The 57,671-nt window shown below is 57.2% G+C and carries 48 protein-coding genes, 1 pseudogene and 2 riboswitches (1 of these 51 running past the window's edge); of the genes and pseudogenes, 32 read left to right on the top strand and 17 right to left on the bottom strand.

What is annotated here, in order from left to right; translation table 11 throughout:
* The 11 genes from KXG62_RS19660 to KXG62_RS19610 form a co-directional block, all read left to right on the top strand.
* Nucleotides 1-428, top strand: the 3' portion of a protein-coding gene (locus KXG62_RS19660) for a phage baseplate assembly protein V (RefSeq protein WP_246627536.1). The gene continues 298 nt to the left of window position 1, outside the view; 428 of the gene's 726 nt are visible here — the last part of the coding sequence; the start codon falls outside the window, past its left edge; the stop codon is at nt 426-428.
* A 22-nt stretch (nt 429-450) separates the two neighbouring features.
* The gene (locus KXG62_RS19655) at nt 451-852 is read left to right on the top strand and encodes a GPW/gp25 family protein (protein WP_218093712.1); all 402 of its coding nucleotides are present in this window, start codon (nt 451-453) and stop codon (nt 850-852) included.
* 17 nt (nt 853-869) lie between these two features.
* On the top strand, nt 870-3,989 hold the full coding sequence (locus KXG62_RS19650) for a putative baseplate assembly protein (protein ID WP_218093711.1): 3,120 nt from the start codon (nt 870-872) through the stop codon (nt 3,987-3,989).
* Nucleotides 3,990-4,003: 14 nt separating this feature from the next.
* The gene (locus tag KXG62_RS19645; RefSeq protein WP_218093710.1) at nt 4,004-6,178 is read left to right on the top strand and encodes a putative baseplate assembly protein; all 2,175 of its coding nucleotides are present in this window, start codon (nt 4,004-4,006) and stop codon (nt 6,176-6,178) included.
* Between the two features lie 14 nt (nt 6,179-6,192).
* A complete protein-coding gene (locus KXG62_RS19640) occupies nt 6,193-8,244 on the top strand; it encodes a phage tail protein (RefSeq protein ID WP_218093709.1) in 2,052 nt (683 codons plus the stop codon).
* A gap of 23 nt (nt 8,245-8,267) precedes the next feature.
* Nucleotides 8,268-9,941, top strand: coding sequence for a hypothetical protein (locus tag KXG62_RS19635; protein ID WP_218093708.1), 1,674 nt, complete (start codon nt 8,268-8,270; stop codon nt 9,939-9,941).
* 21 nt (nt 9,942-9,962) lie between these two features.
* Nucleotides 9,963-10,349 (top strand): DUF4280 domain-containing protein, encoded by a 387-nt coding sequence (locus KXG62_RS19630; RefSeq protein WP_218093707.1) that lies wholly within the window; start codon nt 9,963-9,965, stop codon nt 10,347-10,349.
* Nucleotides 10,350-10,397: 48 nt separating this feature from the next.
* Nucleotides 10,398-11,966 carry an MORN repeat-containing protein gene (locus KXG62_RS19625; RefSeq protein ID WP_218093706.1) on the top strand — a complete coding sequence of 523 codons (1,569 nt, stop codon included), beginning with the start codon at nt 10,398-10,400 and terminating at the stop codon, nt 11,964-11,966.
* Nucleotides 11,967-12,004: 38 nt separating this feature from the next.
* Entirely contained in the window at nt 12,005-12,811 is an 807-nt protein-coding gene (locus KXG62_RS19620; RefSeq protein WP_218093705.1) for a hypothetical protein, read from the top strand.
* A gap of 208 nt (nt 12,812-13,019) precedes the next feature.
* Entirely contained in the window at nt 13,020-15,758 is a 2,739-nt protein-coding gene (locus KXG62_RS19615) for an adenylate/guanylate cyclase domain-containing protein (RefSeq protein WP_246627541.1), read from the top strand.
* Between the two features lie 100 nt (nt 15,759-15,858).
* Nucleotides 15,859-16,371 carry a GNAT family N-acetyltransferase gene (locus KXG62_RS19610; RefSeq protein ID WP_218093703.1) on the top strand — a complete coding sequence of 171 codons (513 nt, stop codon included), beginning with the start codon at nt 15,859-15,861 and terminating at the stop codon, nt 16,369-16,371.
* A 143-nt stretch (nt 16,372-16,514) separates the two neighbouring features.
* Here KXG62_RS19610 and KXG62_RS19605 read toward each other — a convergent pair whose 3' ends face one another.
* Together KXG62_RS19605 and KXG62_RS34680 are read right to left on the bottom strand one after the other, a co-directional pair.
* Nucleotides 16,515-17,798 carry a methyl-accepting chemotaxis protein gene (locus KXG62_RS19605; protein ID WP_218093702.1) on the bottom strand — a complete coding sequence of 428 codons (1,284 nt, stop codon included), beginning with the start codon at nt 17,796-17,798 and terminating at the stop codon, nt 16,515-16,517.
* A gap of 104 nt (nt 17,799-17,902) precedes the next feature.
* Nucleotides 17,903-18,276, bottom strand: a pseudogene (locus KXG62_RS34680) (CBO0543 family protein).
* Between the two features lie 268 nt (nt 18,277-18,544).
* On the opposite strand from KXG62_RS34680, the gene KXG62_RS19595 reads away from it, so the two are divergent.
* Nucleotides 18,545-18,979 carry a universal stress protein gene (locus KXG62_RS19595; RefSeq protein ID WP_218093700.1) on the top strand — a complete coding sequence of 145 codons (435 nt, stop codon included), beginning with the start codon at nt 18,545-18,547 and terminating at the stop codon, nt 18,977-18,979.
* A 62-nt stretch (nt 18,980-19,041) separates the two neighbouring features.
* On the opposite strand, the gene KXG62_RS19590 is transcribed toward KXG62_RS19595, so the two are convergent.
* The 5 genes from KXG62_RS19590 to KXG62_RS19570 all read right to left on the bottom strand — a co-directional run bounded on the left by KXG62_RS19590 (nt 19,042) and on the right by KXG62_RS19570 (nt 23,700).
* Entirely contained in the window at nt 19,042-19,872 is an 831-nt protein-coding gene (locus KXG62_RS19590) for a CheR family methyltransferase (protein WP_218093699.1), read from the bottom strand.
* 12 nt (nt 19,873-19,884) lie between these two features.
* Nucleotides 19,885-22,581, bottom strand: a complete 2,697-nt coding sequence (locus tag KXG62_RS19585) for a CHASE3 domain-containing protein (protein WP_218093698.1) — start codon at nt 22,579-22,581, stop codon at nt 19,885-19,887.
* A gap of 195 nt (nt 22,582-22,776) precedes the next feature.
* Complete coding sequence (locus KXG62_RS19580) at nt 22,777-22,941, bottom strand: DUF1328 domain-containing protein (protein ID WP_218093697.1); 165 nt, start codon at nt 22,939-22,941, stop codon at nt 22,777-22,779.
* Between the two features lie 82 nt (nt 22,942-23,023).
* Nucleotides 23,024-23,428, bottom strand: a complete 405-nt coding sequence (locus tag KXG62_RS19575; RefSeq protein WP_218093696.1) for a YflT domain-containing protein — start codon at nt 23,426-23,428, stop codon at nt 23,024-23,026.
* 113 nt (nt 23,429-23,541) lie between these two features.
* Nucleotides 23,542-23,700, bottom strand: coding sequence for a hypothetical protein (locus KXG62_RS19570; RefSeq protein ID WP_218093695.1), 159 nt, complete (start codon nt 23,698-23,700; stop codon nt 23,542-23,544).
* Nucleotides 23,701-23,915: 215 nt separating this feature from the next.
* Here KXG62_RS19570 and KXG62_RS19565 point away from each other — a divergent pair, with 215 nt between their 5' ends.
* The 3 genes from KXG62_RS19565 (at nt 23,916) to KXG62_RS19555 (ending at nt 25,877) form a co-directional block, all read left to right on the top strand.
* On the top strand, nt 23,916-24,869 hold the full coding sequence (locus KXG62_RS19565) for a magnesium transporter CorA family protein (RefSeq protein WP_218093694.1): 954 nt from the start codon (nt 23,916-23,918) through the stop codon (nt 24,867-24,869).
* A 98-nt stretch (nt 24,870-24,967) separates the two neighbouring features.
* Nucleotides 24,968-25,285, top strand: coding sequence for a hypothetical protein (locus tag KXG62_RS19560; protein WP_218093693.1), 318 nt, complete (start codon nt 24,968-24,970; stop codon nt 25,283-25,285).
* Nucleotides 25,257-25,877 carry a LapA family protein gene (locus KXG62_RS19555; RefSeq protein WP_218093692.1) on the top strand — a complete coding sequence of 207 codons (621 nt, stop codon included), beginning with the start codon at nt 25,257-25,259 and terminating at the stop codon, nt 25,875-25,877. The genes KXG62_RS19560 and KXG62_RS19555 overlap by 29 nt, the downstream gene beginning before the upstream one ends.
* A gap of 363 nt (nt 25,878-26,240) precedes the next feature.
* Here the strand turns inward: KXG62_RS19555 and KXG62_RS19550 are convergent, their stop codons facing one another.
* Both KXG62_RS19550 and KXG62_RS19545 read right to left on the bottom strand, forming a co-directional pair.
* Nucleotides 26,241-26,876 carry a hypothetical protein gene (locus KXG62_RS19550; RefSeq protein WP_218093691.1) on the bottom strand — a complete coding sequence of 212 codons (636 nt, stop codon included), beginning with the start codon at nt 26,874-26,876 and terminating at the stop codon, nt 26,241-26,243.
* Nucleotides 26,877-27,063: 187 nt separating this feature from the next.
* The gene (locus tag KXG62_RS19545) at nt 27,064-27,345 is read right to left on the bottom strand and encodes a hypothetical protein (protein WP_218093690.1); all 282 of its coding nucleotides are present in this window, start codon (nt 27,343-27,345) and stop codon (nt 27,064-27,066) included.
* A 350-nt stretch (nt 27,346-27,695) separates the two neighbouring features.
* Here KXG62_RS19545 and KXG62_RS19540 point away from each other — a divergent pair, with 350 nt between their 5' ends.
* Nucleotides 27,696-27,899: an aspartyl-phosphate phosphatase Spo0E family protein gene (locus KXG62_RS19540; RefSeq protein WP_218093689.1), complete on the top strand. Its 204-nt coding sequence runs from the start codon at nt 27,696-27,698 to the stop codon at nt 27,897-27,899.
* A 13-nt stretch (nt 27,900-27,912) separates the two neighbouring features.
* Here KXG62_RS19540 and gcvPB read toward each other — a convergent pair whose 3' ends face one another.
* Genes gcvPB through gcvT form a run of 3 tightly spaced genes read right to left on the bottom strand, consistent with a single transcriptional unit; the run spans nt 27,913 to nt 31,854 of the window.
* A complete protein-coding gene (gene gcvPB, locus KXG62_RS19535; RefSeq protein WP_218093688.1) occupies nt 27,913-29,370 on the bottom strand; it encodes an aminomethyl-transferring glycine dehydrogenase subunit GcvPB in 1,458 nt (485 codons plus the stop codon).
* Complete coding sequence (gcvPA, locus tag KXG62_RS19530; RefSeq protein ID WP_218093752.1) at nt 29,367-30,719, bottom strand: aminomethyl-transferring glycine dehydrogenase subunit GcvPA; 1,353 nt, start codon at nt 30,717-30,719, stop codon at nt 29,367-29,369. Before gcvPA ends, gcvPB begins: the two co-directional genes overlap by 4 nt.
* Before the next feature lie 34 nt (nt 30,720-30,753).
* The gene (gene gcvT / locus KXG62_RS19525; RefSeq protein WP_218093687.1) at nt 30,754-31,854 is read right to left on the bottom strand and encodes a glycine cleavage system aminomethyltransferase GcvT; all 1,101 of its coding nucleotides are present in this window, start codon (nt 31,852-31,854) and stop codon (nt 30,754-30,756) included.
* 250 nt (nt 31,855-32,104) lie between these two features.
* Nucleotides 32,105-32,207: riboswitch (glycine riboswitch) on the bottom strand.
* A 147-nt stretch (nt 32,208-32,354) separates the two neighbouring features.
* Nucleotides 32,355-32,476: riboswitch (glycine riboswitch) on the top strand.
* Between the two features lie 252 nt (nt 32,477-32,728).
* Between gcvT and gcvH the strand changes: the two genes are divergently transcribed.
* The 8 genes from gcvH to KXG62_RS19485 all read left to right on the top strand — a co-directional run bounded on the left by gcvH (nt 32,729) and on the right by KXG62_RS19485 (nt 40,367).
* A complete protein-coding gene (gene gcvH, locus KXG62_RS19520; RefSeq protein ID WP_218093686.1) occupies nt 32,729-33,127 on the top strand; it encodes a glycine cleavage system protein GcvH in 399 nt (132 codons plus the stop codon).
* Nucleotides 33,128-33,629: 502 nt separating this feature from the next.
* Entirely contained in the window at nt 33,630-34,952 is a 1,323-nt protein-coding gene (locus KXG62_RS19515) for an LLM class flavin-dependent oxidoreductase (protein ID WP_218093685.1), read from the top strand.
* Between the two features lie 41 nt (nt 34,953-34,993).
* On the top strand, nt 34,994-35,506 hold the full coding sequence (locus KXG62_RS19510; RefSeq protein WP_218093684.1) for a GNAT family N-acetyltransferase: 513 nt from the start codon (nt 34,994-34,996) through the stop codon (nt 35,504-35,506).
* A 32-nt stretch (nt 35,507-35,538) separates the two neighbouring features.
* The gene (locus tag KXG62_RS19505) at nt 35,539-36,381 is read left to right on the top strand and encodes an amino acid ABC transporter substrate-binding protein (protein WP_218093683.1); all 843 of its coding nucleotides are present in this window, start codon (nt 35,539-35,541) and stop codon (nt 36,379-36,381) included.
* Nucleotides 36,382-36,405: 24 nt separating this feature from the next.
* On the top strand, nt 36,406-37,077 hold the full coding sequence (locus KXG62_RS19500) for an amino acid ABC transporter permease (protein WP_218093682.1): 672 nt from the start codon (nt 36,406-36,408) through the stop codon (nt 37,075-37,077).
* A 12-nt stretch (nt 37,078-37,089) separates the two neighbouring features.
* Nucleotides 37,090-37,824 (top strand): amino acid ABC transporter ATP-binding protein, encoded by a 735-nt coding sequence (locus KXG62_RS19495; protein ID WP_218093681.1) that lies wholly within the window; start codon nt 37,090-37,092, stop codon nt 37,822-37,824.
* A 30-nt stretch (nt 37,825-37,854) separates the two neighbouring features.
* Nucleotides 37,855-39,012 (top strand): amidohydrolase, encoded by a 1,158-nt coding sequence (locus tag KXG62_RS19490; protein ID WP_218093680.1) that lies wholly within the window; start codon nt 37,855-37,857, stop codon nt 39,010-39,012.
* On the top strand, nt 39,009-40,367 hold the full coding sequence (locus tag KXG62_RS19485) for an MmgE/PrpD family protein (RefSeq protein ID WP_218093679.1): 1,359 nt from the start codon (nt 39,009-39,011) through the stop codon (nt 40,365-40,367). The genes KXG62_RS19490 and KXG62_RS19485 overlap by 4 nt, the downstream gene beginning before the upstream one ends.
* 152 nt (nt 40,368-40,519) lie before the next feature.
* Here the strand turns inward: KXG62_RS19485 and KXG62_RS19480 are convergent, their stop codons facing one another.
* Entirely contained in the window at nt 40,520-40,819 is a 300-nt protein-coding gene (locus KXG62_RS19480; protein ID WP_218093678.1) for a hypothetical protein, read from the bottom strand.
* Nucleotides 40,820-40,871: 52 nt separating this feature from the next.
* Entirely contained in the window at nt 40,872-42,176 is a 1,305-nt protein-coding gene (locus KXG62_RS19475; protein WP_218093677.1) for a glycosyltransferase family 2 protein, read from the bottom strand.
* Nucleotides 42,177-42,472: 296 nt separating this feature from the next.
* Here KXG62_RS19475 and KXG62_RS19470 point away from each other — a divergent pair, with 296 nt between their 5' ends.
* Nucleotides 42,473-43,819 (top strand): DJ-1/PfpI family protein, encoded by a 1,347-nt coding sequence (locus KXG62_RS19470; protein WP_218093676.1) that lies wholly within the window; start codon nt 42,473-42,475, stop codon nt 43,817-43,819.
* 69 nt (nt 43,820-43,888) lie between these two features.
* Here the strand turns inward: KXG62_RS19470 and KXG62_RS19465 are convergent, their stop codons facing one another.
* Nucleotides 43,889-45,292 carry an FAD-dependent oxidoreductase gene (locus KXG62_RS19465; RefSeq protein WP_218093675.1) on the bottom strand — a complete coding sequence of 468 codons (1,404 nt, stop codon included), beginning with the start codon at nt 45,290-45,292 and terminating at the stop codon, nt 43,889-43,891.
* 305 nt (nt 45,293-45,597) lie between these two features.
* A complete protein-coding gene (locus tag KXG62_RS19460; protein WP_218093674.1) occupies nt 45,598-48,738 on the bottom strand; it encodes an S-layer homology domain-containing protein in 3,141 nt (1,046 codons plus the stop codon).
* A 461-nt stretch (nt 48,739-49,199) separates the two neighbouring features.
* On the opposite strand from KXG62_RS19460, the gene KXG62_RS19455 reads away from it, so the two are divergent.
* The 6 genes from KXG62_RS19455 to KXG62_RS19430 all read left to right on the top strand — a co-directional run bounded on the left by KXG62_RS19455 (nt 49,200) and on the right by KXG62_RS19430 (nt 55,700).
* Entirely contained in the window at nt 49,200-50,849 is a 1,650-nt protein-coding gene (locus KXG62_RS19455; protein ID WP_218093673.1) for an AraC family transcriptional regulator, read from the top strand.
* Between the two features lie 98 nt (nt 50,850-50,947).
* Nucleotides 50,948-51,943, top strand: a complete 996-nt coding sequence (locus KXG62_RS19450) for an ABC transporter substrate-binding protein (RefSeq protein ID WP_218093672.1) — start codon at nt 50,948-50,950, stop codon at nt 51,941-51,943.
* A gap of 19 nt (nt 51,944-51,962) precedes the next feature.
* A complete protein-coding gene (locus KXG62_RS19445; RefSeq protein ID WP_218093671.1) occupies nt 51,963-52,970 on the top strand; it encodes a FecCD family ABC transporter permease in 1,008 nt (335 codons plus the stop codon).
* A complete protein-coding gene (locus KXG62_RS19440) occupies nt 52,963-53,985 on the top strand; it encodes a FecCD family ABC transporter permease (RefSeq protein ID WP_218093670.1) in 1,023 nt (340 codons plus the stop codon). Before KXG62_RS19445 ends, KXG62_RS19440 begins: the two co-directional genes overlap by 8 nt.
* Before the next feature lie 30 nt (nt 53,986-54,015).
* Nucleotides 54,016-54,813: an alpha/beta hydrolase gene (locus KXG62_RS19435; RefSeq protein ID WP_218093669.1), complete on the top strand. Its 798-nt coding sequence runs from the start codon at nt 54,016-54,018 to the stop codon at nt 54,811-54,813.
* A gap of 29 nt (nt 54,814-54,842) precedes the next feature.
* A complete protein-coding gene (locus KXG62_RS19430) occupies nt 54,843-55,700 on the top strand; it encodes an alpha/beta hydrolase (protein ID WP_281426902.1) in 858 nt (285 codons plus the stop codon).
* Nucleotides 55,701-55,857: 157 nt separating this feature from the next.
* On the opposite strand, the gene KXG62_RS19425 is transcribed toward KXG62_RS19430, so the two are convergent.
* Nucleotides 55,858-56,118 (bottom strand): GNAT family N-acetyltransferase, encoded by a 261-nt coding sequence (locus KXG62_RS19425; protein ID WP_343223499.1) that lies wholly within the window; start codon nt 56,116-56,118, stop codon nt 55,858-55,860.
* A 410-nt stretch (nt 56,119-56,528) separates the two neighbouring features.
* On the opposite strand from KXG62_RS19425, the gene KXG62_RS19420 reads away from it, so the two are divergent.
* Nucleotides 56,529-57,671: NTTRR-F1 domain (locus KXG62_RS19420; RefSeq protein ID WP_218093668.1), on the top strand; the 1,143-nt coding region annotated here is incomplete at its 3' end.

Raw genomic sequence — 57,671 nt, 5'->3', positions numbered from 1 at the left:
AGGAGCCGCCTCCGGACGGAAAGGACGATCAGAACAATATTCGCAAAATCGCCTCGCGTCTGGGGCACGAGATCGTCTTCGACGATACGGAGGGAGACGGGAAGCTGACCGTCGGTACCAAGAGCGGCCATAAGCTGGAGCTCCTCGAAAAGACGGATAGGATCAGGCTGCAGGAGAAAAACGGCAAGAGCGTCATTACGATCCAGGGCGGTACAGGCGACGAAATTGAAATCAAGAGCGGCGTCACCACGATCAAGATCGGCAGCAACGGCGATGCCATCGTGGAAAGCGCCAAAAGCATTAAGATCAAATCCGCTGCGATTGCGATCGAAGCGACAGCGAGTTTGGATTTGAAGGCTTCCGGCGCCTTGAATATGAAGTCGGACGGACTCATCACCATAAAAGGGTCTATCGTTAAATTGAACTGATTGAAGCGGCGGAGGACTTGCAATGTCAAAAGCATTTTTGGGCCAAGGCTGGAAGTTTCCGATTGAAGTGGATTTCGCGACGGGCCGTATTAAGCAAACCGCGCATGAGGACGATATTGCGGAAGCGATCCGCATCATCATCTGGACGGCCAAGGGCGAACGTCTGATGCGGCCTGAATTCGGCTGCGGCATCGACCGCTTCCTGTTCGAAGGAAGCGATGACACGACCTTGCGGCTCATTGAAGCGGAAATCGAAGAGGCCATTCGTCTGTGGGAGCCTCGCGTGCATGAGATTGAGGTGCGGGCGGAGCGGGATGCGGCGAAGGTGGAGAAGCTTCTGATTCAAGTACAGTACAAGGTCAGAACGACGAACAATTTGTTTAATCAGGTATACCCCTATTACTTATACGAAGGATCAAAATGAACGGGCGGAGAGAGACGATGGACAATCGCAGTACGGGTGCAGACGCACGGTCCCCCTCGCCAATGATCGACGAAAGAAATATGGCGGAGCTCCTTCAGCAAATCAAGCAGATGGCGCCTTTCTATACGCCGGAGTGGCGGTTTCGTCCGGAGGACCCGGATCCGGGAACGGCGTTGTCTCTCTTGTTCGCACATTTGCTTGAGGGCAATATCCGGCGGCTCAATCAGGTGCCGCACAAGAGTTTCCTTACATTCCTGAACCGGTTTCAGATCGGACTTGCTCCGGCGCGGCCCGCACTGGCGCAAGTGACATTTCATCTGACGGAAGGCGCGCCGGAGCCGGTGCTTGTCGAGAAGGGGACGGCGCTTGCCGTGGCAGTCCCCGGCGATCCCGAGCCGGTGCTGTTCGAAACCGTGCAGCCGCTGCTTCTGACCCCGGCCAAGCTGACGGATATGCTGACCGTCAGTCCGGAACAGGACCGGATCGTCAGACTCGCGAGCGCTGGCGCGCTGTCGTCGCTGAGTCCGGACGGAAGCGGTGTGGCATTATTCGGAGGGGAAGGACAGAACGAACAGGAGCATGTCATGTATATACGGCATGATACGTTATTTCTGCTCCGCCATCCGGCCTATCTGGAGCTTCGCATCCACCATTCGCGTCATGCACATGCCGCAGACGAGGCGGTACAGCTATTAACGGATCCCTCCAGAGTGCGGTGGGAATATTACAGCGGCGGCGCATGGATTCCGTTCGATCGCGTATACGGGCAAGGCCCGCTCATTCGGCTTGTCAAGCTAAGCCGAATGAGCATCGATCCCGTCGAGCTTCAGGGTCTAAACGGAAGCTGGATCCGCAGCCGCGCCGTCTCGATGGGACGCCAGGGGGAAGCGCCGCTGGGCAAGGTTCAGCTTGATCGCATCGAGATGAAGAGCGAATTCGCCGCCGCCGGCGACGAGGAGGGAATCCCGCCCGACCGGCTCTATTTCAACGACATGCAGGTAGATCCGGAGCGCTGCCTGCCGTTTGGCGATATGTTCGCGCAATTCGGCTTGTTCTATGTATCCAGTCAAGAAGCGTTGTCTAAGCGGGGCGCGCTCATTTCGATCCGGTTCGATGCGGAATTTACGCCTTACCGTCTGCTTCCCGACCGGCCGCCGCAAATTCAATGGAAGCCGATTATGAAACGGCATGAAATCGAGAAAACCGAGATTCCCGACCCGGTCACCATTGCAGCCGTTATGTGGGAATATTGGAACGGCAGCAGTTGGGTGACTCTTCCGGTAGAGGCGCAGGCGAAGAAGCTGTTCGGCGAGCCGTGGGAAGGTGTTGAGGCGAGGGAGCTTACCTTTCTTTGTCCGGATGATCTCCGGGAGGTATTCGTCAATGCAGAGGAAAATTACTGGATTCGCGGACGTATCGTGCAGATCAGCAACGCGTATTCGCCGAATGCGATCTACTACGCTCCCGTTATTTCGAATGTGCGGCTGCGTTTCGGTTACGATCGTCCGGCGATTACGCCGCAGACCCTGCTGCTGTTGAACAATCTGGACTGGAGCGAACGGGCAAGCGAGGCGCAAACCGGAAGCGTCCCGTTCCGGCCCTTTGCCGCGCTGGAGGGGAGGAGTCCGGCGCTGTGGTTCGGCTTCGATTCGCCGCCGGAGCAAGGGCCGATCAGCCTGTATATGCACCTGAGTCCCCGGCGCGTAGCGGAGCGCGATAAGCCGGTCATGGAGTGGGAATATATGAAGAAGGCTGGCAGCGAGGTGGTGTGGTCTTCCTTGTCGGCCGCCGATGATACGAACGGGTTCACCCAGAGCGGAAGCGTCCGGTTCATCGGACCGCATGATATGGTGCGGGCTGTCCGCTTCGGCGCTGCAAGGTATTGGATTCGGGCGGTGAACCGGGATGGGCGGTACGATCGCGCGGAGGAGGCGCGTCACGCGCCGAGGGCGCTTAGCGTCCTGCCGAATACGACGCTCGTCGTTCAGCAGCAGACTGTTAGCAATGAATATCCGCGAAGGGTGGAAGTACTCGACCGGGCCGAAGAGCAATTGACGGACTATTACGTGCTCTCCCGGACCCCGCTGCTTTCCGAGGAAGTGTGGGTGGATGAAACCGGCATGCTGTCGGGCGACGAAATCAGCGCGCTCGAGCAGACAGGGGCGCCCGTCGAAATCATACGGGATTCGGGACAGCAGGTGATGCAGGTCTGGGTACGCTATGAGCCGGTTTCGCAGCTGCTGCGATCCGGTCCGGAAGACCGTCATTATGTGATGGACCGGGCTACCGGCCGATTGGCGTTCGGCGACGGGCGAAACGGAAGGAAGCCGGCAGGAGCGGGCGAGGAACATGTTCGCGTCACCTATGCGACGGGCGGCGGCGTACGCGGCAATGTGCCGGCGGGCGCCATGATGTCGCTGCAAAGCTCGATTGCCTATATCGACCGTGTAACAAGTCCGTATCCCGCTGCCGGCGGCTGTGATGCGGGCTCGGTGGAGGAAGCTATCGTTCGGGGACCCAAACGTTTCACGCACCGGGGCCGCGCTGTCACCTGCGAGGATTTTGAATGGCTGACGCGCGAAGCGCATCCCAATGTGGCTAAAGTCAAATGCTTGCCGAATGTGAACGTGAAGCTGGAAAAGGAGCCGGGCTCCTTATGTGTCGTCGTCCTGCCCAAATCCGGTACCGACGGAGCACACTTTCTGGAGCTGAAACGAACGGTGGAGGCTAGTCTGCTAAGGCGGGCGGCGTCCGCGCTTGCTTTCCCCGGCCGTCTGCAGGTCATTGGGCCGGCTTTTCTGGAAATCGGCGTGCAGGCCGTCGTCTGGGTGAAGCATATGGACGATGTCGTTCCTGTAGAGAGGGAAATCAGCCGCAAGCTGAATATGTTTTTGGACCCGCTGGTCGGCAATGCGGACGGGAGGGGCTGGAATATCGGCCAAATCGTGCATTCCTCGATGTTTTATGCGCTGCTGAAGTCGGTCGGGCCTGTCGTGCATATTCCGCAGCTGGCGTTGGATGTGGTTAAACTGGAAGACGGCATGCGGACCGAGTGGAATCCGGAGAAGATCGGCGATGTGCCGCATGGCGTCGTTGCCGCCGGCCGGCATCGGATCCGGGTGGAGGTCAAGAAGTAGAAAGGAGCATGGACATGTTGCCCTTGCCGAACCTGGACGATCGGACATTTGAACAGCTCGTTCGTGAAGCGCGTGACCGGATTCCCGGGATTTTTCCGGAATGGACCGATCAAAATGCGCATGATCCGGGCATGACCCTCCTCGAGCTGCTAGCTTGGCATATCGAAATGCAGCAGTTTCAGCTTGCCGTCCTGACAGACAGTCACGAGCGGAAGTTTCTCAAGCTATTGGGGGAATCGCCCAATGATCGCGCGCCGTCCATCGCAACCGTAAGCTGCTCCGGGGCGGAACGAAGCGTCTTGCTGCCGCGCGGGACTTTGCTGCGCGCCGGTGAGCTCCCGTTCGAAACCGAAGAGCCGATAACGGTTATGCCCGACCCGGTCGTACGGCTTGCCCTGTACACGGACGAGGGGATATACGAGATTCCGCAAAATTTCGAAACGAGCAGTGCGCCATTTTACCCGTTCGGAGATGGCGGCGGCGTGAATGCAAGCATGATCATTGCCGTCGACGAAGCGATGCCGGCGTCGACGCCGATCTCCTTGCGAATCGAGCTGGCCGGTCCGGAGCCGCCGCATCGCATACCCGCCGGGTGTTCCGATTTTGCCCCCTATGTCAACGTGGCATGGAGTTTCCTAGAGGACGAAAGCGAAGCGGATTGGCAGCCGCTGCCGGTTATCCGGGACGAAACGTACGGCTTGTGTCAAAGCGGCGCCGTCACGTTCCAGCTTCCTGCTGCCTCCGGCTCCGTGAAGCGAATCAAGGCGCACCTGGCGGAGGGCGGGTATTGTGACCCACCGCTTATACGGCAGCTGCGGTGGAATACGGCTGCGGTCAGGCAGGGAGAAACGCTCTGTGTGTCGGAATGCTTTGACGGAACGTCCGGTGAAGCGGAGCAGGGATACGCTCATGCTGCGGAACAGCCTTCATTTCCACTGGAGCATGCTTTGTTCCAGACTGGAATCGTCTCTGTGCAGTGCAGCCATCCGAGCGGCGGATGGACGGACCTGGAGGAAGACAAGTACAGGATCGCTGTGTCGGAGGGGAGAGCGTATTTGGCGTTTGCGGATGGTTTGCTTCCCGCTGGAAAGCAAACCATCCGCGCCGTCGCCGTATCGAAGCGGTTCGAAGGCCAAGCGCAGTGTGATCGGGGCACCGGGCGATCGGGGCAAACGCTTCGTTTGGCGATTCACCCTATTCTCCCGGATACGCTTCGACTGCAGGTCGGCTGGATACCCGAAGGGGCGGAAAGCGTCGTGTGGTTTGATTGGCAGCGTGTACCCGATTTCGACGGTTCCGATGCGCAAAGTCATCATTATGTGATAGACGAAAAGGAAGGTGTAATCCGGTTCTCGGACGGTGTTTACGGAGCGGTTCCCCCGGCTGCCCCCTTTCCGAATATTCGTGTGATTGGCTACCGCACCGGGACTGGCGAGTCCGGGAACGTGAAGGAGCATACAATTACGCAACTGGAAACCGTGCAAAGCGGGATGGCTGCACTCCAGGTGACGAATCCGTATCCGGCTTCGGGCGGTGCTGAGCCGGAGAGCGTCAGGGAAGCGATGCAGCGCGCCAGCTTGCATATCTTCGACCCGAAGTGCGGCGTGACCGCGGAGGATTTGGAACGGCGCGCGATGGAAGTACCCGGCTTGCGGATCGCTAGGGTCAAAACGATCCCCGGCTACAAACCGGCAAAGTCTTACGATTCAAGGGAACGGGAGATTGGACATATCTCCGTCGTTATTGTTCCGTACAGCCGCCAGCCCTGTCCGAAGCCTACCCGGGGAATGCTGCAAACGGTGCGCCGCCGTCTGGAGCCGTACCGTCTGTTGACGACGACGCTTCATGTCATACCTCCCGAGTATATCAAGGTTACGGTGCATGCCGTTATTGTCGCAGATCCGCGATACGGAGGACGGGAAGGGAGTGTGCGGCAGGCGCTCGAACGCTGGCTTCAGCCTTATGGAGACGGCGGTGCAGCGCCCGGTTGGGCATTCGGCGAGCCGATATACAAGAGCGACGTATACGATCGGATTCACCGGGTACCGGGCGTTCAGTATATCCAGGACGTGTGGCTGACGGCCGACGGCAACGGGGCATACCGGGAAGAGGGCGGAGATATCCGGCTGCCGCCGAATGGCTTGGTTATTTCCGGCAGCCATGAGATCGAATTCATTATGTCCGGTTGAAGGGAGGACGACCGATGATCGAGCCTACGTTTTTCTCATTTCGTCGGCCTCCCGATTGGAGGCGCGGCACATCCTATCAGGCGGAGATGACGCCGGACGGGCTGTCTCTCGTACGGGAGCCGGTGTATCGGCAAGTGCGGTCTCACAGCGTCCCGCCGCTCCCGTCCCAAACGTCCTTGGCCGATATGATTCCAGGACGGGGAGGGCGATGGTACGCGATAGATGCCGGTGGAGGCCTATGGCGTATCGAGCTGTCCAGCCATGCTGAACTGTTGGTGCAGGCCCCGCCGGAAGCGGACCGTCTGCCGCTCGTTGCAGCGGTTCGTTCTTCCCTGATCATGCTGCATCCGGGAAACGCTACCAGCTTGCAGTCGATATCTGCGGATCGCGCGCAAATCCGGTGGACGGCGGCGGACTGGAGAGGCGAACCCTTTCGCGGTATGGCGCTGGCCGCCGCGTCGGATGACGGAGCCATGGTGCTGGCGTCTGTCGGCGATTCCATCGGCTTGCAGCTGCTTCGCTTTCTTCCGGATGGGTCGCCATCCGAGATGTTCGACGTGACGCCGCCGGAGTGGAACGAGCTGCCGGATGGGAGCGCGGGCCGGTTCGAGCTGACGATGGATGCCGATCAAGGCGGAGGGTGGCTGCTCGATAAGGAGAAGCAGCGGTTGGCCCGCTTGCATGTGCGCGAAAAATCCGCCAGCTGGCTTCCCGTTCCTGCGGAAGCCGGACCGGTCGTATCGATTGCCGGGGGGGACTCCGGTTCGGTGTGGGCTCTCGTGAAGCCGCACCGGCAAGGTTCGCCGTACTCGCTTGTCCGCCTGGATTCGGAGGGAATCGTCGCGGAGCGGGGAATTACCGGCACGGCCAGTGGGAGCCGGTTGTTTGCGGGCGAAGGGCAGCTCTATCTCTGGGACGCCGAGGGGCTGTGCCTGCATGCGATACGTCCGGTGCTGGAGCCCGCCATCTGGAAGCCGCTGGCCCGGCGGCTTGGCGTGTGGATCAGCGATGCGCTCGATAGCGGCTCGGATGCTACGGTGTGGCATAAGATCGTGCTCGACGCGCAGCAGGACAGGGACACGCAGATCGTCGTTCGCTACTATGCCTCCGACACGCTAGAGGCGGAGATCGCTCATGCGCGCGTTCATCTGGATACGTATATCGCCGATCCGAAGGTGGAGCCGTCCGCGAAGCTGGCCGAGCTGTCGCGCTTATTTTCTCCTCCGCTCTACGATTCGCAGGACGCATTGCTGATGAAGGCGAAGGGACGATATTTGTGGATTCTGCTCGAGCTGGTCGGATCGGAGCGCCATGCGCCGACGGTTCGAAGCCTGGAGGTGCATTTTCCCAGAAGCTCTTATCTGGAATATTTACCCTCGATTTATCGGCAGCACGAGCCGACAGCCGACTTTCTCGAACGCTATCTCAGCCTGTTTCAGACGCTGCTCGACCAAACGGATCGGCATATCGCTGGCGTTACGCGGACCTTTGACGCAGACAGCGCGTCAGGGATGCCGCTGCGGTGGCTGCTGGGCTGGCTCGGCATTACCGCGGAGGACGATTGGACGGATGAGCAGCTTCGGGAGCTGCTCCACGAGGCGCCATCGCTGTACCGCCTGCGTGGAACGAAGCGCGTCATGGAGGACATCGTCAAAATCTATACCGGTGAGCCTCCGATTATACTCGAGTATGAGCAAGTGAAGCCGTTCAGCAGCCATCCGGAGCTTCACGCCATTGCCGAACAGCTGTATGCCGCGGACCCGCATGTGTTTCATGTACTGGTCAAGGCAGAGCATGCCGAAACCGAAGTGAAACGGATCCGGCTTCAGCAGCTGATCGATGCCTTTAAACCGGCGTTTGCCACCGGCAAGCTGATCATTTTACAGCCTTGGGTTTATACGGATTTGCACTCTTATTTGGGGATGAATACGGTGTTGTCGGAGCCTACGCTGCTGACGCTGAACGACCGTTCTTCGATGCCGCATCACACGATTACGATTGACGTGGAGCAGGACAACCGAATGGATCAGCATACAAGACTCGGAATCGATTCCAGCCTGGAATAATGAGCATAAGAGGGGGATAACGGATGAACAGATCGAGGTACGTCCCTTTTGAACGGAACCGCTATTTTTATGGAAAGCTGCTGACGGTTCGCGATTTCATGTCCGAGCAAATGTACTTCATGGATAAACGGAGGCTGCTGAACCGGCTGTTATTTGGCTCCGGTGTCATTACCGGGCTTCAGGTTGTCGCCGTAGACGATAAGTCCGTATCGGTGGAGACCGGGGTGGCGCTGGATGCATTGGGCCGGGAAATCGTTCTTCCTTCGCCGGTGACGTTGAAGCTGTCCAACATGGAAGGGTTTACGAATAACGAATATGCCAAAAACGTATATTTGTGCATCGCCTACGAGGAAAAGGGCAAGGAACCGATGCACACGGCCGCGACAACCGGACGGGACGAAGGGGTAAGCGAGTATAACCGGATTCTGGAGAGCTACCGGTTATTTATCCGGGAGCAGCCTCCTTCTCCGGCGCATGAAGAGTACGATGACTTGATTGAGCATACATCCGTCTGGTACGGCGACCCGCAGCTTCGCATTCTCCAGACGGTACCGCGCTATATCGAGCCGGGGCACACGTTCGATTTGCGAATCACAATCGAGAAGACGTTGCAGACCCCTCAGGTCGCATTCGAATATGTGCCGGAGTGGAGCGGCGTTGAAGCGGTCGAACCGCTCCCAGAAGGGAAAATTGCTTTTATGGAGCCGACCGACGGCGCTCAGACGGTGTACACGATGGTCATCCGCATGCGAGCGCTGCCGCTTGCCGCCGGCGAGACGAAGCGGCAAGGAGTTCTCGGCGCCAAGGTGAACACCGTGCGGCTGGTTGTCGGCGATATACTGCACCCTGATTTGTCCAGCCTTCGGCAAACCATTGAGGTCAGCGAGCAGCCTGCCGAGCAGCGTATGATGCAGGCGTTCCATACGCGCTCGCTGGACCGCGCAACCGATTCTTCGGCGGAACCTTGCGTGTATTTGGCCAAAATCGATCTTTTGCAGATGGGCGCTACCTATGTAATCGACCGGGTAGCCTGCTTGCCGTTTCAGGATTATGTAATCAATCCGTCGATCCTTCATAAGGTGCTTTCCGCCAGGGGCAAAGCAGCCGGGGAAACGGCCGGGAGCGCCGGCATTGCGCAGGCGAGCCCTGCCTCCGTACCGAAGCCTGCCGCATTCCCGGACATTAAGGATGAATTCAGGCCGGTGCAGGAACCGCTGCCGCAGGAGTACCGTCCCATAGTCACGGGGGTCGCCGAGATTAGTATTTTGCCGCAGGAAAAGAAAAAGTGGTACGAACGCCGCGAAAAAAATTTTTATTCCGATGAAATGGAGCATGGACTCGGGCCGGGAGCGATATTCCTCAGCGCTTGCTTGTCTGACGAGCGGGAAGAGGAAGAAGTGCTGCTGCCGGATATGTGGAATCGCAAAGATGTGATCTATTCCGGGCCGCATGACGTGTTCGCCGGCAGCGAATATGCGATGGGGCTAGCGAATGTCTCGGTAGGGTGGGTGCTTTATCCGAAGAAAGGCACGTTCCGCATCGGCGTGCGTGTGCACCGGAAGACGGAGCGGACACGGCTTCGCGTCCGCTGGTGGGCAGTCCAAGCTTCGGAAAGCGAGGCAGCGCCGGCAAGCGGTTCGCTTCCGATGATCAAGACGATGCAGGAAGCGGCTGTATCCAGACATGAGCCGGTATGAATACAGTAGGAAGGTGATCGAATGGGTCAAATGGTTTGCGGGGGGGCTGTACTGCAATGCAGTCTCGGCACGTCACCGAGCACGCTGACGGTTCTGCCGATTCATCGCATCATGTCCGCAATGCCCGTCGCCAACATTATGGATCAGAAGCCGATGGTCAACATCATGCCGTTCGGTATGTGCAATTCGGCGGCGAACCCGGTCGTTGCCGCAGCGACGGCTGCAGCGATGGGCGTGCTTACCCCGATGCCGTGCGTGCCTGCGACGGCTGCTCCTTGGGCGCCCGGGTCTCCGGCCGTGCTGGTCGCGGGGATGCCCGCCCTGAATAACGGCTCCAAATGCATGTGCAGCTGGGGCGGCGTCATTCAGATCGCCAGTCCCGGGCAATTCACCGTACAGCTCACGTAAGCGCGCTGCATTCATTTATGCATCCGGTCGTCGAAGGAGTAGAGGCAGATGATTGAAAAAATCGTCAAACCCTTCATCACCCCGATAGTCAAAAAAATCGTCATTCCGCTCAAAAGAGTCAAAAGCCTGCCGAAGCTGCTGGCCAAATGGGTGAAGAAGAAATTCAAAGAGACGCTCGCCCAAAAAGAAACGACAAAAGCGAGCTATGTCCGATTCGGCAATTATTACGTATCCAAGAAACTGCTTGTCATCGTCATCCTTATCATTTTGGCGTTATATTATTTTATTTTCATCAAGCCGCCGAAGTTGGTGAATCAATGGCTTCACCGGGTACCGGCGATCACGGCAAGTGCGGACGGCGCTGTTCCCGATTATTCCGGGGAGGTCAAGCTGTACAGCCCGGACGGTGTTCTGCTGTACACCGGACAGCTGGCGGAAGGCAAGTTTGAGGGGGAAGGGAAGCGTTACCGGCCGGACGGGACGGTGATCGAACAGGGATCGTACAAGCAGGGCTTGCTCGTCCAGGGCAGCCGATTTAATGAACAGGAGCATCTGGTGTATACAGGCGGCTTTGCCGCAGGCCAGTATGAAGGAACGGGAACGCTGTACGACGGCCAGGGCCATGTGAAGTATAAGGGCGAGTTCAAGGCCGGCGTGCCGAGCGGGACAGGGCAGTCGTTCGCCGAGGCGGGCAAGCTGATTTACGAAGGCGGCTTTGCCAGCGGTGTTTATTCCGGGGATGGAGCCGAGTACAATCCGGACGGGCAGCTAGTATACCGCGGTCAATTTCTTGCCGGCAAATATAACGGTACCGGGAAGAAGCTGTATGCCGGCGGAAATGTGCAGTACGAGGGCTCGTTCAGCAACGGCATGCCTTCAGGCGATGGAATCGAATATGACGAGAAGGGAACGGTGAAATACGAAGGCCGCTTTCTTTCCAATGTATATAACGGAAATGGAACGCTGTACCGCAGCAACGGCACGATCATGTATGCGGGCGGGTTCCTGGGAGGCAAGTATCACGGAGAAGGGAAACTTTATAACGAACTGGGCGTGCTGGAATATAAAGGCGAGTTTGCAAACGGGGCGCTTTCCGGCTACGGGATATGGTATCAGGACGGGGCAACCGTACTGTATCAAGGCTTCTTTCAGCAAGGTGAGCCGTCGTTTGCGCCGTACCTGGATATGTCTCCTGCACGTCTTCAAGAGCTGCTGGGCAAACCGACCGCAGTTGATGTCATCGATGCTTCCGTGCCCGTGCCCGCGCTGCCTGTGTCGACGGGAGAAGGGAATGTCGGCGAGGCAGACCCGGCTGTAAGGCTCCGTTACCAGGAGCTGCGCACGAGCTTTATTGCGCGTCTTGACGAAGGGTCCGGCGAGGCGGCTGTGAAGGAAATTCAGCTTGGCCGCTCTCCCGTTCTTGAGCGGTTAGGGTCTCTGCTCGAACAGAGAAGCGCTTCTAAGGAGCCTCAGGTTCAAGAGCTTCAGGTTAATGAAGCAGCCGGAGGGCAACAAAAGACCTACATTTGGAATCATGTTGTATACCAGATCCTAGTGCAGGAAGATGGAAAGCCTTCCGCAGGAACAATCCGGCAGGAGGAGAAGCCTCCCATGTAGCGGTCAAGTTTGCAGGAGTGAAAGGCAGGGAGTAAGCGATGAAACGGTCGTCGACGATATGGCTGGGTCTATTGCTGTGGGTCGGTATGACAGGGGCCGCTATGCAGGCATGGGCAGAACAGCAGCCGGAGCCGCCCGCATCGGAGCGGATAACGCCGGGTTCGGCCGAGTCTGATCAAGGCGAAATCGATGCCTGGATCGCCTATGTGTATACGGGTCGAAAGCTGGAGCTATGGACCGAGTACGAACGGATCGCAGCCCATGCGCTGCGCCAGACCGAAATATTGCATCGTTTCGGACTGGCTTCGGCCGAATCCATGAAGCAGCTTGCCGAGAAGTCGGACCAAGCGCACGGGGAGCTGGAGCGGCTCACCCGGCAACAGGCGGATTCCTATAAGCGGGCTGCTGGAAGCGAAGCGGTCCGGGACAATCTTGCCTGTTACCTGGACGCGGACGGCGGCAGCGCCGAAACGACCCGGGGGAACGGCGCGGATGATGAAGCCGCTCCCGAAGCGGCCATCATGCTGCAGCAAGCCTCGGAGCGCGAGGATCAGGCAGGACGGGAAGCGGCTGCCGCCAGCTTGCAGTACAAGTCGGGCTTTCTGGAGCTGAGCCAGTATGTGTCCGGCGAAGAAGCTTATTTGCAAGCCAGGCTCCGTACTGTGGAGGCCAAGGAATCGTATGTCCAATCGATGCTCAGCCTTCATCGGGAGCGGACAGGCGCACCAATGGGGATGTGCAGGCTGCTGGCGGAGCTTCATGGCCATGAACTGCCGGCACTGTCCCTGGAATGGACTAGCCTGATGTCCGAAGCGTTCGTTTCGGCCGGCACCGCGGATGAATAAGCTAGCCACTCCCGGTTGCGAATCGGGGGATAAGAAGAGGGGCGACCATCGCCATACGAAGCCGGGATGGGGTTATTGCAGCGGTTACAACAGTGCAGCTAAGTTGCCCTTTGTCAATGATGCCCGCTCGGAATTACGCGCGTCGGCAGATCAATGGCGGTATAGGATAAGTATTCCACCGAAATGGAATGGAGGTGAGCGGTCATTGGTGAAATGGAAACTGGTAGTGCTGCTAGCCGCGATGGTACTATCCGCAGCTTTGCTTATAAAATTCCGGGATGCTTGGTCTCTTCTGCCCCTCAAGACCGAAAATGCATACACCGATATTTTCCACGTAACGACAGATTCCGATGGCAGTATGTATACGATCTCCAACTCGAAAAGCACGTTGGAGAAAGTGAACAAATACGGACTGCTCGTTTACTCCGTGCCTGCTGGGGAGTACGCCCGGCCCAACACGCTCCGCCTATTCAACAGCATTGCGGCTGATGCCGAGGGGAACGCTTATGTGCTCGTGACGGTGCTCGATTCCGGCGGGCTTGCGGTGATCGGGGAGCAGATCATGAAAATATCGCCTGACGGATCTGAAACCGTCGTGATGTACGACGCGGTGTATGCGCCGGCGGAGCATTTGCTGCGGGTGGGCAAAATCCAGGATTTGTCGGCGAAGGAGGGGTATGTGTATTTTTTTCGGGTTGAGCGCGAATCAGCCTTGCTGCTGCGGCTGCCGGCACAATCTGACGCTGATGCGAAGGGCACGCCGGAAACCGTCGCGACGATCCATGTGCCGCCGGATGCATACTTGAATGAACTGGCTTGGAGCGGAGCGGGAGCCATATTTTATACGACGAAGCGCGGCGCGCTATACTCGGCTGCGAATGCCGCTGCGCCCTTGTACCCGCAGACGGAAGAACCGCTGCTGAACTTTCCGGCCGGCATTGCGGCGGACGGACAATCGCGGGTTTATTTTATCGATTATTACGAATCGGCTATCAAACGGGTGGATGTGCGGCAGCCCGGCCATCCGGTCGAAACATGGATTACAAAGGATATGTTGGCCAAGCGGTTTCCCAGCCAGGCATGGTCCGATTTTACACAGGTATCGGTATCGGATGAGGGGATGATTGCAGCCGTCTCCGGCCGGCTGATTCAATTGAACCCGGACGGAAGCATCGCAGCGGTAAAGGAAGGTTACCGGTATTCGCGGACCGTCGTATGCGCGAGAGTTGCTTATTGGGCGGGCATTATTATGTTGGGAATGCTTGCAGTTGCAACGGTCCGCTTCATATATGTCCATGTACTGCGGCGGAAAGTATCTCTTCTGTTCAAGCAGCTGGCCTTGATTATTCCGGTCGTCATGCTGTGCATGGTCGGCCTGTCTTATTCCGTCTACACCTCGTTTGCGGATAAAATACGGGATCAGATGCTGCATCAGTTGAAGCTGATGGTCGATAACAGCAAACTTCTGGTCGACGGAGGCCGTCTGGAACGACTGCATTCGCCGCGCGATTACATGAATGACGATTACAAGGCGATTAAATCCCGGCTGAACGGCATGTTCTCCAGCGCTTACGAACAGGGGGATGGTTTGTACAATACGATCTACCGCTACATGGACGGCCGCTTGTACATTATGATGGACGACGACGACAGTGTGATGATGTTCCGCCCCTTTCCGCTGAATGAAAGTAATTTACTCGTACTGGAAAAAGGACAAACGGTAACCGGGGAGTGGCGGGACGCGAAAGGACATTGGCTGTTCGCTTTGGGCCCGCTTTACAATGACCGGGGAGAGATCATCGGGATCTACGAGACCGGTAAAGATATGATCCGAGTGAATGAAAGCAATTTGTCCATCATGGGGGACATTCTTGGTATCATCGCCATTTGTGCCGCAATTCTGGTGATGGTGATTACCGGGATGACGGCATATTTGCTCCATTCCATCCGCAAGCTGCGCCGGAGCGTGAACCTTATAGCCGGAGGAGAATGGGATGTGAGGGTGCAAATCCATACGCGGGACGAAGTGGAGGAGCTGGGGGAACGATTCAATATGATGGCCAGCTCGATTCGCCAGTATATTCAGGAAGTAACCAGGCTGAACGTTTCCTATGCCCGCTTCGTTCCGCAGCAAATGCTGAAGCTGCTAGGAAAGAGCCATATGACGCAAATTCGGCTCGGAGAGCAGGCGAACCGGGTCATGGCGGTTCTTGTTTGCGAGGTGCGCCATTTTCCCGAGTTGTCCGGGAGATTGACGACGGAGGGGAATTTTCACTTCATTAACGGCTTCCTGAAAACATTCGGCCCGGTCATACGGGATTGCGGCGGCTTTACAAGCCGTTATTTGGGGCCGGGCATGCTGACGTTGTTCCCGAACGATGCCATGGATGCGATAAAGGCGGCCGTCCTGCTGCGTTCAACGCTCGAATCCTACAATGCGGAGCACGACCCGATCGATATCGGCATTGCCGTTCATTGCGGCGAAATCATGATCGGGATGATTGGCGAGGAGCAGCGGATGGAAGGCAGTGTGGTATCGAATGATGTACAGCTGACGATGGAATTGGAGCGCTTGTCGGACAAGTTGGGTGTTCATATATTGCTGACGGAGGCGGCGTTCCGTTCCGCTCAGGAGATGACGCGTTGGAGACACCGCAAGCTGGGCGCATTCCAGCTCAAGGATGGAGGGCAGACGGTGGAGCTTTACGATCTGTACGAAGCCGATCCGGAGACGATTCGCAGGCTCAAGGAGGAGACGCGGCAGCAGTTCGAGGAGGCGGTCGAGCTGTTTCGTAACGGCCGCTTCCATGATGCAAGGCAAGCTTTTGTCACTGTCGTGAAGAAGAACCGGTATGACTTGGCAGCCAAGCAATATTTTTTTGCATGCGATCGTTATTTTCAAGAAGGGGTATCCGCTGACTGGAATTATGCGCTGCATATTTCATGAATTGCATGTACACCGGACGGCTGTGCCGATTGGCTGCCTACTTGTGCCCGCCAGTATGGGGATAGCGTAATCATATCAATAGATGGAGGTTCTTATGCCTATGTCCGAGCAGTCGAGAAGAGATCAATCCACGCCCCAGCTGTCTCCCGTCAATAGTGCGGCAGAGGCGAGCAAGGTTTCCGCATTTCTGCTAGGAGTCGATTGCTTCGATGACCAGCGGTTCACCCCCGGAGAGAGGGAGCAGCTGCTGGCGCTGCCTCAGCGCAGCTTGCAGGACAAGCATATTTTATGCTGGTATACCGAACTGCAGGGAGAGGTCGTATCCGCGGTCATTTTCAACGAGAACGAACATCGGAGCGGCGGTTACCGTCTCGAATACTTCGGAGTGCATCGGACCTACCGCCGTCGCAGGCTGGGACAGCGATTAATCGAAGCGATGCTTCAATATTGCGTTGCCCATAACGGACGATATATCGAAACCTTCACTTGCGATTTGCCTGCGTATGGAGGCGCTCGTAAACTGTTTGAGCGCTATGGCTTTGTTCTGCTATGTCATCTTCCCGATTATTACTATCCCGGGGAAGGGAAACTGCTGTATATGAAACGTATTTAAAGAGTGGAACGATATGGAACGCAGCTGTATGAAAAAAGAGCGCCCCTCACGACGGCAATCCGGGATTGAAACCCGGCTCCGTCCTGAAGGGCGCTTGCAGCATGATCCGGAGAAAATGGGCTTGCGGCAGCCCCGCAAAGCCATCATTTTACTTTGAAAAATTCAATTTGCTGCTTCAGTTTTGCCGATTGCTCTCTCAGCAGCTCCGAGGAAGCAGCGATCTCTTCCATAACGGCCGTCTGTTCTTCCGTCGAAGCGAATACGCCCTTAGCTCCTGAAGAGATTCGCGAAGCGATGTCGGCCATCTCCCGGGCCTCATGCAACGACGATTGCGCCTGTCCGGCTTGCGTCGACACCATGGACGCGATGAGGTCGACGGTTTCGGCGACCTTGTCAGCCTCGCCGATAATCGACTGCAGCGCCGCAGCGACCGTCTCGCCATGAGCCGATTCTTGACGCGCCACTTCGAACTGCTGCGTAATTTTCACGACGGCGTTGTTCACTTCCGCCTGAATTTGCGCGATCAGATGGTTAATGTCGCTGACGGCTTGCGAGCTTTGCGCCGCGAGCTTCTTCACTTCATCGGCGACCACCGCAAAGCCTTTCCCATGCTCTCCGGCTCTTGCCGCTTCGATGGAGGCGTTGAGCGCAAGGAGGTGGGTTTGATTCGAGAGCTCGCCGACGACATTGGAGATGTCGCCGATTTCTCTCGCATTGGACTCCAGGCTTTGAACGACGCCGATCGATTCCTGATTTAGCACGGCCAGTTTTTGCATGCCGTTGACCAAAGATTGGATGACGTTTTTGTTGGTTTCGATGGTGGATACCATTTGCATGGTTAGCTGCCGTGCCGTATCCGATTTGGCGTTAATGTCGGCCGTCGCCGTCGTCATCTGCTCAACCGTGATGAACATCGCCTCCGACGACTTCGACTGCCGTTCCGCACCGCGCGCGATATCTTCGATTGTTGATGTAATCAACTCCACATGCGCCGCCGCTTGCCCGATCGCGGTTCGCAGTTCGTCCACCTGGCTGTGGGTTGTCTGATAGTTGGTTGAAATGCCGTCAATCATTTCCCGTAAATTGTCGATCATTCTGGCGAAGGAGAGGCCCAGCGCCCGCAATTCATCATCCGAACGGCTTGGGATCAGTTGAATCTGCAAGTTTCCTTCGGCTGCATGATTCGCTGCGACCGTCAACTGCAAGAGCGGCCGAATGAACCACCTGGCCGCGAGCCAGCCCAGGAAGCCGGTCCAGAAAATGCCCAGCAGCAGCGTGATGCAGATAAATAGCCACTCGGAAATATATTCCTTCGCCATGCCCCGCAATATGAAAATGAAAAAGGCGCTTGTCCCGTAAGTGACCGTCGAAACGGCCGTAATGCCCAGTACCATTTTCTTCACGATGCTAAATTTCGTATTTGTCATCGAATGACCCCGCTCTGGTTTGAACCTTTTTTACCATACAATAACACAAAACGACAAAAAAGGCTGTGACTTTCATCACAGCGAATGGCGATATCGGGAGCATTTCACTTGCCGGTATACATATTCCGGATTTTTTTGAAAAACCAGCGATAGTACCCATAGGAGAGCAATAGCGTCAACATAATGGAGATGAAGCTCCAATAGGGAGACCAATGCAAGTACTTAATTAATTGCGTATGCTTTTCCAAATAGAGTTCAGCCACTGTAATAACGGCTGGAAAGCTCAGCGTATATACGGTTTTTACAAGCCATGTTCTTGTTTTGGGGAAATAAACGTTGAAGATGGCGCTAACAGACGGAAATATGAAAATTCGAACGTAAAGCTCGCGCGGTAAGCCATGCTAAGAAACCCTACCGGATATTCGATTAACCCTCCTTGAACCACAATGGCGCCGAATAACCAGCTGGGGACTTGCATGAATAAGAAGCTTACTTGCGCTTCAATCCAGTTTCTTCGGTTAATCAGGATCAGTAGAAGAATTGCCGTAACGATCCAGGCAGAGTAAAGAATGATTGTATCCATCAATTTCCGTCCTATTGTGTAATACATGAATTATGGTCAACTGGGGAGGAGATTATACTTCGAAGGCGGCTCATGATGGCGAGGCAGCGATTCTATTACAATGGTTCATATTCCGTTTCGCAGGTTAATAGATTGTAATTCCTGATAGGGGAGGGTGGATACGATGTTTTGCCGAAAAGCATTGTTGGCTTATGACGGAACCGATGGAGCGAATCTCGCGCTGGACAAGACGATCGAGCTTTGCAAGCTGAATGCGGGGATGCAGGTGGTCGTGCTGCATGTGAATCAGCCGGAGCCTGTGGCAGGCGAGGCTTACCTCGTGCCTTCCGTGGATTTGCTGGCGGAGCTCGATACGCTAGCAAAGCGAACGTTGGAGCAGGCGGAGATCCGGGTTGCCCCTTACGCCGCGTTTACCGGCGAAATTGTAACCGACGGCAGTCCGGCCGGGGCGATTGTGAGCTGCGCGGAGCATCATGAATGCGATTTGATCATTATAGGCAACCGGGGATTAAGCGGCCTTCAGAAGCTGTTCCTCGGCAGCGTGAGCAAGCAGGTCGTACAAGACGCGCCGGTTCCGGTGCTCGTCGTGAAGCAGTAGCCGTTATCCATGTCCGTGCCGGCGATTCGGTGCGGACATGTTTCGTGAGCGCCGCACGCAGCTTATGGCTTGCCTTTGCGATACAGCTTCTCGGCGGGATCGACGGCTTCGTACCGGTCGGCATGTTCATAGAAGGAGAGCGACTCCTTGCTGCCGAGCGCCAGCACGCCGGACGCGTCCAAGCTTTCGTCGAACAGCTGGTGGACCCGGTTCTGCAGGACAGGATCAAAGTAAATCAGCACATTGCGGCACAGGATGACGTGGAACTCGTTGAACGAATAATCCGTCACCAGATTATGCTGAAAATACATGACCTGCTCCTGCAACTGCGGGCTGAAATAAGCGAACTCGCAGTCGGTTGTATAATAGGAGGAGAATTCCTTCGCTCCGCCGGCAAGCAAGTAGTTGCGCGTATACTGCTGCATCATCGCGATTGGAACAGCGCCCTTGCGGGCTTTGTCCAGTACGTCGTTGTTCATGTCGGTCGCATAGATTCGCGCCTTCGCCAACAGCCCTTCTTCCGCAAGCAGAATAGCGAGCGAAACGACTTCCTCTCCGGTGGAGCATCCTGCGTGCCATATGCGGATTTCCGGCAAATCGCGCAGAAGGGGAATGGCGTTTTTGCGGAACGAGCGGAAAAACGACGGATCTCTGAACATCTCGGTTACGTTGATCGAAAAGTCTTTCACCAGCTTTTCCGCTTCTTGCCGATGATGCAAGATTTTATCCAAGAGCAAGGTCACCGTCGAGATACGGTCCATCCGCAGCCGGTTGGCGACGCGTCTGCGGATGGAAGCCCGGTTGTAATTTCGAAAATCATACCCGTACACGCGATACAATCCTTCAAGAAGAAGCTCGATTTCAATGGCTTCGAGATCGTCCCCGCTTGTCATTTCTTTCACCGCCTATTCCTTTGCCAGCCATACTCGCATCAGCGACGTCAGTTGATTCATATTGATCGGCTTGCTGATATAATCCGACGCGCCGGCTTCCAGGCACTGCTCCCGGTCGTGCTTCATCGCTTTGGCCGTCAGCGCGATAATCGGCAGGGCGGCGAGCTGCGGGTTCGCGCGGATGCGGCGTATCGTTTCGTAGCCGTCCATGACCGGCATCATAATATCGATCAAAGCCAGATCGATCGGCACGTCGCCATTCAGCGCGTCGAGGCATTCCTGGCCGTTGCTGGCCACGGTGACATGGAATCCGGCGTCCTCGAGCCATGTTGTGAGCGCGAAGACGTTGCGGACGTCGTCGTCGACGACAAGAATGTGTTTACCGGCGAACAGGGTGCTTGGCGGCACAGCCGGCGTGAGCCGGGAGACGGGAACGACGGCGGCCGGAGCGTCTGTTTCGAAGCTTACGGCCGTCTCATGGATATGACGTTGCTTGTTCGGCTCCAGCGACGGCACGTACAGCGTAAAGTTCGTTCCGACGCCTTCCTCGCTCTCGACGACGATATGCCCGCCCAGCAGCTTGGCGAACTCGCGGCAAATCGAAAGCCCGAGGCCGGTCCCCCCGAACTTGCGGCTCGTCGTCCCGTCGGCTTGATGGAACGCTTCGAAGATGACCTCGCGCTTGTCGGCCGGGATGCCGATGCCGGTATCCGACACCGACAAGGCGAGCACGGTATCGTGACGCTGCGGCGAGAACAGCTGCTTTACGAGCTTCGGCTCCGCCGTCTGCACGCGCATCGTGACCGAGCCGCGTTCCGTAAATTTGAATGCGTTGGATAATAAATTGCGCAAAATTTGATGAACCCGCTGTTCGTCCGTCAAGAAGATGGTCGGCACATCCGGCGCAAGCTCAATCATAAATTGAAGCGACTTCTGTTCGGCGACCTTCATGAATTGTTTACTCATGTGAGCCGGCAGCTCGGTCACATTCATTTCGTCCACGACGATGTCGATTTTGCCTGCTTCCACTTTGGACAAATCGAGAATATCGTTAATCAGCGAGAGCAGATCGTTGCCCGACGAGTGGACGATGCGGGCGTATTCCTGCTCCTCGGCCGTGAGCGTCCTTTTCTTATTCTCGGAAAGCATCTCCGACAAAATGATGATGCTGTTCAAGGGCGTGCGCAGTTCATGCGACATATTGGCCAGGAAGTCCGATTTATACTGCGAGCTTTGCTGCAGCTGCTCCGTATATTCCTCCAGCTCGACCCGAATCCGGTCCAGCTCCTGCGCTTTTTCCTCGGCGAACCGATTCTGCTTCTCAAGCTGCTCGTTCGTAACCCGGAGCTCTTCCTGCTGCGTTTGCAGCTCCTCGGCCTGCGTCTGCAGTTCTTCGGTCATCGCTTGCGATTCCCGCAGCAGACGTTCCACTTCCGTGCGGCTTTCCACGCTGTTAATCATAATGCCCAGCGACTCGATAATATCTTCCAGCAGCTGCAAATGCTCCGGCGCGAACGTCTCGAGCGTCGCCAGCTCAAGCACGGCGATAACCTGGCCCTCGTAAGCGATCGGGGCGATCAGTACGTCTTTGGGCGACGCCTTGCCGAGACCGGACGAGATGTGGATGTAATCGACCGGCACGTCGGTGAGATGGAACATCCGGTTTTCCAGCACGCACTGCCCGACCAGTCCTTCGCCGACGCGGAATCCGTCGAAGCCGGCGTTCTCGCCGCTTGAAGCGTACGAAGCCAGCTTGACGATGCGCTGCTGGCCGGCCTTGCCGGTGACGATATAGATGACGCCGTATGTTGCGTTCAGCAGCGGGGCGATGTGGCTGATCAGCTTGCCGCCGAGCGTGCGCGTATCCGGCATGCCCTGAATCATCGTCACGACTTCGCCGACTTTCGTTTGCAGCCAATATTCCCGCTCGTGGCTCTCCAGCAGCGCGTTGGTCGCTTCGCCGAGCATCCCGATTTCATCCTGTGTGCTTACAGGAATTCTGCGGTGCGACTGTTTCGAAGAAGCGATCTCGGTGATCGCCTCTGTGACTTCGCGCAGCGTACGCACGATGGAACTGGAGATGCTGGCGGCGACGCCCGATGCGATCAGAAGCACCAAAGCCATAAGCGCATAAAATCCGAAAACCAGCGTCCGGTTCATTTGATCCAGCTTGTCTGCGCGATCGAGAGTCAACTCTTTAACGGTGCTGCGAAACGCCTTGAATTGTGCGCGTACTTCGTCCATATCTTTTTTGCCGGGATCGGATTTGAAGAAGGCGTCAAGCTCTTGTGTTTTGTTTTCTTTCTTCATCACGATCGTAGGATCGCCGGCTACCGTAATCCAATGCTGGATGGTGCTTCGGATCAGCTCCAGCTTTTTTTGCTGCTCCGGATTGTCGGGGAGCATGGCATACAGCCGTGTGTAATCTTCTTTCCAGCTCGAGCTCGCATTCGTGTACGGCTCCAAATAAGCCGGATCGCCGGTAAGTACAAATCCGCGCTGGCTCGTTTCCATATCAAGCATATGTTTTTCGATCTGGTTCGTCAGATCGAAGACCGCGATGTCATGCTCGATAATATAGTTGCGCTGTTCCTGCATGGAGGATACTTGGCTATTTACGATCAGGATCGAAATAATAAAAAAGACGGTGATGACCGCATAGCCTAAGATGATTTTGAAACGAATCCCGTATTTCGCTTTCTGCAGCATGCCGTACTCCCTGCCTTACAATGGAATATAAATACCCAACCATTATACATGTATTTTCCAAACGTAGGAAGCAAACCGGTCATTGCTTCGGTATTCGCACTTCGCTCGCGAAAGGCGACGTACACCCGCAGAGGTCCGTTCCCACGCAAAGAAACCGCAACCCATCGTCACGAATGGGCTGCGGCTTCTGCGCCGTCATGATGAAGTCCTGCGGCCGAGAATCAGCGATACGACGAACAGGATCAGGAAAATGACGAACAGCACTTTGGCGATTCCTGCGGCTGCGGAGGCAATTCCGAGAAACCCGAACACCCCGGCCACGATCGCAATGATGAAAAAAATGACGGCCCAGCTTAACATACGCCTCACCTCCCGGTGGAATGACGAAGATTATGAGCAAGTGTGATACAAGGACGGCGATTCACGCCGTTCCCTCAGCCGATTACCGCGAGCCGGCAGGATGGCGGTTCGGCGGGATGCGTTCTTCATGCATTTCCGGGTCCATATGGAATCGCTTCGTCTCGTCGTACCAGACGATCACGAGAATTTTCCCTTTGTCCAGCTCGCTTTCGAAGAAGTCGGCCTCAGCTTCGGTCAAGCCGAGCGACTCCATTTTCGAACGGAGCTTGTCCCCTCTGGAGCGGAACAGGTTGGCGAACGTGTTCGCGATTCCTTCCTCGTATAAGCCGATCTTGTTCGTATCCATCAGGTCGGCTACCCCTTCGGTCGTTTTATCGTCATGGGCAAGTACATAAATTTCCTCAAGCGCGTAGCCTGCTCTCCGAAAAGCGCGAATTCCTTGAATGGCCTGTTCGACAGTCGATACGAGTCTCACTCTGTTGTTCACAGTAATCCCTCCCGAAATTCAAATATGACTTGCTGCGCTGCCTGGCCTTGTCGGACCGGCATGCCTTTGATTAACCGTCTGTCCCTGGTTTGAAACAAGCGCTTCATTCCCGGTCAAAATAAGGGGAATACGTAGCGCACGATAAAATACAGCAGTCCGAAGAAGATGATGATGTACGCCGCGTATTTAATGAAAGTCGATGCCACCAAGCCTTTGTCGTACTTTTGCTCGATGTTTTTTTGTTCGATATCTACGCTTCTTACCGGTTTCATGGCTCATCGCTCCTTTATTTGGCAATCAAGGTACGAACGTGCCAAGTATTACCCGCGATCTAACGCGCTGAACCACGCCGATGGTCCGGTGCGGAGATGTTTCGGTGATCTGGAATGCGGGGAATCGTAAGAAAGAGTGGGGGAACGTAAGCGGAAAGCCCGGAGAACGGCAGTGTATCCCCGGGCCGGATCCAAGTGGGAAAGGAGCGGGAAGAATGGCCATACGACATATCGTCATGCCGGGCGGCTGGACTTGGCACCGGTGGCAAGACCTGACGCCGATGGAACGGGAGGAGCTGCGCGTCGACCATCCCTATTTTATCCGCATCATGCAGCAGGACCGGTTTGAATTCGCCCGGGTTCCATGCATTCGCGCGAAGGCGGAGACGGAGGGGGCGCTATACGGATCGCTGCCTTATTGTAATGAGCCGGACGAGCGGAAGGACGAGGATGCGTGGCTGTTCGTTTACATGGAGGAACGACATTTGTTCACGTCCGAGCTGTGCCTTTCCCGGCTGGACGGGATCGGTGAGCAGGAGCTGATCCGCAGCCTGGAGCTGTGCCAGACGCCGGAGGAAGGCGGATTCGCCTTGCTCGGCAAGCTGGCGCTCGTCTGCATGAACGGGCTGGACGCGTTTGCCGCGGAACAGGCTCGTCTCGAGCGGGACATGCGCGAGTCGAACAACGCGCAGCTTCTCGATGCCTTGATGCATCGGCAGTATGATCTGCTGCATTGGCGGCGCCGGATCGAACCGCTGGAGGAGCTGCTCATCGCGGCGAAGGAGGCTTTTGCGCCCGAGCGGCTGGAGCGGAATGCGCACTACCGCCTGACCGAACTTCGGGTGCAGCGGCTGCAGCTTCGTTTGAAGCGATACGATGTAGAGGTAGGCACGATGCTCGCTATGGATGAGAATATTGCTTCGTACCGCGGCAACGAGATCATGAAGACGCTGACGGTCTTTACCGTCGTCTGCACGCCCGCTACGGTGATCGCCGGACTGTGGGGCATGAATTTCGAGGGGATGCCGGGGCTGGATAGCCCTTGGGGTTATGCTGGCATGATGCTTGTCATCTGTATGTTGACGATGCTTGTCTATGTGTGGCTGCGGTGGAAGGGATGGACCGGCGACCTGATACGGGGGAAGAAGAAGCGCTCGAATATCGCATAAGAGGACCATCGCAAGACCGGGATGTTTCACGGGCGCCCTGGGCAGGGTAATAATGATTATCAATCTACCAAATATAATGATAGAAGGCGGTGTTTGCTATGACCGTAGTTCACAGCATTCCTTGTGACGGAAGTGAAGTTTCTGTACGTCTGACACCCGATCGCACCTATCAAGTGAATATTCAAGCATTAGTAAACCCGCTAGGCACCGGTAATGTATTGGAAACGTTTGCGGAAGCGGAGACCGCGGTGCAGGCCGCAGAGCTGTTCTGCGAGCTGCATCAGTCCGCCAAGGAGCGCGGTTATCACCTGGAGGAAGGCTTCTTCGTGAAAGCGGACCGGCGGAGCTTTCACGTAGGCCGGCTGCTCCGCGAAGGAACGAAGCCGGATGAGCTGGTCGCGCTCATGGAGCACTGACGATTCCGGACGCGCGGGCAAGCTGCCGTCTCGGTTCGTGCGCCGCTGGCGCGAGCGGGGTTCAGCCGCCACCATGCGGCGCCGGGACGCGTGCACCGGATTCGGGCGCAGCGCGGGAAACAACGCGTATACCCGGGCCGAAGGCGGGGAATGGACCAAGGTTCATTCCCCGCCTTTGCGCACGGCCGGAACGGTTTCCGCCCGCTGTACTTATGCGAAGGAGGGGATTGTTATGAAAACGTTATGGCTGTTTATTTGCATGCTGCTGATCGCGCTGGTCGCCGCGATGTTCGCCGCCGTCAACGCATTTCCCGTTCCGATCCACCTGGGCTTGATCGATACGGAAATGCCGCTCATTGGGGTCATTCTCAGCTCCGTATTGCTCGGCGGCGTGATCGTCGGCTTGCTTGGGATCATCAAGCAGCAAAGGATGAAGAAACAGATCAGGCAGCTCGAACGGCAAATAAGCCATATGAAGACGATGGTATCCGAGCCGTTATGGGCGGCATCGGAAACGGCGCAGCAAGAAGTCGCGTCTGCGGAGGAAGCAAAGACGCCGGAGCGGTCCATCCCCCGCAAGCTGCAGCATTAGGCAGCGTGGCAGGGCAGGACGGAAGGCATAGCCGAAGAACAAAGGAATCGCTTGAAGCCGTAAGGCGCAGGATCCATGGGAAGGTCGCTCGGAGGAGCGGCCTTTTTCACGATTCAGTGCTTTAAGTTCGCTCACGCGTTAAAGCAAACTGCGACATGCTGAACCAAGAAAAACGGTCGCGCGTTACGACGCTGCGATACGGTTGGTCGAACCTTGGAAAGGAAGGCGCTGTTCGATGCGGGCTTATCAGTGGGGAACAAGCAAAGGCTCCGTCCGGCTGCGTGGTCGCGGCGGGTCGGAGCTTGGTAAGGCTTGTCCTGGATTCGGGCTGATGATTGGAATCATGTCTAGTCATCGTCACCTTTACTGTGTCGCCGTATTGAAATAATGAATAGAGTTGACCTTGTCGCTGCCTGCCGTCGTGTAAATTTTTAACGCTTTCGTTCCGTTTTTGTACACAATCCCGTCCTCGCTTTCGAAATAAGGCGCACCCAGCTTGTCCTGAAGCCCGGACAGCTCCAGCGGGAGCGGCTCGCCGTCGATTTTTACTTCCTCCGATGAACGGGGAACCTCGATATATTGAATGAAATCGCCGATGACGACGACCGTGCAATCGTTGAAGCGGTACGTCTCGATGGAGGTGATCAGTTCGTCTCTGGACACCGACAGCGGCTCGCCTTTCTTCTCGAAGATCTCGGCGATGTCATCCGAGAGCGAAACGCCGTTGAGCGAATTCAACGCAAACCCGGAGGGCGGAGAATCCGCTTTCACAGGTGCGGCTTCTTCGGCAGCTGTAGCGCTTGCGCCTACGTAGGCTCCCAGCGCGGCTCGCCGGACGACATGAGCCGCTGTCGCCACGGCGTCTGGCGATAGCTCCATGAACGAGGCGGCAGCTGTCTCCGCGCCTGGGCCATTCGCCCTTGAGGTGCTGTAATCTACTCCCATAACCGTCGATACAACCAGGCATCCTGCGCATAACAACCATGTTCCTTTGTTCATTCCTCTCACCCCTGCGCCTATTGTAATGAACTGCTTGTCCTCATGAATTCGTCGCGTGCCCAAGCCATAAGCCGGAAAGCGCCACAGCATGGTTCTCTGCGGCGCCTTCCTTCCTCACTTGTTTCTCTATGTATTCCGTGTTTCTCCCACTCCCGTTGCTTTCCGTTTGCGTGAACCGCCGGGCGGCTTAATTGACGTAGTACGCGCCGAACGGCAGCGCGATCTCTTTGTTGATCACGACAAGGCCGACGCCGTTGGGAATAAAGGCCACTTTCGATTCGCTGGTGACCAGATACACGCCGGGAACCGTGACGCCGTCAACATTCGTTTGGCCGACGGCGAGACTGGCCCAAGGCGATTCGTCGATAACGTTCGTCGTGCTCGATTCCGGCGCGGCGCCTGCGGCGGTCGGAACCATCAGGGACAACCCCATCAGTAATGCGATCCATTTGGTTTTAGCTGTTTTCATCAGCGGACAACTCCTTTGCGTGGTTGAGTAGATGTATCCGGCTTCCCAGATGGGGATATTTACCCGCGCAAATTTGGTTTGAAGCACCGGCTTGGCAAAAAAATTTGCGGGATGCACCGCGCACCGCGACCTGCCTGGGCCGATTCGTTCCGCTTGAGTTGGAGGGCAACTGCAGATTTCGAACGACCGCTTGCGCCGCGCAGCGTCGCAACGGCGCTTGGGGTTCGCGTATGCATTTCGCTGCTTATAGGAGAGGCGCTGGCGGTTCTCCCGAAATACGAATAGCGGCATAGGTTCGGTTTCATGAAACCGGATTTCGTGTATTTTTTGTAAAAGGGGGTTGAACCGCGATGAAGCGATCGATCGAACGGAAGCTGGAGCGTGTCCGGAAGGATTTGAACGAAATGGCCGAAACCCGCGGCATTCAAGATCCGTTGGTGCTGCAACAGTCGCAATTTCTCGATGAGCTGGTGAACCGTTTTTTGCGGCAGCAGCACGGCAAAAAGGCAATCCCCCGTCCGACAGGCCGAACGAAGGGATTGCCGCTATCGTAATCGTAAAGCGTCGTTAATTGCAGGCGCAGTTCAATACCGGCTTGCGGGCGGCCAGCGTTTCATCGAGACGGCGAACGACTGTATCGTATGGCGCGCCGATTACGAGCTCCGGCGTCTCTTGGGCTTCCTGCGCAATCTGAATCATCGTGTCGATGAACGCGTCGAGCGTTTCCTTGCTTTCGGTTTCGGTCGGCTCGATCATGATGCACTCCTCCACATTGAGCGGGAAGTAGATGGTCGGCGGATGGTAGCCGAAATCGAGCAGCCGCTTGGCGACGTCGAGCGTGCGTACGCCGTAGGCCTTCAAGCCGCGGCCGGACATGACGAATTCATGCTTGCAGACGCCGGGATACGGAATCTCGTAATGCGGCGCGAGCCGGTGCATCATGTAGTTGGCGTTCAGTACCGCGCACTCGGATACGCGGCGCAATCCTTCCGGACCGTATGTGCGAATGTAGGCGTACGCCCGGACGAGGATGCCGAAATTGCCGTAGTACGCCTTGACCCGGCCGATGGAATCGGCGCCTTCGGTATCGAAGAAGAAGGTGCCGTCTTCGCGCCGCGCGACGACCGGCTTGGGCAGAAACGGGACGAGCCGCTGCTTGACGCCGACCGGTCCTGCACCCGGACCGCCGCCGCCGTGCGGCGTACTCATCGTCTTGTGCAGGTTCAGGTGCACGACGTCGAAGCCCATGTCGCCGGGGCGGGTAATGCCCATGATCGCGTTCGAGTTGGCGCCGTCATAGTATAGAAGCCCGCCGGCTTCATGCACGATGGCGGCGATCTCCACGATCTGCTCCTCGAACAGTCCGAGCGTGCTCGGGTTGGTCAGCATGAGCGCGGCGGTATCCGGACCGACCGCTCGGCGCAGCTGATCGAGATCGACGAGCCCCTGCTCGTTGGAAGGAATCGTGATCGTGTCGAAGCCGGCCGTCGTGGCGCTGGCCGGGTTCGTGCCGTGGGACGAGTCCGGGACGATCACCTTCGTCCGCTGATCTCCGCGGCTCTCGTGGTAAGCGCGAATCATCATCAGCCCGGTCCATTCGCCGTGCGCGCCGGCTGCCGGCTGCAGCGTCACCTGATCCATACCGGTCAGCGCGGCCAAGTCGTTCTGAAGCGTGTACAGCAGCTCCAGCGCCCCTTGGATGCTTTGCTCCGGCTGATACGGGTGGATCTTGGCGAATCCGGCGAAGCGGGCCACATCCTCGTTGATCTTCGGATTGTACTTCATCGTGCAGGAGCCGAGCGGATAAAAGCCGTTGTCCACGCCGAAATTGCGCCGCGACAGCTCGGTATAGTGGCGGATGACGTCCACTTCGTACACCTCAGGCAGCTCCGCCGGCTGGCTGCGCAGCAGCGACGCCGGAATGTACGTCTCCGGGGCGGCTTCCGGGACATCGCAAGCGGGCAGTGAATAAGCGACGCGCCCGGGCTTGCTCATTTCAAAGATCAGCGCTTTTTGCGGTTTCATGCGAGTTCCCCCAATCGTTCTGCGAACGTATCGATTTCCGCTTTCGTCCGTTTTTCGGTGACGGCGACGAGCATATGCCCCTGCAGCTCCGGGTAAGCGGCGCCAAGGTCATATCCGCCGATCATTCCGGCGTCCAGCAGCTTGCCGTTCAGCTCGGCCGCCGATGTGCCTTCCGGCAGCCGGAGGACGAATTCGTTGAAGAACGGCGCGCCGAACGGCAGCGCAAATCCGTCCAAGGCCGACAAGCGCTTCGCGGTGTAATGCGCTTTTTGCAGGTTCAGGTTGGCGGCTTCGCGGACGCCGGCCTTGCCCATCGTGGACAAGTAGACCGACGCGCACAAGGCGAGCAGCGCCTGGTTGGAGCAAATGTTCGACGTCGCCTTCTCGCGGCGAATGTGCTGCTCCCGCACTTGAAGCGTCAGCACGAAGCCGCGCTTCCCGTCGCGGTCGACCGTCTGGCCGACGATCCGGCCCGGCATGCGCCGCATGAGCGGCTCGGCGACGGCGAAGAAGCCGCAGGTCGGCCCTCCAAGCGAAGCCGAGATGCCGAGCGGCTGCGCGTCGCCCACGACGATGTCGGCGCCGAGACGGCCCGGCGCTTCGAGGAGACCGAGCGAGATCGGGTTCGTGCTGACGACGAGCAGACCTTTGCGCTCGTGGATGATCGGCTCGATCACGGCCACCTCCTCGATGCAGCCGAAGAAGTTCGGCGACTGCACGATGACGGCGGCGGTTTGGTCGGTCACGGCCGCTTTCAGCTGCTCGAGATCGGTCGTTCCGTTCGCGTAGCCGATTTCGACGATGTCCACGTTCAATCCGCGGGCGGTTGTGCGCAGAATCGCCCGCGCTTCGGGATGGACGGTCCGGGAGATGACGATCTGCTTGCGCTTCGTCGCCCCAACCGCGAGCGCGCCTGCTTCCGCCAGCGCCGTGGCGCCGTCGTACATGCTGGCGTTGGCCACCTTCATGCCGGTCAATTCGCATATATACGATTGAAACTCGAAGATTGCCTGCAGCTCGCCTTGGCTGATTTCCGGCTGATACGGCGTGTAGGCGGTATAAAATTCGGAGCGGGAGACGATATGGTTAATGACAACCGGCACATGATGATCGTAAATGCCGGCGCCAAGAAAGCTCGGATACCGCTCGCTGTCGGCATTGCGTCCGGCCAGCTCTTTCATGTGCGTCAGCAGCGCTTGTTCGTCCAAAGCGGACGACATCGGCAGCGTGCCGCGGTAGCGGACGGACGCGGGAATGTCCCGGAACAGCTCTTCGATGGATTGGATGCCGACGGTTTGCATCATCTCCGCCTGATCCTGCTCGGTCATCGGGATATATCGGTGCTTCATGCTCATAGCGATCACTCCTCTTGGAACGGTACGTTTATTTGCTTCGCTTGTAGAACGGCGCTTTGACGACTTCGGCTTTCAACTGCTTGCCGCGGATTTCCACCCACACTTCGGTTCCGAGCTGCGCGTAGGCGGCATCGATCAAAGCGAGGCCGAGGTTGCGCTTGAGCGACGGGGATTGCGTGCCCGTCGTCACTTCGCCGATCGGGCGGCCGTCCGCCAGAACGGGATAGTGGGAACGGGGGATGCCGCGGTCGATCATCTCGATGCCGACCAGCTTGCGCGTCAGCCCTTGCTCCTTCTGCTTCAGCAGGGCGTCGCGGCCGATGAACGCCGGCTTCCCGAGCTTCACGAACATGCCGAGCCCGGCTTCCAGCGGCGTGATCGTGCTCGACAGCTCCTGGCCGTACAGCGGCAGCTTCGCCTCGAACCGCAATGTATCGCGCGCGCCGAGTCCGGCGGGGACGAGGCCCAGCGGCGCTCCGGTCTCCATCAGGCCGAGCCAGAGCTTCTGCGCATCGGCGGCGGCGACGTACAGCTCGAAGCCGTCCTCGCCGGTATAGCCGGTGCGCGAGACGAGGGCGTGCACGCCGCAGACGGTCGCTTCCGGCAGGAAGTGGAACGGCGCCAGCCCGTCGGTTACGGCATCCGTCACCCGGGCGAGGATGTCGGCGGCGTGCGGACCTTGCAGCGCGAGCAGCGCCGTATCGCCGGAGACATCCTCCAGCGTGGCGCCGTCGATGCGGTGCGACGCAAGCCATTCGTAGTCTTTGTCAATGTTCGATGCGTTCACGACGAGCATATAACGGTCTGCAGCCAGCCGATAGACGAGCAGATCGTCGACGACGCCTCCGTCCGGCTGGCACATCAGCGTATACTGCGCCTGGCCGTCCTCAAGCCGCGAGACGTCGTTGGTCATCATGTGCTGCAGGAACGCTTCGGCCGACGGGCCGCTCACCATAAATTCGCCCATATGGGAGACGTCGAATAAGCCGGCCTGCTTGCGGACGGCGTCATGCTCTTTTTGAATGCCGGCGAACTGCACCGGCAGCTCCCAGCCGCCGAAATCGATGCAGCGGGCGCCTTCGTAACGGGAATACAGCGGGAACAGCGGCGTTCTTTTCAATGGGGTCATCTCATCCTCACCTCGTTCAAATTGACATTGACCTTGCGAAAACGCGAAAAGGGACAGGCAAACAAAGGCCGTTCGCCGGCAGTGCACGCACTGCTAGCGTCTCCTTCATTTGCTCTGTCCTTTGTACCTGAGAGTTACCTCGGTCTTGCGCCGCGTAGCTTTCCATTCAAGCCGGAGGCCGGGCGAAGCGAGTTTCCCCTTGGGTGATTTCCGGTATGCCGAAGCGGTCCGTCCATGCTCTCCAGAGGTGCGTCCGGCAGAGGTCCTTTTGCCTGAGAGATTCACCCGTCCGGGCTTACTCCTTCGGCGTCACCGGAACGGGCGGTCCCGGTAATCTCTCCCTTTACCATCATTCGCGTATTCGGTTTGCTGCTTTTATTGTGCCTGAGCAGGAAAGCGGTGTCAACCAAATTTTGACCGAGTCCAACTTTTATTGTTAACTATATTGACATGAAACAGGACGCTGCATTATGCTAAGGGTTGAAAACGAATACACGCGGATGAAGATGTCGGGAGAGACTGCAGCGGATACCGCAGCCGCCAGCAGCACCGAAGGAGCAAGTCGCGGGCCTTGCCGGCCGAAGGCGATTAATCTCTCAGGTAAACGTACCGCCGTTTGACGCAACTCTGGAGAGAGCGAACAGCCACCAAAGGGGTAACGGCCGCCGGGCAGGCAGTCTGAAACTTTCAGGTAACGGGGACAGAGAATAAGGCAATGACGCCTGTTCTGTGTCCTTTTTGAGTTTTCCTGCCCTTTCCCGCGCATGATACAACTGTTGGCAAGTTGAGCGGCGTTAGGCGCGGGAGCGCTGTGTGCGCGAAGCTGCATCAATGAAGAAGCTACATAATTTCAAATGGAAAGGAAGTTTGGAAGATGAGCGAAGTCAAGTCGGGTTTGAGATATACGGAGGAGCATGAGTGGGCCGAGTCTGCAGGCGGCAACCTCGTGCGGATCGGAATTACCGATTTTGCGCAAAGCCAGCTCGGGGACATCGTCTTCGTGGAATTTCCGGAAGTCGGGGCAGCGGTACAGGCGGGCCAGCCGATGGGTACGATCGAGTCGGTTAAGACCGTATCCGATTTGTTCAGCCCGGTGAGCGGCACCGTAACGAAGGTGAACGAGGCGCTGCTCGATTCGCCGGAGGCGGTTAATGAGCAGCCGTACGGCACGGGCTGGATGATCGAGGTAGAAGTGGACGGAGACGCGGCCGCCGCGCTGGAGCAGCTGTGGGACGAGGAACGGTACCGGGCGTACGTCGACTCCAACAGCTAGCGCTGTGCTTGCGAGGCTGCTTAAAGGCCCGCAGCATAGCGGCTCGCGTTGTGCTCACGAGTGCCGTATAGCGGTTTGCACCGGATGCTTGTGTTTCCTTTGACGGCGCTCGCGGCGGCGGCAGTTCATGCTTGCAGGTCGTTGGCCTTTGCGGCAATATCAAGCGAGCGAGAACCTTCCTGTTGTATTTCGGGGAGGTTCTTTTTTGCATTTTCACAGCTTGGTCGAAAATAAACTTCGTTGAAACACGGTTAGGCTGCTCATGGCTCTGATCGATCGGCAACAAGCGGTCCGGTTCGGTTCGTTTGAAACGATAGACGGCGAGGGCCGGATAAGGCGACAAAAAACGGCAGCAGGCCTTGACAAAAATGCATGACTCTATATATTATAGTTATCATTAAATTCATAGTATTTCTATCAGAATTATATGCTGAATTTAGGTTGCCGTTGCAAATTTTGTATTTTTACATATTTTCTTATGATCAGCTAAGGGGTGTACATCATGAGCACAGACAAGAAGCAGTTGAAAATCGGTGTGTTTTTAGCGGGAACAGGTCATCATGTCGCTTCGTGGCGTCATCCGGACGCGCAGGCCGACGGAAGCATAAATTTGGATTACTTCAAGCGGCTCGCCCAGACGGCGGAGCGCGGCAAGCTGGATATGCTGTTCCTCGCGGACAGCTTATCGATCAGCCCGGACTCGCATCCGAACGTACTCGCCCGCTTCGAGCCGTTTACGCTGCTGGGCGCGCTGTCGCAGGCTACGAGCAAGATCGGCCTCGCCGCGACCGCATCCACCACGTACAGCGAGCCGTTCCATGTGGCGCGCCAGTTTGCTTCGCTTGACCATTTGAGCGGCGGCCGGGCAGCCTGGAACATCGTGACGTCGTCGATCGAATCGACGGCGCTCAACTTCAGCGGCGAGCAGCATCTGGAGCACAGCCTCCGCTACCAGCGCGCCGAGGAGTTCGTTGAAGTCGTCCGCGGCTTGTGGGATTCGTGGGATGACGACGCGCTTATTCGCGACAAGGCGGACGGCATCTATTTTGCGCCGGACAAGCTGCATGAGCTGAACCATAAAGGCGACTATTTCTCGGTTCGCGGTCCGCTCAATGTGCCGAGATCTCCGCAGGGCCACCCGGTGCTCATTCAAGCGGGCTCGTCCGATTCGGGGCAAAATTTGGCGGCGAGAACGGCTGACCTGATCTTTACGACGCAGAATCATTTGAAGGATTCGCAGGCGTTTTACCAAAGCGTCAAGCAAAAAGCCGTCTCCTTCGGCCGCAAGCCCGGGGATGTCAGCATCATGCCGGGGATCGTGCCGTTCATCGGCGATACGGTGCAGGAAGCGCAAGCGAAGTTCAAGGAGCTGCAGGAGCTGATCATCCCTTCGGTCGGGCTCAAAATATTGTCCAGCTACATGGGCGGGCTCGATTTGACGCAGTTCCCGCTTGACGGTCCGCTGCCGGATCTCGATATCGAGGTGAATGCGGTCAAGAGCCGGTTCCAGCTGATCAAAGATTTGGCCAAGCGCGAAAATTTCACGATCCTCGAGCTGTCCCGGTATATCGCGGGCTCGCGAGGACATAACATTTTCGTCGGCACGGCGGAGCAGCTCGCGGATCATTTCATCCGCTGGGTAGAGGAAGGCGCCTGCGACGGCTTCAATCTGATGCCGCCGCTATTGCCGGAAGGGCTCGATTTGTTCGTTGACCGGGTCGTCCCGATCTTGCAGGAGCGGGGCGTGTTCCGCAAGGAATACGAAGGCAGCACGCTGCGGGAGCATCTCGGACTGCAGCGTCCGGCGAGCCGCTATGCGAAATAACGTGAACAACAAGGGATGGACAGAACGGGAGGCGTAATCGCATGACTTACAATTACCGGCTGGCGACGTTGGACGACGCCGCGGCCGTGCTGGATTTGTCTTTACGGGCGTACGAGCCGATACGCAGCATGGGGATTCGGTTCGCCGCTGCGACGGCGGATCTCGAGACCGTGCGCAAAAACATACACGATAACGCTTGTTACGTGATGGAATACGAAGGGCGGATGATCGCGACCGTGTCCATCCGGATGCCGTGGGGTCCGCAGCCCGGACCGCTGGGCGTACCGCATATATGGTGGTTCGCCGTCGATCCGTCGATCGGGAAGAAGGGCGTCGGTTCGACGTTCCTTCAGTGGATCGAAGAGACGGTCATTCGCGACACGCTCAAATCGCCGGCGGTTTCGCTCGGAACGGCCGACAAGCATCCTTGGCTGATCGGGATGTACGAGCGCAGAGGCTACGTGCGCGTGGCCGAGAAAGATTTGGGCAAAGGGCATATTACCGTATTTCTCCGCAAAACGCTGCGCGACGAATGGTACGCATCATCCCAATAAAAAGACACATACTTCATGAGGGGGAAACATCAATGAATATCGCCAAAAAAGGAATCTTATCGTTTACTATGACCGCCGTACTGCTGGTGCTTTCCGCTTGCGGCAGCAATGCGGGCAATTCGTCGAATCAAGCGAATCCGGGCGCGGCCGCGGACGGTGCGAAAGCGGCGGACAAAGTGCTGCGGGTCGGCGCTACCGGCCAAAGCTATCCTTTTGCCTATAAAGAAGCGGACAAGCTGCAGGGCTTCGACGTCGAGGTCGTCGAAACGATCGCAACCAAGCTGGGCTACAAGGTCGAGTGGCAGCTGTCCGAGTTCAGCGGCCTGATGGCGCAGCTCGAAACGGGCAAGCTCGATACGGTGTCCAACCAGGTTGCGGTTACGGATGAGCGCAAGCAGAAGTTCGATTTCACGACGACCTATGCCTATGCAGGATCGCAAATCGTCGTGAAAAACGATAATAACGACATCAAATCCGTGAAGGATTTGAAAGGTAAAACGGTTGCCGGCGTACTTGGCTCGAATCACGTAAAAAACCTGGAAAAGCAAGATCCGAACAAAGAAATTAAAATCAAAACCTACGAAACGCAGGAAGGCACGCTGAACGATGTCGCGCTGGGCCGCATCGACGCTTACGTGAACAGCCGCAACGTGCTGCTGGCGCAAATCAAGCGCAACGGATTGCCGCTGAAGCTTGCGGGCGAGCCGTTCGTATATGAAGAAGTAGGGTTCCCGTTCCAAAAGGACGAGAAACACCAGAAGATCAAGGATGAATTCAACAAGACGCTGGAGCAGCTTCGTCAAGACGGCACGCTGAAAAAGTTGTCCGAAAAATATTTCTCTGATGACATTACAGTGAAGCAGCAAGCCAAATAAACGATCGGGCGGTGTTCGCAACCTATGAATTTCGAATTGGATGCCATGCTGCAAACATTCCCCATATTGATCAAATATATTCCGCTGACGCTCGGAATGGCGGTGGTTTCGATGCTCATCGCCATCGTGGTCGGTTTGTTCATTGCACTGCTGACGAAAAACGACATCCCGGTCGTGAAGCAGCTTGGGCAGCTGTACTTGTCTTTTTTTCGCGGCACGCCGACGCTGGTGCAATTATTTCTTATTTATTACGGCCTGCCGCAGCTGTTCCCGTCCTTTAGCGTAATCGACGCGATGACGGCGGCGATTATCGGCTTGAGTCTCAAAAACTCGTCGTATTTGGCGGAAATTTTCCGCGCCGCCCTCCATTCGGTGGACAAAGGCCAAATGGAAGGGGCGCTCTCGGTGGGAATGACGAGGGCGCAGGCGTACCTCCGCATTATTTTGCCGCAAGCGACGCGCAACGCGATTCCGGCGACGGGCAATACGTTTATCGCGCTGATCAAGGAAACGTCGCTGGCGTTTACGTTGGGCGTCGCCGAATTGTTCGCACAAGGCAAAATGATCGCGGTGTCGTCGTTCCGTTTTTTCGAGACGTACCTTGCGATTGCGATTATTTACTGGATGATGACACTCGTATACAGCTTGCTGCAAAACCTGCTTGAGCGCAAATTAAGCAAGCCGTACCGCAGCTAGGAGGAGAACCGGATGATCAAAGTAACGAATTTGCGCAAAAGGTTCAAAGACCTCGTTGTGCTGGACGGAATCGATTTGGAGGTCAACCGCGGGGAAGTTGTGGCCATTATCGGACCTTCCGGCTCCGGCAAATCGACGCTGCTCCGCTGCTTGAACTTGCTCGAGAAGCCGGACGACGGCATCATTCAAATCGGCGATGCAACGCTCGACGCGAAGAAGTATGGCCGAGGCGACGTGTACAAGCTGCGGAAGCAGACGGCCATGGTGTTTCAAAACTACAATTTATTCAAAAACAAGACAGCGCTGCAAAACGTCATCGAATCGCTGATCGTCACCAAAAGGATAAAACGCGACGAAGCGCGCAACATCGGCATGGCGCTGCTGGAGCAGGTCGGACTGGCCGAAAAGGCGGATAGTTATCCGATCACGCTGTCCGGCGGCCAGCAGCAGCGCGTCGGCATTGCCCGCGCGCTCGCGGTCGATCCGCACGCGATCTTGTTCGACGAGCCGACGTCGGCGCTCGATCCCGAGCTGGTCGCCGAGGTGCTGCAGGTCATTAAAGCGATCGTACAGCGGCAGACGACGAGCATTATCGTGACGCATGAGATGGCGTTCGCTCGTGAAGTGGCCGACAAGGTGATCTTCATGGCCGACGGAAACATCGTCGAGCAAGGCACGCCGGAGCAGCTGTTCGACCATCCGCAAAACCCGCGCACGAAAAAGTTTTTGCAGCAGGTTTCGCACTGACGGCGGCGTAGGACGGGAGAGGTGAGAGGCATGACGGCAGGAAGTGAACGGGAACGGCAGCTCTTCGACCGCCTGGTGGCGATGCGCCGAGAGCTGCATGAATACCCGGAGTTATCTATGGAAGAATACGAAACGACCGGCCGTATCCGCTCTTGGCTTGAAGAGGCGGGCGTTCCGGTCGTCTCGTTTCCGGGGCTGGCGACCGGCGTCGTTGCCGAAATAACGGGCGGCTTGCCGGGGCCGACGATCGCGCTGCGCGCCGATATCGACGCGCTGCCGATCCAGGAGCGGACGGGCTTGCCGTTCGCTTCGAAGACGGACGGCAAAATGCACGCGTGCGGGCACGACTTTCATACCGCGTCAATGATCGGCGCGGTGATTCTGTTGAACGAACGAAAGCAGGAGCTGCGGGGAACGGTCCGGGTGCTGTTCCAGCCGGGCGAAGAGCTGGCCGTCGGAGCGCAGGCGATGATCCAAGCCGGCTGCCTGGACGGCGTGTCGGCGATCTTCGGCATGCACAACAAGCCCGATTTGCCGGTCGGGACGGTCGGCGTCCGGCCGGGTCCGCTGATGGCCAGCGTCGACCGGTTCGAGATCGACGTCATCGGCGTCGGCGGGCATGCCGGCGTGCCGAATAAAGCGGTCGATCCGATCGTGGCCGCGAGCCACATCGTGACCGGCTTGCAGTCGATCGTCAGCCGCAACGTAAGCTCCCTGCATAACGCGGTCATCAGCGTATGCAGCATCCACGGCGGCAGCGCGTGGAACGTCATTCCGCACAAGGTGACGCTCGAAGGCACGGTGCGTACCTTCCAGATAGAGGCGCGCGAAGCGATTCCCGGCCACATGAAGCGCGTGGCGGAAGGCACGGCGGCTGCGTATGGCGCCGAGGCTGAGCTTCGCTGGTATCCTTATTTTCCGGCCGTGGACAATGACGACCGGTATACCGAGCTGGTCGGCGCGGTCGCGCAGGAGCTCGGTTACGAGACGGTGCGGGCGGAGCAGACGCTCGGCGGCGAAGACTTTGCCGTGTATCAGATGCAAATTCCCGGCTACTTCGTCTGGATGGGAACGAGCGGCACGGAGGAATGGCACCATCCGGCGTTTACGCTTGATGAACGGGCGCTGCTCGTAAGCGCCCGATACTTTGCGCGTTTGGCGCAGTCGGCATTGGAGCGATGGACATGAACGGGCAACCGCTGACAAGCGAATTGGCGCGGCTCGTGCACTCGTCCCTGCCGGAGCAGCAGGAGGAAGCGATGCGTGCGGCCCGTTTCGGCTTGATCGATTATTTGGCTTCCGGCTTCTACGCCCGCGACGACGCCGGGGTCGCCAAGCTGTGGCGCATCGTGGAGGCGGAGGGCGGCTCGGCCGACGTACCGGTGGTCGGGCAAGGCCGGAAGGCCAGCTTCCTGAAGTCGGCGCTGCTTAACGGATTTATCGGGCACGCGCTCGACTTCGACGATGTGCACTCCGACGTTCGCGGCCATCCGAGCACGGTGATCCTGCCGGCGCTGCTAGCGGCTGCGGCGGCGCACCGGCCGTCCGCGGAGCGGCTGCTGGCCGCTTACGCCGTCGGCGTGGAGACGATGGCCCGGCTCGGGCGCACGATCGGGGCGGCGCATTATGAGAAAGGGTGGCATAACACGTACACCCTCGGTGTGATCGCCGCGGCTGTCGCTGCCGGTTATTTGGCGGGAATGTCCGCGGAGCGGCTGGAGAAGGCGATCGGCTTTGCCGCCACGCAGTCGAGCGGCATGCGCATTCAGTTCGGCACGGAAGCGAAGCCGCTGCATGCCGGCCTTGCGGCGCAAGCCGCGCTGCTCTCCATCAGGCTGGCCGAGGAGGACTTCGGCGGCACGCGGACAGGGCTGGACGGCGACATCGGGTTCTTCGGGCTGTACGGCGATCGGGCCGCCGCCGAAGAGCGGCTGCTCGCCGGCTGGGGCAGCGATTGGAGCATCGTCCGTCCGGGGCTGTGGTTCAAAATATACCCGTTCTGTTCGGCGGCCCATCATGCGGCGGACGCGGCGCTCCGCTTGCATCAATCCGGAGCGTTCCTCAGGGAAGAGGTGGAACGGGTCTGCATCCTGTTCCCGCCGAAGGGCGACGCGGCGCTGATCGAGCGCAATCCGTCAACGGGGGAGCAGGGCCGCTTCTCGGTGGAATATGTCGTCGCTTTGGCGCTGAGCGGGTATCCGCTGACGCTGGAGCACTTTACGAACCGGCCGATCGGGCCGCAGCTGCTCGCGTTTCTCCCGAAGATCGAACGGCAGTATGACGGTGGGATCGAACCGGCGGCGCAAGCGGTGCCGAAGGGCCGGTTCACGATCGTCGAGGTCGTGACGAAGAACGGGGACACGTACCGGGAGCGCGTCGATTGCCCGCGCGGGGCGCCGGGCAACGCGCTGACGCTGGACGATCTTCAGGCGAAGCTGCAGGCTTCCGTCCCGGACGATCCAGCCCGCGCCAGGCAACTGGTCCGCACGATCATGAATATGCAGTCGGCAGACGACTTGCAGATGCTGCTAACGCTGATTTGACGGGCGCAAGCGCGGAGAGCGCTGCAACGAAGAAGACACCTTGCTTTTGACGCCAAAGGTCGGGTCAAAGGCAAGGTGTCTTTGTGCTTGCTCGCGATGCGATGGGGAAAAGGGGCGGTGAAATCCATAGTCGCTATCGTAACAGCACAGCGTTAACGGAATTCCGCGATGACATTGTATTTTATATGCGCGTCGGTGGGTTTATCGAACTGTCTTGAGCGGAAACCGAAGGTGACGCTGATTTGAAACTGGTACGGCGTCAGCACCGTGCTGGACACCTCTGTTTCCGAACGAAAAAACATCCCCTGCTCCTCGGAAAATCCGTAATCGATTCCCGCCAGGGAGGCCGACACTTGCTTGATTGCGTTCGGATACGTATTGTACGTCTTCACCAATGTTCTTCCTTGTTTCATCGGAGGAAACGTTATTACGTCATTAAACATGTGCAGCATAAACGATCACCCTCCCACAAGATATGCCGTCTTGTAGGCGATGGTCACCGCATTATCTCCATACCCGCTTCAACCGAAGCAGCTCCTGAACGTAGCCCCATACCGAAATCGGACTCATGATCATTTGATAGCACAGCAAAAAGAGGACAAAGCCGATGTTGTTCTGGCGAACTTTCAAATCAAGCGAACGAAACACGCGCTTCTGGTACAAATACAGCGACCCATAGCAAAGGAGCGTTAACGGCAGTACGAGCAGCGTCAGCGGACCGACGATCCAATAGAAGCCGAAACATGCCATGACGAGCCCCGGAATCCAGAACAGCGTAAACGCCACATCGACAAACGGCATCATCAGGTTAACTCCGGTCAAATATTTGGCGTACACGCTCGGCTGCTCCCACGGCTTGACGGTTTTGAGCCCTTCGATCATCCCGCGCGCCCAGCGGCTTCGCTGGATGGCGAACTGCTTGAACGTCGCCGGCACTGTAGTGAAAGCGACGGCCGTCGGCTCGAAAAAAACTTTCAGCCCAGCATGAAGAAACTTCCATGTGAGCACGATGTCTTCGCCGATGACGTCCGGCCAGCCGCCGGCCGCTTTGACGACGCCGGTCTTATATAAGCTGAATGCGCCCTGCGATACGAGCGTTTGCTGGTACAGCCCCTGCAGTCTTTTGACCGAAGCGATCGCCAGAAAATAATCCCACTCCTGAATCTTGGTCCAGAGCGAGTCGCGGCAGTTGCGGACGAGTATGGCGCCGGCAACCGAACACACGTCGTCGGGCGAGGAGAGCATGCGCCCCACGATATGCCGCAATGCATCCTTATGCAGCAAAGTATCCGCGTCAAGCGTGACCATGTAAGGCGTTCGGACGGCTTCAAGTCCGGTGTTCAGCGCGTGATGCTTGCCGGGCTTGCTCTCCTCCATAACGCGCAGGGACAGTCCGAATTCCTCGGCGGCTGCCAGGGCGGCATCCGCCGTGCGGTCACGGGAATGGTTGTCCACGACGATGACCTCGATGGTGCCGTCGTAATCCTGCATATGAATTTGCCTCAGCGTATCCCGGATGCCGCGCTCTTCATTCCAGGCGGCGATCAGCACGGTAATCGGCTCCCGAGGGCGCTGCACTTTAATCGGCGGCTGCCGGTCCATCAGCAGGCTGAACAGCATGAAGCTGACGAAATAGCCGGGAATAAGGGCGATGCCGGTGACGATCCACGCGGCGACAGGCCAGCCGACGATTTCTCGCAGATCGACGAACCATGTTCTGGAAATATAGATCGAGCATAGAAGCCACAGCACAGACAAACGGTGGCTCATGCGGAATTTTTCGATGACGGGGACATATCGTTTCTTCATCGTTTCCCCACCTTGAGAAAGATTAATAGAATGAATTATATATACTTTTAGTATATCAATTTCATATATCAACTGTCTTATGGTGGATGTTTCCTAAGTAACGATGCGAATGATCGATTCCATTAAATGTTAATGGCATTTATTTTACGCCAATGGCTTCTTTTTGCGCGGGGAACGCATTTTTTTGCGGGCGCGTCGTCCATTTTTGCGGGAACGCAGGGGGGAGCGTGCTGTATGCTGTGTATATACCGAGCGGGAGTATTGTTCTAAGTGTGAATAAGGGAGAAGTGATTGCGATGAAAAAATGGCTGCTGCGCGTTGTCGTGTATGTAAGCTGCTTTGTTGTAGTGGTGGGGGGAGTTGGGTTTTACGGCTCGTCCCAATCCCAGAAGGCGTTCTGGATGTCGGTTCGCGAGCAGGCCGTTCCTTCCCTGGAGTATGTGGAAAAACCGAAGCATGACCCGGCTAAGCCAACTGTTGCCGTTGTGCTCGGCAGCGAGAATACGGAGGGGCTGGATTTTACGATTCCGTACCAGCTGTTTTCCATGACCGGCGCCTTCAACGTATATGCCGTTGCCGCGGATAACGAGGTGAAGACGCTGACCGGCGGTCTGGATGTCGTGCCGCACTATTCGTTCCGGCAGTTGGATGCGCTGCTAGGCAAAAGCGCCGACATCATTGCGATTCCTTACTTGAATGTAACCGACCCTGCCGGCAGCGAGCCGGTGCGGCAATGGATACTGCAGCACCAGGACGCGACGCTGCTAAGCATATGCGCCGGATCGGATATGCTCGCTTCCACCGGATTGTTGAACGGGAAGCTGTCGGCGACGCATTGGCAGACGATGTCGGTTCTGACGAGAAAGTATCCCGAGGTGAAGTGGCAAATCGACCGGCGGTACGTTACGAATGACGACAAGATCATTTCTTCGGCGGGCATCACCTCGGGGATTGACGCGACGCTCTACGTCATTTCGCGAAAGCTGGGCGAGCCGGCGGCGGCCAAAGTGGCGAAGGAGATGAACTATCCGACGTATCATTTTATGCAAAACCCGAACGTGAAGCCGTTTTACATGGATTACCGTTTTGCGACTTATGTTCTGAATAATGCGTTTCAGTGGAACAAAACGAAGGCCGGCGTGCTGCTGTACGACGGCGTGGAGGAAATGGCGCTCGCCTCCGTATTCGATATTTATTACGATACCGGGACGACTACGGTCCAAGCGATATCGGGCACGGATCGGCCCGTTACGACGAAGCACGGTTTGACGCTGATCGCACGGCATACGCTCTCCGCTATGCCGAAGGTCGATAAAATGATCGTTCCCGGCACGGAGGCACGGACGCGGGCCGCGGCCGAAATTCGAAGCTGGGAAAGCGTGGGGAACCGGAGCAAGCTGCAGTTCGTGCATGCCGACGCGCGCGACCGCTTCTTGTTCGAAGTGCAGCTGGAGGACTTGGCCCAGCAGGAGGATCTGCTGACCGCCCAGCATGCGCTGAAGCGGCTGGAGTATCGGGGCGAGGACATTCATCTTGCCGGCAAGCCGTTTCCGGCGGAAACATACGCGAATTTGCTTCTTACGGTCATCGCGTCCATGCTGGCCGCCTACTTCATCGACAGACGGTGGATTGCGAGAGCGTAGCAGCTGCTTCTGCACGTCAAACAGCCCGGTCTCCGCGAGGAGCCGGGCTGTTCTTGGCGGTGCTGTGGTTTACTTCGTGACGGCGGCGGAATCTTCCAGTGAGAGGATCGCTCCGTGCTGGCGAAGCCGTTGTCTGATCTCTTGCACGTCTACGTTTTCCGGCGCGATGTTCTGCTTGGCCGCGAGTGCGGCCCCGATCCCGACGCCTTCGCCGACGGCCATGCAGGTCGGCATGACGCGTGAGGAACCGAATACGACCGGGTCTACGCTAATGCAGCGTCCGCTCATCATGAGACGCTTCACGTCTTTGGAGACCGTCGCCCCATAGGTGATGCCGTACGGTCCTGCAAGCGAACGGATGATGGTGCCGTCGCCCGAACCGCTGTGAATATCGATAATATAGGAGCCGAGCGCAATCGTATCGTCCGGAATAACGCCGTTCACGGCTGCATCCTCGCGGATCATCTGCTTGCCGATAATGCGGCGCGTTTCGCGAACGCCGAGGAACGGAGCGATCGAGGACAAGTACACGTTCTCAAAGCCGGGGATATGCTCCTTCAGCATGTTAATCAGCGGTAAGATTTGCAGGCTGGATTCGATTTCGCCGCGGCTCAGTTCTTCGATCTTGGTGCCGTCGAAGTTCAGAATCCGGATACAGTTCATTGCAATGTAGCCTTCGCGCGGCAAATTGATATAAATGATCGTATCGCGCTCGATCGGACATTTGCCTTCTTGTCTAAGCTTGGATACGGTGTTCTTCAGGCCGACAAACACGTGATTTTCGCTTGCCCGCAAAAATTGCGCCGTATAGCCGGGGCGAATTTTCATGGAAGATCCGTGCTTGAGCTCATCCGGATTTTCTTCCAGGTAATCCATGAACTTATCCAGTTTGAAGCCGCCGAGAGTGAACATAAGCGTAGGCGGCTGGGTTTCCCCGTTGGCGTACTGGCCTTTCTCGAATTCCGCACCCGCCATGAAGGCTACGTCGCCGTCGCCTGTCGCATCGACGAATACGTCGGCGAAAATTTCGATTTCTTTCCCTTTGCCTTTTACGATGACGGATTTCAGCTCGCCGTCTTCAACGGTCGTTCCGATAATTTCGCAGTGCAGCAGCGGCTTAACGCCGTATTGCTTCATTTTTTCGAAAATGACGATTTTCATCAGATTCGGGTCAATGTTGGTCGTGGAGTTATGCAGCGGGCATTCCCTGTGCTCGAAAGCGCCGCCCAGCTCGATCAAACGATCGACGATTTCTTGGGGCAGACCTCTTGTCACCTGACGGCCTTGAGCATCCAAAAATGCGAGTAAAGGTAAACCTATCGTCATGTTCCCGCCTAAAAAGCCTTGGCGGTCGACCAAAATCGTCTCCGCTCCTTCGCGTGCCGCAGCGATGGCCGCTCCAACCCCGCCGGAGCCTCCGCCGAGAACGAGAACTTGTGTTTTAATAACTTGTCTTTCTGCACGATTTTCCATATATTACCTTTTCCCTTCTGTTATCGTTGTATACGCCAAGGCAAAAACTGCATAGGGGACAAAAATAAGGACCTGCGCGAGAAGATTTCTCCGCTCTATTTCATTGTACTAAAGACGGCCGGCGGCTGAACATACAGTATTATTTCATGCGGGATGTATTTTGTTTCACTTTTCGGCTGGAGCAGGAGAGGGAGGGGCTCGCATGTAACGAGAGGCGAAAATGAAGAAGGCCGCTTCGAGGAGAGACGAAGCGGCCTGAATGTAGGGGCCCTAAATAAAGATATGCCTGACAGAGCGGCGCAAGCTTACGGTATATTGACGACCGTCTGCGCCGTCTTGCCGTTCGGAGCGGCGATGACCAGCGTGAAGCTGGCGATATCTCCGTCGCCGTTGTACGTAACGACCCCGGTGGACGGGTTAACCGTAATGGTATCATCGCCGCCAGGTGTCTTGTACGCGATATCCGTCACGTACAATTGTACGCCGAGCACGGCGGCGTGCGTGGCGATCAGGTCGTTCTTGTAGCCGGTGCCGTAATGGTCGGTCAGCACTGTCTCGCCCATCAGCGCATAATCCCACATCTTCTTGCCGGAAATTTTATTGTAGGCGATCGATGCGTACGCTTTGCCGGGGGCTGCGCGCACGATGTCCGGCGATTTCAGGGTTGTTTCCAGGTCGAGCCCGAGAATACCGGTGTCGTTTTTCTTTTTATAATAGGCTGTAATCGTCGCCGTGCCCTGCCTGTCGCCGATGAGATAATATTTGTACAGCGGCGCGGCCGGTGTCCCGGCATTTTTGTAGACGACGCTGACTACCGAGGCGGAGGAGGAGAACACGGAGAGGATCGGATTATGCGCTCCGTATGTAGGCACCTCGACCTCCTTGCCGAGCTTCTTCGTCGTAATGACCAGCTCCTTGGCCAGCTTGACCCGGTTGTTCACCAAATCGTAAGCGTCCGCCGTGACAGTCGCCTCTTCGATAACGCCCAGCCGGTAAGAGTGGACGGCGGCGTACATCATATTTTTCACCGACGTATCCAGCGCCGCTTGATATGTAAGATCTTCGTCGGTTTCGTCGATCACTTCGATCGTTTTGGTGAACCGGTCCAGCGTGAAGGCGGTAGGGTGTTCGGCGGTGCCGCCGATTTCGACCAGCGTCAGCACAAGGCGGTACGTTCCTTTTTTATTCGAGTCGGCTTTGAATGACAGCTTTGTATTGTACAGATTGCCGACGTTCAGGCCCTTCACGTTGTTTTGTCCCGGCGGGTTGAACGTCTCGTCGATGCGATACGATTCGGCGGTACCGGTGGCAGGCGTTCCCGCGGCGAGGGTGTCCAATGCCGTCTTGAACGGGCCGGACGAAGCGATCAATGCCCGGTTGCCCGCCGCGTCGCCGATATTTTCGAACGTCGCATGGATTTTGTAGCGGGCGTCCGGCCGTACCTTCGTTGCATCGGAAGCATCGGCCAGCGCCGGGATATATTCATTGGCGCCGTCGCGGATGAAGTCGCCGTACTGGTCTCTCATCAAGATGACAAGCCCGTCCTCCGCATCATGAATATAATAAGGCGCCAGATCGGTCTTGATCATCAGCTTGGCGGGATAACGCTCCTTCTCGACCTGGATGGGCAGGCTTGCTTTCTTGTCCGTCCCGAGAATTTGCACGTAGACGGTGCCCTTGCCTTCCTTCAGGCCTGATATTGCGAGCAGCCCTCTCGTTTTGCCCTCAGTGGCGAGCTTGACGTCGGCTGCGCCGCCCAAGGTGGAGTATACGGTCAGCGACCCGATATGTTCGACTACTTCGTTAGGCGTCAGCGCTTGTCCTTGATCGTCCTTGATCACAAGCGGCAGGCTGACGTCCTTGTCGCCGATGGCCACCGTTTTTTTGAACGGACCGAACGCGACTGAGAAGGGGGTCTTGGAGGCCGAGATTTGAATCGTTTTCGTTACCGATTGGCCGGAGCCCAGCGCAAAGAGCGTAATCTCGGCTTCACGGCTCTGAGCGGCCTCGGTCCCGCCGGTGATCGCCAGCTCGGGGAACTCATCATTATCGTAGTCGTACCAGCGCTCGCCTTCGAGCTTCACGACCGCCGCGTTCTTCGTGACGGCGCTGATGCCCGCGGACGTATCCAAGCCGTATGCTTGTCCGTCCGGAAGCTGGCCGCGTACGGTGAGAACCGGAACGCCGTATTGATCGAACGCCTTCACTTTCAGGTAGGCGGTTCCGCCCGCTTGCAGCTTCTTCACTGAAGGCGGCAGCGACAGCTCGCCGATTTCAATGGAAGAGACGAGCGGAAGGTCACCGATGGTGAACGTCTGGCTGGCGGTGAGACGCGATTCGAAATCGATCACCTGAACGAAGATTTGCGAATCCCTCACCTGGTCTTTCAGATCGAGCTTGACCGCCTGCTTGCCGCTGACGGTCTGAAACGCGATCCCGCCTGTATAAATGTCGAACCGGCCGGCATCGCGCGTGGACGGCTCGCCGTACTGATTCTGCGCGACGAATTCAACGTAAACCTGGCTTGCTCGCGGTAGCTTGCCGGACGTCGTCTTGAATTCGATCTTCTCCAGCTTCTCGGGTTCGACTGTGCAGACAGCGGTCAGCTTCCCGCCGCTCGCTTCTTCTTCCACGCCTTGCAGCGCGATCGAGTAGGCGCCGGGCTTCAGCGGCGATTCGAACCAAAGGTCGGCGGATTGGCGATCCTCCCCGAATTCCGTACGCCCTTCCAGCGACGTGCCGGCTTGCTCGACAAGGAACGAGAGTTTGTCGACATCGGCGGGACGGTTCCACCGGACGCTAAGCTTACGGGCCCCGGTCGCCTTGAATTCCATAATGCTGATCGGCCCTGAAGCCTCGGCCCGCTTCTCCTGGAGCTTGCTGTCGGCCTGGAACAGCGCCGCGATCAAGGCGTCGCGGGACGCGGGCTTCGTATAATCAAGCCCGTCTTCCAGCAGCTTCTCCCGCACCGCCGTGCCGACGGCTTCCGCGGCCCATGGGGATGCAGCGCCTTGAACGCGCGCGCCCGGGCTCGGCTTCAGGTGCAGGCTGCGCACCAGAGCGGCGGCGAGCTGCTCCAGCGTCACCGTTCCGTCCGGATTGAACACGCGGTCGCCGGTGCCTTCCATCAGCTTCGAAGCGGTGACCGCTTCGATATATCCTTGCTGATGAGCCCAGTGAAGCGAGGTGTCGTCATAAGATGACGTGCCGCGTTCGGGATGCAGCTTCAGCAAACGAACAAGAACGGCAGACAACTCGGCCCGGGTCATCAGCCGCCCGTATCCCGCTGTACCGTCTTCAAAGCCTTCCAATATTCCTTTTTCCTTCAAACGCTCGTATGGACTGACCGGATCAGGCTGACTTGCGGGCGCGGCCATTCCGGCCGCGGGGGCGAGCAGCATGGCTGCCATAATCATACGAAGCGTGCATAGCAATAGCTTTTTCATCGTCATTGTGCCTCCAGAATGAATTGAACGAATGGTTTCGTTGAACTGTTTGAGAATCATTGCTCAGTTGAAACGAAAGCGAATTCGCTCGCATGCCTTTTCCGAAGAACACGTCGTTACGGCCGGAGGAGAAATTTGGCCATCGCGGAATGCAACAATGCAACAATGCAGCCGCGAGAGACGATGACGTCCTTTTAACATGATAATGATATTCATTATCAATTACATTATACTGAAAACTTTGCAAATGAGAATAGTTTTTTTCAATTTACCGTTCGGAAGCAGCGGAAAAAGTGCTCGGAGCGCGTCATTACGCTGTATAACGGGGATTGTATATAAGCCCGGGAATTGCTATAATTTTAAAAAAACCAACTGAGAATGATTATCAATAAATCGATTGGGCGGTGACCCGGGTGCTTCGGGTTACCGTACGTCGTATGAAAAAAGGCAGGTGAAATCCGTTGCAATCGAATCGAGCGGCAGGCGTGTGTCCGAAGGCCAAGGCGGAGGGAGACGTGATGCTTGTCCTCTACGGCACCGAAACGGTGAAAGGCGGCCCGGGCTGGAAGATGACGCCCCGGTATACCGATTCGCGGGTCTTGATCGTGCTGGCCTCGGGGCAGGGGCACCTGTCGATCGGAAAACAAACGTACCGGCTTCGGCAAGACGTGATTTACATATGTCCTCCGGGGGAGACGTTCGGGATGGAAGCGGAGTCGCCGGAAGGTCTCGACTTGTTCCTGCTCGCGTATGAAATGTACCGGATCAACCATCCGAACCGGGAAGCGGTGCGGCTTGCAGAAGGAGGCGGCCTGTTTCCGGAGCGGGGCGAAATGCCTGTTCCTTCCTCCATCGGGCCAGCCGCGGTGTGCAGAACGATTCATCAGCTCTGGACAAGCGCGGAATGTCTGGAACGCTACCGCGGACAGCTGCTGTTCCTGGAGCTGCTGTATTCTGCGACGAAATACAGCGGCATGGCTGCGGAAGATTCGCAATCGGCGGTAGAACGGGCGAAGGCGTATATGAAAGCCCATTACCAGCACAATTTGTCGATTGAGCAGTTGGCCGGTCTCGCCGGGCTAAGTCCCAAATATTTCGTCGATTTGTTCAAAAAAGTACATGGCGTCAGCGCGCTGGATTATTTGACCGGACTGCGCATGGAACAGGCGAAGCAGCTGATGGCGGGCTCCGGCATGCGGCTGAAAGATATCGCCCACCAGGTCGGCTACAACGACGAATACTATTTTAGCCGCAAATTTAAGAAGGAGACGGGGGTATCCCCGACGGCTTATATCGCCAGCCGGCGCCGCAAAATCGCAGCGTACGGGCCCGGAGTTCTGGGGCATCTGCTTGCACTGCGGATCGTTCCTTATGCCGCTCCGCTTCATCCGAAGTGGACGCTGCACTATTACCGGGCATTTCGCTCCGATATTCCGGTTCATCTGAGCGCGTACCGGAGCAACGAGCATTGGAGATCCAACCTGGAGCTGCTGCTTGAAGGTTGTCCGGACGCCATTATTTGCACTGACGATTTGCCTGCGCGGGAGAAGGAGCAGCTGGAGCGGACGGCGCCGGTCCATTACGTTCCGCAGCAGCATGCATGCTGGCGGGAGCAGTTCAAAGGGATCGCCGCTTATTTGGGCCTGGAAGAAGAGGCCGACAAATGGCTGCGTGAATACAGCCTGAAGGCGGAGGCCGCTCGGGAACGGCTGCAGCGGGAGGTTGGCGGCGAGCGGTTCGTGACCTTGAGCGTGTTCAAGGACAACTGCTATCTCTACGTAAACCGCAGTATTATGGAGGTGCTGTACGGTGATTTGCAGCTTAAGCCTGCGCACCCGCTAGGATCGGACTTGATCAAAGTTCCGATTACGCCGGAGGAACTCGGGCGCTGCGCGGCGGACCGGATTCTCGTCAACGTGTGCCAGGAGACCGAATCCATACGCCACTGGGATCTGCTAAGCGGATCGCCTCCGTTTCAAAACTTGAAGGCCGTGCGGGACAACCGGGTGTATACCGTCCCGTCCGATCCGCTGCGCGAATATTCGGCTTCGGCGCATGAGCGTCTGATCGAGGAGCTGCTGCAGCTGTTAACCGGAAATCGTCCATCCTAAATCAGGATATCGTACATGGCTCCCAAGCAGATGATCGTCTATAATCCTTATTGAGAATCATTATCAGTTGGGCGAAGAGAAGAGGAGAACAAAGGCATATGAGAAAATACGTGGTCATTCCAGCTTTGGCGGCGATGCTGACGCTCGGCTTCACAGGTTGCGGTCAGAGCGAAGCGCCTGCGGCCGGGGGCGCAGCCGATAAAACGGCGGGAAGCGCAGGTTCCGGCGGGGCTCCTTCGGCGGCAGTTCCCGCGAAAAAGACGGTCACTTATTTGGGCAAGGAGTACACCGTCACCGTACCGACGGACAAAATCGTCATTACTGGCGCGCTCGAAGCGATGGAGGATGCCCTCATGCTCGGCGTCAAGCCGATCGGGGCGATCACGACGGGAGGCAAGTTCCCCGAGATGTTCAAACCGATCACCGGCTCCTCCCAATCGATCGGCGAGAAAACGCAGCCGAACGTGGAGACGATTCTGAAGTTAAAGCCGGACGTTATATTGGGCTCGACGAAGTTCCCGGCGGACGTGTCCGAGAAGCTGGCCAAGATCGCTCCGGCGATTCCGGTTTCTCACATCGCCACGGATTGGGAACAAAACTTGCGGCTGCTCGGCGAATTAACAGGCAAGCAGGCGCAGGCGGAACAAATTTTGAAGCAATACAAGGATTCGATCGCAGCTGGCAAAAGCCGGCTGAGCGAGAAATGGAAAGGGAAGAAGGTCGTAACCGTCCGAATTCGCAGCGGGTCGCTTAACGTCTATCCGGCCGACGTATTTTTGAACCCGACGATTTACAGCGATCTGGGGTTTGAGGTGCCGAACGAAATTAAAGCGGCCAAGTCGCAGCAAACGATCTCGATCGAGCAGTTCAGCGCCATGAATCCGGACGCCGTGTTCCTTCAGTTCTCGGAGGATGAGAACAAGGATAAGCTGAAGGCGCTGGAGGAGCTGCAGAACAATCCGATCTGGAAAAGCACGAACGCGGCGAAAAACAACAAAGTATTCGTGAATGTGATCGATCCGCTGGCACAGGGAGGTGCGTCCTGGAGCAAAATCGAATTTCTGAAGGCGGCCGTCGAAAAGCTGTCCAATTGAGAGGAATCGTCCGATTATTATGAAGCAGCGGAAATCGTTCAAGACGGCGTCTCTGATCGCCGTTCCGGTTGCACTCGTGCTGGCGACGCTCCTATCCATCAGCTTCGGCGCCAAATCGATGGATCTGGCAACGGTATGGGACGCATTCCGCCATTTTGACGAAGGCAACGTGGATCATCAAATTATTATGCATTCGCGGGTTCCCCGAGCGGTCGGCTCCCTGATGATCGGCGCGTTTCTGGCCATCTCGGGGGCGGTCATGCAAGGAATGACGCGCAATTATTTGGCTTCGCCGTCCATTATGGGCGTAACCGACGGGTCGGCGTTCGCGATCACCGTAGGCATGGTATTCGCTGCCGATACGTCGTCGATGGAGCTGATCCTCTACTCCCTGATCGGTTCCGCGCTCGGCGTAGGCATCGTATACGGGATGGCCCTCCTGCTTCCCGGGGGCCAGTCCCCGGTGCGGATGGCTATTATCGGCACGGTGATCGGGACGTTTCTGAGCGGTTTCTCAGCGGCGATCGCGACCTATTATCAAGTATCGCAAAATATCAGCTTCTGGTATAACGCAAGGCTGCATCAGCTCGATCCCACCTTGATCAAGCTGGCGATTCCCTTCGGGATCGTTGGCATTGTGCTGTCGCTGCTCATCTCGCGGTCGATTACGATTCTTTCCCTGGGGGAGGAGGTTTCTGTCGGCCTGGGACAGCGTACATGGCTCGTTCGCGGCGTCGCTACGGCGGCGGTCGTGTTTCTGACGGGGATCTCGGTGGCGATTGCCGGCAAGGTCGGCTTCGTCGGCCTCATCATTCCGCATATCGCCCGTTTTCTGGTCGGCATCGATTACCGCAGGATCATTCCGTGCGCAGGCATTCTCGGCGCGCTGTTTCTTGCTGTGTGCGATATCCTCAGCCGCTTCCTGATCTACCCGTTCGAAATGCCGATCGGCGTAGTGACCGCTCTTTTCGGAGTGCCTGTCTTTCTGTATTTAATCCGAAAGAGGGGAGGGGGCAAGCATGTCTGAACGGTCGGTCCGTTCCGTAGGGCCCGTGCTGCTAGGCTGTCTCGTGCTTACGCTGGCGGCGGTGTACTTCCATGTGACAAGCGGCGAATATGACATGACGCTCACGGATTTGTTCCGTACGCTGCTGCGGATTCATCCGCAGCCCGATTACGATATGGTGCTGTTCGAGTTCCGGCTGCCCCGTATCGTGATCGCGCTGCTGGTCGGATGCGGGCTGGGGATTGCCGGCGCGGGCATTCAGGGCATTACCCGCAACGGGCTGGCGGATCCCGGCATTCTGGGCATTAACGCCGGCGCCGGCGCGGCGATCGTCTTATTCATGTATTTATTTCAAGGGCAGGTCATTCGTACCGGCGCAGCGGCCGTCATGACGATGCCGATCTTCGGGCTCGTCGGGGGACTGCTCGCCGCCGCCTTGATCTACGGGTTTGCATGGTACGGCGGCAGGCTTGATCCGCAGCGGCTCATTTTGTCCGGGATCGCGCTTGGCTCCGGCTTCGGCGCCATGACGTTGTTCTTCTCCCTGCGGATGAATGCCAAAGATTTCGAGATGGCGACGGTCTGGCTAACGGGCAGCATCTGGAATGCCAACTGGATATATGCCGCATCGATGCTGCCTTGGTTCATCGTGCTCATTCCGGTGCTGCTGCTCAAGGCGCATCCGCTCGATTTGTTCCAGCTGGAGGAGGGCGCCGTGAAGAGCCTCGGCGTACACGTTGAACGCGACAAGAGCATCGTGCTGCTGTGCTGCGTCGGCATCGTCAGCGCCTGCGTCTCCGTATCGGGCAGCATCGCCTTCGTCGGACTGCTTGCTCCGCACATCGCCAAGCGGCTGGTCGGTATCCGCCACCGCCGGTTCATGCCGGTGAGCGGCGCCGTCGGCAGCCTGATGGTTATCATCTCCGACCTGATCGCCAAAACGGTGTTCGCACCGGCGGAGCTGCCTGTCGGCATCGTCATTTCGCTGGTCGGCGTGCCGTACTTCGTCTATTTGCTGTTCAAAACAAGAGCCTAGAGAAGCCTGGCGGAAAAGAGGGAGCCGTTTATGAAGGGAACGCTGAAGCAAGGCGCGCTGCAGGACAGGAAGCTGCGGATCTACCTGCCGCCGTCTTATACATCTGACCGCCACCGCTATCCGGTCGTTTATGTGAAGGATTACGGGGATTTGTTCGATCCGGACGCAAGCGACTCGCTTCTCGCGCTGGAAGGCATGTTTGCGGACGGGACGCTTCCCGAGCTGGTGCTGGTCGGGGTGCAGGCGCTCAACCGCAACGATGAATATACGCCGTGGAAAGCCGCTGCGCTGAGCGACAAATTCAGCCCGTTCGGCGGCAAGGGCGAGGCGTATCTTTCATTTTTGACGCAGGAGCTTAAGCCGTATATCGACAGCCGTTTCCGAACGAACCCGGCAGCGGAGCAAACGGCGATCATCGGCAAATCGCTCGGGGGTCTCATCTCGATGTTCGCCGCCTGCCGGCATCCAGGCATATTCGGCAAAATAGGGTCGATCTCCGGATCGTACTGGTATCCGGGGATGGTCGATTATTTGAAGTCTCACGCACGGAGCGATCCGCACATGCGAATCTATATGGATGTAGGGACGCTGGAGGGGGCCGGCAAGCAATCGATCCAGAAAGACATGGTTCCTTTGACGCGGGCAGCGTACGAAGTCTGGCGGGAGAACGGACTGTCCGAGGAGCGGCTGACGCTCGTCGCGGAGGAAGGCGGCCTTCACGAGCATCGGTTTTTTTGCCGGCGGTTTCCGCAAGCGCTGCGCTGGCTGTTCGCGGAAGCGGCAGGCCTGGAGGAGCCGAAGGAAACGGCGGGAAGAGATGGAGCGTAAACCAATTGGAATCGGGGGCATAGCATGCGATGAGTGCGGAATTTGAGAAATTATCTATGACCTGTAATCCGGCATCCGAAGACCGCGAAGTGACCATTCCACGGACGGTGCAGCGCGTAATGCGGTCGCGCTCGGGGAACCGTGCCTATCGCATCAGCGTAGCGGTTCCGGCGGAGGCAGCGCCGTCCGGCGGCTATCCGGTCATCTATGTGCTGGATGCGAACAGCGTGTTCGGGACGATGACGGAGGCGGTGCGCGTGCAGGGGAGGCGGCCGGAGAGGACGGGCGTGGATCCGGCGATTGTGGTCGGCATCGGCTACGAGACGGACGCTCCGTTCGCTGACGAGCGGTATTACGATTTTACTCCTCCTGTCTCTGACGCCGAGCTGCCGAAGCGTCCTGACGGGAAGGCCTGGCCTGAAGTTGGCGGAGCTGAGGCGTTTCTGACCTTTATCGAGGATGAATTGAAGCCTGCGATCGAAGGCGAATTCGCGATCGATGCCAGCCGCCAGACCATATTCGGCCATTCGCTCGGCGGGCTGTTCGTGCTGCATGCGCTGTTCACAAGGCCCGGCACCTTCCGCACCTATATTGCGGGCAGTCCGTCCATTCACTGGAGCAAGCGGCTTGTGATGGAGGAGGAGCGGGCGTTCGCTGCCTGTCTGGAGGATCGCCGGATCGGCGTCAACCTGCTCATTGCGGTTGGCGAGCTGGAGAGAAGCCATCCGAGCGGGATGAACCGTCATGCGGAGGAGATGGCGGACCGGTTATCCGCCCTGGCGGATGCCGGTTTGCGCGTGGAGTTCAAGCAGTTCGAGGGCGAGGGCCATGTGTCGGTGCTGCCCGGGCTGATCAGCAGAGCATTGCGGTTTGCGCTTGCGCCGTAAAAGCAAGCGAATACAGAAAAGAGACCGATGACGCAGCAATAGGCCGCATCATCGGTCTCTTTCGCTTGTCGTTGCCGCTCCGAGCCTGGTCCGGCGACTTGGCGATAAATAGCGATAGTCGGGCAACTTGAAGGAGCGGGGAGGGATGCATGCCCCGTTACAACTGCAATACGGCGACGGGCTCGTTGTGGCACACTTCGCCGGTTTCCCGGAACCCGAAGCTTTCATACAGCTTTTTGGCGACAAGATTATCGGGCTCGTAAGCGATCCAGCAATAACGCGCAGGCCCGGCGGGGAAGGTGCGGATAAACTCCGAAATTTTACTCATTGCTTCACGGCCATAGCCCCGCTTATTCCATTGTGGGGGATGCCGGAGTCGAAACCTGCCGCTGCTGCTCCTCGACCGGCCCCGACCCATTCAATTTAACGGTGAAACCATCTACATCCCGCGAAAGATGGAACAGGTTCATCAAATGTTGTTCGTGCAAGTCGGAGAATAAGTAAGGAAATGAACTGAACTGGAAACGGTTAAGGGCACTCATTGCGAGTGCCCTTTATGGCGCATAGGCATGTTCAGATCAGCAGACTGTTACTCGCTTTTATATGAATTGAACGCATAGATTTATATTTTTTTATATTTTACAATGGCTTCCTTCTTGTGGATATTTGCGCATTTATATAACGAAATCCTGTTGAAAATGAACTCGGGAAACTAAAAATACACAAATATAAGCTATGATTCGCGGAGACTCTTAGAATTTATTTAGCATATAGTAGAGCAAGTCCTTCGAATTTCGTTGGACAAATCGATATGGAGGTGAATCATCATTGGCGTTAAATAATGTTGTAATTAACGGTGGATTTGAGACGGGAACCTTGGCCCCATGGTTCTCCCAAGCCGTAACTGTTAACAGTGCGAATAGCCATTCCGGATTTTATAGCGCACAGTTACCAGGCGGGCTCGTCAACGCCTTCCTCTCACAGTTTGTTCCAGCCCAGGCAGGAGAGACGTTAGAAGTTTTTTGTTCTCTTTCCAAAATTGGAGCACAGCCTAATCCATTGGTCAGTATATCCATTTCCTTCCACGATGCAGCACATAATTTTCTGGGTACAGGGCTGATCACTAACATTTTCAGTAGTCGAATTCCAGATGTAACACTGGATCAGTGGCTAGAAGTATATAACGTAACCACTCCAGCACCACCTGGAACCACACAAGCGCTTATTACAATCAGTAAGTCACCACTAGTTGGATCGGCTGACTTACTTGTTGATGACATTGAAGCCCGTTCACTTGACGGCATTGGCGGAGCCACAGGCGCAACCGGGCCTACTGGTGCTACCGGACCAACCGGCGTAACTGGGCCAACTGGCGTAACTGGGCCAACTGGCGTAACGGGAGCGACAGGTGTAACCGGAGCAACTGGAGTGACGGGAGCCACGGGCGTAACGGGAGCGACAGGTGTGACGGGAGCGACAGGTGTAACCGGAGCAACAGGTGTAACCGGAGCCACAGGTGTAACGGGAGTGACAGGTGTAACCGGAGCAACTGGAGTGACGGGAGCAACTGGCGTAACGGGAGCAACTGGCGTAACGGGAGCGACAGGTGTAACCGGAGCAACTGGAGTAACGGGAGCAACTGGAGTGACGGGAGCGACAGGTGTAACCGGAGCAACTGGAGTGACGGGAGCAACTGGCGTAACGGGAGCGACAGGTGTAACCGGAGCAACTGGCGTAACGGGAGCAACTGGAGTGACGGGAGCGACAGGTGTAACCGGAGCAACTGGCGTAACGGGAGCAACTGGAGTGACGGGAGCGACAGGTGTAACCGGAGCAACTGGTGTAACGGGAGCAACAGGTGTAACCGGAGCAACTGGTGTAACGGGAGCAACAGGTGTAACGGGAGCAACAGGTGTAACCGGAGCAACAGGTGTAACGGGAGCGACAGGTGTAACCGGAGCAACTGGAGTC

Origin of the sequence: Paenibacillus solanacearum, assembly GCF_910593845.1 — a bacterium.
In the GTDB taxonomy this organism is placed as follows: Bacteria; Bacillota; Bacilli; order Paenibacillales; family NBRC-103111; genus Paenibacillus_G; species Paenibacillus_G solanacearum.
This window is presented reverse-complemented; position numbering and strand designations above follow the sequence as displayed.

What these genes read in the sequence shown, in the direction of transcription:
- KXG62_RS19655 (WP_218093712.1), top strand. Translation starts at nt 451, where the DNA reads ATGTCAAAAGCATTTTTGGGCCAAGGCTGGAAGTTTCCGATTGAAGTG.
- KXG62_RS19650 (WP_218093711.1), top strand. Translation starts at nt 870, where the DNA reads ATGGACAATCGCAGTACGGGTGCAGACGCACGGTCCCCCTCGCCAATG.
- KXG62_RS19645 (WP_218093710.1), top strand. Translation starts at nt 4,004, where the DNA reads ATGTTGCCCTTGCCGAACCTGGACGATCGGACATTTGAACAGCTCGTT.
- KXG62_RS19640 (WP_218093709.1), top strand. Translation starts at nt 6,193, where the DNA reads ATGATCGAGCCTACGTTTTTCTCATTTCGTCGGCCTCCCGATTGGAGG.
- KXG62_RS19635 (WP_218093708.1), top strand. Translation starts at nt 8,268, where the DNA reads ATGAACAGATCGAGGTACGTCCCTTTTGAACGGAACCGCTATTTTTAT.
- KXG62_RS19630 (WP_218093707.1), top strand. Translation starts at nt 9,963, where the DNA reads ATGGGTCAAATGGTTTGCGGGGGGGCTGTACTGCAATGCAGTCTCGGC.
- KXG62_RS19625 (WP_218093706.1), top strand. Translation starts at nt 10,398, where the DNA reads ATGATTGAAAAAATCGTCAAACCCTTCATCACCCCGATAGTCAAAAAA.
- KXG62_RS19620 (WP_218093705.1), top strand. Translation starts at nt 12,005, where the DNA reads ATGAAACGGTCGTCGACGATATGGCTGGGTCTATTGCTGTGGGTCGGT.
- KXG62_RS19610 (WP_218093703.1), top strand. Translation starts at nt 15,859, where the DNA reads ATGTCCGAGCAGTCGAGAAGAGATCAATCCACGCCCCAGCTGTCTCCC.
- KXG62_RS19605 (WP_218093702.1), bottom strand. Translation starts at nt 17,798, where the DNA reads ATGACAAATACGAAATTTAGCATCGTGAAGAAAATGGTACTGGGCATT.
- KXG62_RS19595 (WP_218093700.1), top strand. Translation starts at nt 18,545, where the DNA reads ATGTTTTGCCGAAAAGCATTGTTGGCTTATGACGGAACCGATGGAGCG.
- KXG62_RS19590 (WP_218093699.1), bottom strand. Translation starts at nt 19,872, where the DNA reads ATGACAAGCGGGGACGATCTCGAAGCCATTGAAATCGAGCTTCTTCTT.
- KXG62_RS19585 (WP_218093698.1), bottom strand. Translation starts at nt 22,581, where the DNA reads ATGCTGCAGAAAGCGAAATACGGGATTCGTTTCAAAATCATCTTAGGC.
- KXG62_RS19580 (WP_218093697.1), bottom strand. Translation starts at nt 22,941, where the DNA reads ATGTTAAGCTGGGCCGTCATTTTTTTCATCATTGCGATCGTGGCCGGG.
- KXG62_RS19570 (WP_218093695.1), bottom strand. Translation starts at nt 23,700, where the DNA reads ATGAAACCGGTAAGAAGCGTAGATATCGAACAAAAAAACATCGAGCAA.
- KXG62_RS19565 (WP_218093694.1), top strand. Translation starts at nt 23,916, where the DNA reads ATGGCCATACGACATATCGTCATGCCGGGCGGCTGGACTTGGCACCGG.
- KXG62_RS19560 (WP_218093693.1), top strand. Translation starts at nt 24,968, where the DNA reads ATGACCGTAGTTCACAGCATTCCTTGTGACGGAAGTGAAGTTTCTGTA.
- KXG62_RS19555 (WP_218093692.1), top strand. Translation starts at nt 25,257, where the DNA reads ATGAGCTGGTCGCGCTCATGGAGCACTGACGATTCCGGACGCGCGGGC.
- KXG62_RS19550 (WP_218093691.1), bottom strand. Translation starts at nt 26,876, where the DNA reads ATGAACAAAGGAACATGGTTGTTATGCGCAGGATGCCTGGTTGTATCG.
- KXG62_RS19545 (WP_218093690.1), bottom strand. Translation starts at nt 27,345, where the DNA reads ATGAAAACAGCTAAAACCAAATGGATCGCATTACTGATGGGGTTGTCC.
- KXG62_RS19540 (WP_218093689.1), top strand. Translation starts at nt 27,696, where the DNA reads ATGAAGCGATCGATCGAACGGAAGCTGGAGCGTGTCCGGAAGGATTTG.
- gcvPB (WP_218093688.1), bottom strand. Translation starts at nt 29,370, where the DNA reads ATGAAACCGCAAAAAGCGCTGATCTTTGAAATGAGCAAGCCCGGGCGC.
- gcvPA (WP_218093752.1), bottom strand. Translation starts at nt 30,719, where the DNA reads ATGAAGCACCGATATATCCCGATGACCGAGCAGGATCAGGCGGAGATG.
- gcvT (WP_218093687.1), bottom strand. Translation starts at nt 31,854, where the DNA reads ATGACCCCATTGAAAAGAACGCCGCTGTTCCCGCTGTATTCCCGTTAC.
- gcvH (WP_218093686.1), top strand. Translation starts at nt 32,729, where the DNA reads ATGAGCGAAGTCAAGTCGGGTTTGAGATATACGGAGGAGCATGAGTGG.
- KXG62_RS19515 (WP_218093685.1), top strand. Translation starts at nt 33,630, where the DNA reads ATGAGCACAGACAAGAAGCAGTTGAAAATCGGTGTGTTTTTAGCGGGA.
- KXG62_RS19510 (WP_218093684.1), top strand. Translation starts at nt 34,994, where the DNA reads ATGACTTACAATTACCGGCTGGCGACGTTGGACGACGCCGCGGCCGTG.
- KXG62_RS19505 (WP_218093683.1), top strand. Translation starts at nt 35,539, where the DNA reads ATGAATATCGCCAAAAAAGGAATCTTATCGTTTACTATGACCGCCGTA.
- KXG62_RS19500 (WP_218093682.1), top strand. Translation starts at nt 36,406, where the DNA reads ATGAATTTCGAATTGGATGCCATGCTGCAAACATTCCCCATATTGATC.
- KXG62_RS19495 (WP_218093681.1), top strand. Translation starts at nt 37,090, where the DNA reads ATGATCAAAGTAACGAATTTGCGCAAAAGGTTCAAAGACCTCGTTGTG.
- KXG62_RS19490 (WP_218093680.1), top strand. Translation starts at nt 37,855, where the DNA reads ATGACGGCAGGAAGTGAACGGGAACGGCAGCTCTTCGACCGCCTGGTG.
- KXG62_RS19485 (WP_218093679.1), top strand. Translation starts at nt 39,009, where the DNA reads ATGAACGGGCAACCGCTGACAAGCGAATTGGCGCGGCTCGTGCACTCG.
- KXG62_RS19480 (WP_218093678.1), bottom strand. Translation starts at nt 40,819, where the DNA reads ATGCTGCACATGTTTAATGACGTAATAACGTTTCCTCCGATGAAACAA.
- KXG62_RS19475 (WP_218093677.1), bottom strand. Translation starts at nt 42,176, where the DNA reads ATGAAGAAACGATATGTCCCCGTCATCGAAAAATTCCGCATGAGCCAC.
- KXG62_RS19470 (WP_218093676.1), top strand. Translation starts at nt 42,473, where the DNA reads ATGAAAAAATGGCTGCTGCGCGTTGTCGTGTATGTAAGCTGCTTTGTT.
- KXG62_RS19465 (WP_218093675.1), bottom strand. Translation starts at nt 45,292, where the DNA reads ATGGAAAATCGTGCAGAAAGACAAGTTATTAAAACACAAGTTCTCGTT.
- KXG62_RS19460 (WP_218093674.1), bottom strand. Translation starts at nt 48,738, where the DNA reads ATGAAAAAGCTATTGCTATGCACGCTTCGTATGATTATGGCAGCCATG.
- KXG62_RS19450 (WP_218093672.1), top strand. Translation starts at nt 50,948, where the DNA reads ATGAGAAAATACGTGGTCATTCCAGCTTTGGCGGCGATGCTGACGCTC.
- KXG62_RS19445 (WP_218093671.1), top strand. Translation starts at nt 51,963, where the DNA reads ATGAAGCAGCGGAAATCGTTCAAGACGGCGTCTCTGATCGCCGTTCCG.
- KXG62_RS19440 (WP_218093670.1), top strand. Translation starts at nt 52,963, where the DNA reads ATGTCTGAACGGTCGGTCCGTTCCGTAGGGCCCGTGCTGCTAGGCTGT.
- KXG62_RS19435 (WP_218093669.1), top strand. Translation starts at nt 54,016, where the DNA reads ATGAAGGGAACGCTGAAGCAAGGCGCGCTGCAGGACAGGAAGCTGCGG.
- KXG62_RS19430 (WP_281426902.1), top strand. Translation starts at nt 54,843, where the DNA reads ATGAGTGCGGAATTTGAGAAATTATCTATGACCTGTAATCCGGCATCC.
- KXG62_RS19425 (WP_343223499.1), bottom strand. Translation starts at nt 56,118, where the DNA reads ATGGGTCGGGGCCGGTCGAGGAGCAGCAGCGGCAGGTTTCGACTCCGG.